This window comes from Pseudomonas sp. MWU12-3103b (assembly GCF_023100615.1).
GTDB lineage: Bacteria > Pseudomonadota > Gammaproteobacteria > Pseudomonadales > Pseudomonadaceae > Aquipseudomonas > Aquipseudomonas putida_A.
Genome location: NZ_JALMEY010000011.1, coordinates 55113 through 112783, shown reverse-complemented (window position 1 = coordinate 112783; position 57671 = coordinate 55113). Strand labels below are relative to the sequence as shown.

Genomic DNA, 57671 nt, shown 5'->3' with positions numbered 1-57671 from the left:
ATGCCGAGGAAGCCGATCTGCAGGTAGTCCAGCGAAGCGAAGCCGATATCGAGGCCGGTGGAACAGATGTTGGTCAAAGCACTTATCCTGTGAAAATCAGGAGGAGGGAGGTGTCTGAATCAATGGCATGGCGAAAAACTGAAACATTTCGTCACAGTCTAGTCGGTTCGGTCAATGAGGGCGGATTGATAGTTGTGGGGTGACTGGGCTGGCGCCTTCGCGAGCAAGCCCGCTCCCACATTGGATTTTTGTCATGTCTGATTTTTGTGTACGACACGGATCCCCTGTGGGAGCGGGCTTGCTCGCGAAGAGGCCGGTTCAGCCACCCTGTCACTCAGCCTGGCGCAAGCGCTTGTAAAGGGTATTGCGACTAACCCCCAACCGCCGTGCCAGATGCGAAATATTCCCCCCGGCTGCTTTCAACTCGCGGTTCAACGCCTCCACATCATTCAGATCCAGCCCCAGCGGCTGCACGCTCTCCACCGGCTCCATCTCCAGATCGACAAAAAAGTCATCCGGCAAATGCTCCGGCCGCACTGGCTGCTCCTCGGCCATTGCCAGTGCCACCTGCATCACGCTACTGACCTGACGTAAATTGCCCGGCCACGGGTGCCGCTCGAACAGCTCCAGCACTTCGCGGCTGAGTCCGGCCCATTGCGTCGGCTCACGATGCTGTTCCCACAGTCGTTTAAACAACGCCTCTTTATCACTGCGCTCTCTGAGCGGCGGCAGTTCCAGTGTCAAACCGCCAATTCGGTAGTACAAGTCCTCACGAAATCGGCCCAATTGCACTTGCTCGCGTAAAGAGCGGTTGGTCGCCGAGATGATCCGCAAGTCCACCGCGAACAACTCGCTGCTGCCCACCGGTTGCACGCAGCGCTCCTGCAACACCCGCAACAACCGCGCCTGAGTCGGCAACGGCATGTCGCCGATTTCGTCGAGGAACAGGGTGCCTTTGTCGGCTTTGCGGATCAGGCCGATGCTGCCTTTCTGGTTGGCGCCGGTGAACGCGCCTTTTTCATAGCCGAACAGTTCTGATTCCACCAGTTCGGCGGGGATCGCCGCGCAGTTGACGGCGATAAATGCCTGTTTGCTTCTCGAGCTGGCCTGATGCAGGGCTTTGACGAAGACTTCCTTGCCGACTCCGGTTTCGCCGTGGATCAGCAGCGGAATGTCTTTCTCCAGCAGGCGTTCGGCCTGACGCACGGCTTTTTCCACCCGGCTGTCACCGAAGTGCAGGGTGCTGAGGCTGATGGCGCCCGCGGGTTTGAGCGACGTTTCGGCGCTTTTCGGTTCAGCAAATACCCGAGGCTGAACCGCTGCCTGTTGCGGTCGCTTCAACAAACACTGAAAACGGTTGCGCCCGGAGGTCTGCAGGGCGAACGGCAAGCCGTCGGGCTGATTCAACAGCTCCAGCAGCGACACGTTGAACAGGCTCTCGACACTGACCCGCGACAGGCGCACGCCGAGCAGATTGTCCGCCCGGCGATTGGCCGACAGCACCTGCCCGCTCTCATCGAAAATCAGCAAACCCGCCCACTGACTGTCGAGGTTGTTCAACCCGGTGTTGAAGGTCAGTTGAAAGTGCTGGCCGTGGAACAGGTTGAGGATCAGCCGGTTCTCCACGGTCTGGCTCATCATCTTGACCATGCCCAGGGTGTGCGAGGGCGGCAGATAGCTGTCGCTGGACACGTCGAGTACGGCGATAACCTTGCGCTCGGCATCGAAAATCGGCGCGGCGGAACCGGTCATGAAACGGTTGGCTTTCAGAAAGTGTTCATCGTGCTCGATGTGTACCGCTTGCTCGCAGGCCAGCGCGGTGCCGATCGCATTGGTGCCACTGCAGCGCTCCATCCAGCTCGCCCCGGCGCTAAACCCTCGGGCCAGGTTCGGCTCGATAAAGCGCTGAGTGCCCCACGAGGTCAGCACCTGACCCTGATGGTCGGCGAGCATGATCAGGCAATTGGAGTTGCTGAGGATGTTCTCGTAGTACGGCAGCACTTCCTGATGGGTGGTTTGCACCAGCGCGTGGTGACGGTCGAGCAACTGCGCGATGCCGGCGGCGGGCAATTGATCGAAGGCCGGGGCGCTCTGGTGGTCAAGGCCGAAGGCGCGGCAACGTTGCCAGGAGGTCTGGACAATCGCGTCGTGGGACAGCGGCGGGGCAGGTGCGGCCATGGTGGTGGGCCTCTGAAGGGCATTTTATTGTTGTTATGGCACTGCTTTCAAAACCAACACAGATCAAAACTGTGGGAGCGGGCTTGCTCGCGAAAGCGGTATATCAGACACATTTACATCGACTGACACACCGCATTCGCGAGCAAGCCCGCTCCCACATTGGAGCTTCGGTGTTCAGGAAATCTGGGCAAAAAGCGTTCATAGAGTGTTGTTCACAATTGTTCATTGTCAATCGCCCAGCTGTTCAAATGTGTTCAGCAATGAACGCCTGATCCCCGCGTTTTCAGCCCTTTTCACGACAAATCAACCACTTGCCATTTCTGGCACGAATGTCGCTCTGCTGCACAGGTCGCTTGACTCCAATAATAAAAAGGCCGAGCCATGTCACTCACCCTGGAGCACGTCAGCCGCACCGTCGAGGGCCAGACCTGGATCGACGATGCCTGCCTGAAATTCGAACCCGGATCTTTCAACGTTCTGCTCGGCCGCACGCTGTCCGGCAAGACCAGCCTGATGCGCCTGATGGCAGGCCTGGACAAGCCCGACAGCGGCCGGATCCTGATGAACGGCGTCGACGTCACCCAGCGCCCGGTGCGCCTGCGCAACGTGTCGATGGTTTATCAGCAGTTCATCAATTACCCGACCATGACCGTGTTCGAGAACATCGCCTCGCCGCTGCGTCAGGCCGGTGTTTCCAAAGAAATAATCCATAGCAAAGTGCTGGAAACCGCGAAGATGCTGCGCATCGAGAAGTTCCTGCAGCGCTATCCGCTGGAGCTGTCCGGCGGTCAGCAGCAGCGCACGGCGATGGCCCGGGCGCTGGTCAAGGACGCCGAGCTGATCCTGTTCGACGAGCCACTGGTCAACCTCGACTACAAGCTGCGCGAAGAACTGCGCCAGGAAATGCGCGAGCTGTTCAAGCTGCGCCACACCATTGCGATCTACGCCACCACCGAACCCAACGAAGCCTTGGCGCTGGGCGGCACCACGACCATTCTTCACGAGGGCCGGGTGATCCAGAGCGGCCCGTCGACCTCGGTATACCACCAGCCGCAAACCGTGTTGGCCGCCGAGCTGTTCTCCGAACCGCCGATCAACCTGATGCCCGGGCGCATTGCCGGCAACGAAGTCAGCTTCGCCAATTTCGTGCACTTTCCGCTGAACGTCGACCTGCGTCCTGTAGGCGAGGGCGAGTTTCGCTTTGGCGTGCGCCCCAGCCATATCTCGCTGGTGCCGAGCAACGATGACGATCTGGAGCTGGCGGTTACCGTCGAAGTGGCGGAGATCAGCGGCTCGGAAACCTTCCTGCACGTGCGCAACGAGCATTTCCTGCTGGTGCTGCACCTGCCGGGGGTTCACGAATACGACGTCGATGCGCCGATCCGCATCTACATCCCGACTCACAAACTGTTCGTGTTCGATGCGCAGGGCCGTCTGGTGCAGGCACCGGGCCAACGTGTCGCGAGGGTTGCCTGATGGCCGAAATCCGTTTGCAGCACCTCGCCCACAGCTACAGCAAAACCCCGAGCGGGCCTGACGATTACGCGATCCGCGAGATGGACCACATTTGGGAGCAGGGCGGCGCGTATGCCTTGCTCGGCCCCTCGGGTTGCGGCAAATCGACCTTGCTCAACATCATTTCCGGCCTGCTCAGCCCCTCGCAAGGGCATGTGCTGTTCGATGGCAAAGCGGTCAACGACCTGACCCCGGAGAAGCGCAACATCGCTCAGGTGTTCCAGTTCCCGGTGGTCTACGACACCATGACCGTGTTCGACAACCTGGCCTTCCCCCTGCGCAATCAGGGCATGGCCGAGGCGAAAGTGCACAGCAAGGTGCAGGAAATTGCCGAAGTCCTCGACCTGCAAAACCTGCTGGGCAAGAAGGCGCGTAACCTCACTGCCGACGAAAAACAGAAAGTCTCCATGGGCCGTGGCCTGGTGCGCGACGATGTCTCGGCGATTCTCTTCGACGAGCCGCTGACGGTGATCGACCCGCATCTGAAATGGAAGCTGCGACGCAAGCTCAAGCAGATCCACGAGCAGTTCAACATCACCATGGTCTACGTCACCCACGATCAGCTCGAAGCTTCGACCTTCGCCGACAAGATCGCGGTGATGTACGGCGGACAGATCGTGCAGTTCGGCACGCCACGGGAATTGTTCGAGCGGCCGACTCACACCTTTGTCGGCTACTTCATCGGCAGCCCGGGGATGAACCTGATCGAGGTGCAGCCGCAGCCGGGCGGGGTCGGTTTCGCTTCGACGCACTTGCCACTGTCCGACGCCTTGCAGCGGCATATCGAACATGGTCAGTGGAAAAATCTGAAGGTCGGCATCCGCCCGGAGTTCATCCATGTCTGGGACGAGCCGTTTGACGAGGCGATGCAGGCGCGGGTGGTTCACGTCGAAGACCTCGGCACCTACAAGATCCTCACCCTCGACCTCGACGGCGCGCCGCTCAAGGTGCGTCTGGCCGAAGACAAACCGGTGCCGCAGGGCACGGCGTATATCAGTTTTCCGGCGCAGTGGCTGATGGTCTATGCCGATGAGTTTCTGCTTGAAGCCGATGAAGAGGTGCAGCCATGAACAAGGTGCAGAACAACAAGGCCTGGTGGCTGGTGTTGCCGGTGTTCCTGCTGGTGGCGTTCAGTGCGGTGATCCCGATGATGACCGTGGTCAACTATTCGGTGCAGGACATTTTCGACCAGTCCAGCCGCTACTTCGTCGGCGCCGACTGGTACAAGCAGGTGCTGCTCGACCCGCGTCTGCATGACTCGCTGCTGCGCCAGTTCATCTACTCGGCCTGCGTGCTGTTGATCGAAATCCCGTTGGGTATCGCCGTCGCCCTGACCATGCCGACCAAGGGCCGCTGGTCGTCAGTGGTGCTGATCATCCTGGCGATTCCGTTGCTGATCCCGTGGAACGTGGTGGGCACCATCTGGCAGATCTTCGGCCGTGCCGACATCGGCCTGCTCGGCTCGAGCCTGAATGCACTGGGCATCAGCTACAACTACGCGGCCAACACCATGGACGCCTGGGTGACGGTGCTGGTGATGGACGTCTGGCACTGGACGTCGCTGGTGGCGCTCCTGTGTTTTTCCGGGCTGCGGGCGATTCCCGACGTGTATTACCAGGCGGCGCGGATCGACCGCGCCTCGGCGTGGGCAGTGTTCAGGCACATCCAATTACCGAAGTTGAAAAGCGTGCTGCTGATCGCGGTGATGCTGCGCTTCATGGACAGTTTCATGATCTACACCGAGCCGTTCGTGCTCACCGGCGGCGGGCCGGGCAATGCCACGACTTTCCTCAGTCAGACCTTGACCCAGATGGCGGTCGGCCAATTCGATCTGGGGCCGGCAGCGGCGTTTTCGCTGGTGTACTTCCTGATCATCCTGCTGGTTTCGTGGCTGTTCTACACCGCCATGACCCATTCCGACGCCAACCGCTGAGGGCCCGGCCATGAGCAAGAGAAAGCTGATTCCGCTGCTGGTGTACATCCTGTTTCTGCTGGTGCCGATCTACTGGTTGCTGAACATGTCGTTCAAGAGCAACACCGAAATTCTCGGCGGCTTGACTCTGTTCCCCCAGGATTTCACCTGGCACAACTACAAGGTGATTTTCACCGACCCGAGCTGGTACACCGGTTATCTCAATTCGCTGTATTACGTCAGCCTGAACACGGTGATCTCGCTGAGTGTGGCGCTGCCGGCGGCGTATGCGTTTTCGCGCTTTCGCTTCCTCGGCGACAAGCACCTGTTCTTCTGGCTGCTGACAAACCGCATGGCGCCGCCGGCGGTGTTTCTGTTGCCGTTCTTTCAGTTGTATTCGTCGATCGGGCTGTTCGACACGCACATCGCCGTGGCCTTGGCGCACTGCCTGTTCAACGTGCCGCTGGCGGTGTGGATTCTTGAAGGTTTCATGTCCGGCGTGCCCAAGGAAATCGACGAAACCGCGTACATCGACGGCTACAGCTTTCCCAAGTTCTTCGTGAAGATTTTCATCCCGCTGATCGGCTCCGGCATCGGCGTCACGGCGTTTTTCTGCTTCATGTTTTCCTGGGTCGAACTGCTGCTGGCGCGCACGCTGACTTCGGTTAATGCCAAGCCGATTGCCGCGGTGATGACCCGCACGGTGTCGGCTTCCGGCATCGACTGGGGCGTGCTGGCGGCGGCGGGGGTGTTGACCATCCTGCCGGGCATGCTGGTGATCTGGTTTGTTCGCAACCACGTGGCCAAGGGCTTTGCCCTCGGTCGGGTCTGAGGAACGCATGATGGAATGGATGAGCTGGACCACCCCCACGGCGGGGTTCTTTATCGCCATCGGCCTGTTGCTGGTGGGCATGACCACCTGGGAATTGCGCTCGCCGAGCATCCTGCGACGCGGTTTTCTGCCGATTGCCACCACCCGTGGCGATCGCTTGTTCATCGGTCTTCTCGGCAGCGCCTACCTGCATCTGCTGGTAATCGGCGTCACCGACTGGAGCATCTGGGTAGCGTCCGCGCTGTCTCTGGTGTGGCTGTTGGTTGTGATGCGCTGGGGCTAGTCGAGTCGCTCGGCAATCGTGCTCCGTAACTCAAACTGGAGGTCTCTATGTTCGACAAAAACAATAAGCTGCGACATAGCATTTCATTGGCAGCCTTGCTGGCACTCAGCGGTTTGAGCGCATCTGCCTGGGCCGATGCCTACGAAGACGCTGCGAAAAAATGGATCGGCAGTGAATTCAAGCCGTCGACCCTGACGGCCGATCAGCAACTCGAAGAATTGAAGTGGTTCATCAAGGCCGCCGAGCCGTTTCGCGGCATGGAAATCAAAGTGGTTTCCGAGACCCTGACCACCCACGAATACGAGTCCAAGGTGCTGGCCAAGGCCTTCACCGAAATCACCGGGATCAAGCTCACCCACGACCTGCTGCAAGAAGGCGACGTGGTGGAAAAAATGCAGACGGTGATGCAGTCGGACAAGAACATCTATGACGGCTGGGTCAACGACTCGGACCTGATCGGTACGCACTTTCGCTACGGCAAGACCGAATCGATCACCGACCTGATGGCCAACGAAGGCAAGAACTTCACCTCGCCGACCCTCGACATCAAGGACTTCATCGGCATCTCGTTCACCACCGCGCCGGATGGCAAGATCTATCAACTGCCCGACCAGCAGTTCGCCAACCTGTACTGGTTCCGCGCCGACTGGTTCGAACGCGCCGATCTGAAAGCCAAGTTCAAGGAAAAGTATGGCTACGAATTGGGCGTGCCGGTGAACTGGTCGGCCTATGAAGACATCGCCAAATTCTTCAGCGAAGACGTCAAGGAAATCGACGGTAAACGCGTCTACGGGCACATGGACTACGGTAAGAAAGACCCGTCGCTGGGCTGGCGCTTCACCGATGCCTGGTTTTCCATGGCCGGTGGCGGCGACAAGGGCCTGCCCAACGGCTTGCCGGTGGACGAGTGGGGGATTCGCGTCGAGGACTGCCATCCGGTTGGTTCCAGTGTGACCCGCGGCGGCGACACCAACGGCCCGGCGGCGGTGTTCGCCACGCAGAAATACGTCGATTGGCTCAAGGCCTACGCGCCACCGGAAGCGGCGGGCATGACCTTCTCCGAGTCCGGCCCGGTGCCGTCGCAAGGCAACATCGCCCAGCAGATCTTCTGGTACACCGCGTTCACCGCCGACATGACCAAACCGGGCCTGCCGGTGGTCAACGCCGACGGCACGCCGAAATGGCGCATGGCGCCGTCGCCGCGCGGGCCGTATTGGGAAGAGGGCATGAAGCTCGGCTATCAGGACGTGGGTTCGTGGACATTCATGAAATCCACGCCTGAGAAACAGAAGCTCGCGGCGTGGCTGTACGCGCAGTTCGTCACTTCGAAAACCGTGTCGCTGAAGAAAACCATCGTCGGTCTGACGCCGATCCGCGAGTCGGACATCAACTCGCAGGCGATGACCGATCTGGCGCCGAAACTCGGTGGCCTGGTCGAGTTCTACCGCAGCCCGGCCCGCGTGCAATGGACCCCGACCGGCACCAACGTGCCGGACTATCCGCGCCTGGCGCAATTGTGGTGGAGCCACATCGCCGAAGCGGCCAGCGGCGAGAAGACTCCGCAGCAAGCGCTGGACGGCCTGGCCAAGGATCAGGACGCGATCATGACCCGCCTCGAACGCTCCAAGGCGCAAGCAGTGTGCGCCCCGAAAATGAACCCGGAACGCGACGCGCAATACTGGTTCGACCAACCGGGCGCACCAAAACCAAAACTGGCCAACGAGAAGCCGAAGGGCGAGACCGTGAGCTACAACGAACTGCTGAAATCGTGGGCGGATGCGCGTAAGTGATGGTTGATGTGTGAAAAGCAAAACGGCACCGTGAGGTGCCGTTTTTTTGTTGCCTGATCTACCGCTTTCGCGAGCAAGCCACGCTCCCACAGGTTTCTGTGTTGCTTACAAATTCAGAGTGCACCCGAAACCACTGTGGGAGCTTGCCTGCAAGCGATTGCTTTCTGACATTCAACATGGATATCGCCTGATCCGACGCTTTCGCGAGCAAGCTCGCTCCCACAGGTTTTGGCGGTGTCCACACATTTTGTGAATGACTACTGTCCCTGTGGGAGCGAGCTTGCTCGCGAAGGCTCAGTATCAGGCAGTGCAGATGTTGCAGGACCCACCGCCATCGCGAGCAGGTGAAGGCCTACAGGTTTGAGTGGTGGTCACAAAACCTGAGTACCCCGCAAATCACTGTGGGAGCTTGCCTGCAAGCGATGTGGCCATGGGTGTCGCCGCGGGAAAACCGAGACGGAATACGGTCATGACACCTGGCAAGCTCTTCACCTCCGCCACCCCCTGATGCAGGCTCATGATCGAGCGCACGATCGCCAGCCCCAGCCCGGTGCTGCCCTGTGAGCGCGAGCGGGCGCTGTCGACGCGGTAGAAACGGTCGAACAGGTGCGGCAGATGTTGCGCCTCGATGCCGGCGCCGGGATTGCTCACCAGCAGTGAAGCCTGCGTCGCGCCTTGCTCGATCAGCAAGGTGATGGTTTTGCCGTTTGGGCAATGACGCAGCGCGTTGGACAGCAGATTGGAAATCGCCCGCTGGATCATCAGCCGATCGCCCAACACCGATGCGCTGCCAACAACATTCAAATGAATCTGCTTGTCCTGCGCCGCCAGCGAAAACATCTCCGCAACCTTCGCCGCTTCCGCCTCCAGTGCCACCGATTCAAACGGCGCCAGTGCCGACGGATGACTGACCTGCGCGAGAAACAGCATGTCCGAGACAATCCGCGCCACGCGTTCCAGCTCCTCGGTACACGACACTAGCACGTCCTGGTATTCCTCACTCGTGCGCTCGCGAGACAGCGTCACCTGGGCCTTGCCCATCAGGTTGTTGATCGGCGTGCGCAGCTCGTGCGCCAGGTCATCTGAGAACTGCGACAACTGCTGCACCCCGGCATCGAGGCGATGCAGCATGAAGTTGATGCCCTGCGCCAGTTCGCTCAACTCCTGCGGCATGTTCACCACCGACAGCCGATGCTCCAGATCCTGCGTCGAGACCCTCGCCGCCACTTTGCGAAACTCGCGCAGCGGCGCCAGTCCACGCTGCACCGCGCCCCACGCCGTCAGGCCGATGAACACCAGCAACAGCGGCAAGGCAATCAGCGTCGAGCGCAGATAGGCGCTGAGCAGCGCCTGATCATGCGCGTTGTCCATCGACAGCAGCACCGGCACGCTGCTGCCATCCTTGAGCCGAATCAGCTTCGACGCGGTAAGGAACTTCGCGCCCTCGTCATCGATGCTGTCGCTATAGGCCAATTGTTCGGTGGTGGTTCGCACTGCGCGCAATTCGGCGCGTGGATCCTTGAGTCCCGAGCCGGATTTGAGCAGCGGCGTACGCAGGTTCGAACGGTCATAAATCGTCAGCGTCAGGTTGTCGTGGCCCATGACCTGATCGAGCAGAATGTGCGGCTTGCCACTGACTTCGTTGGCGTCGATGTACAGCGACAGGCTGTGTTCCACCTGCGCCATCTTCTTTTGCAGGCTGTCGCGGGACAGCGCATTCAGCTCATGAGTCAGGGCGAAATAGGCAAGGATCGCCAGAAACACCACCAACAGCGCGCCGAGAATACTCACCGTCAAACCAAGGCGCATCGACAGGCTGGCCGGCTTCATTCCCGCGCCTCCAGCACGTAGCCGACACCGCGCAGGGTGTGGATCAGCTTGTTGTCGAACGGGTCATCGATCTTCGCCCGCAAGCGCCGGATCGACACTTCGACCACGTTGGTGTCGCAGTCGAAATTCATGTCCCACACCAGCGAAATGATCTGCGTGCGGGTCAGCACCTCGCCGGACTGGCGCATCAGCAAGTGCAGCAGGGCAAATTCCTTGGTGGTCAGGTCGATGCGCTGCTCGCCACGAAACGCCCGATGCCGGCCCGGATCCAGCTCCAGATCGGCGACTTTCAACACCTGTGGGACTGGGATGTTTTCACTGCGGCGCATCAAGGTGCGGACCCGCGCCAGCAGTTCGGGAAACTCGAACGGCTTGACCAGGTAGTCGTCGGCGCCCAGGTCCAGACCGCGAATCTTGTCCGCCAGCCGCCCGCGCGCGGTGAGCATCATCACCCGCGTCGAGTGGGTGCGGCGCAGTTGTTCCAGCACGCCCCAACCGTCCAGTTCCGGCAAGTTCACGTCGAGAATGATCAGGTCATACGCCTGCTGTTGCGCCAGATGCAATCCATCGGCACCGGTGGCGGCGTGGTCAACGATATAACCACTTTCGGTCAAACCCTGATGCAAGTATTCGGCAGCTTTAAGCTCGTCCTCGACGACAAGGATTCGCATGATCTATCACCACTTTTATTTAATGGATATCTAATTAAGGCAACCCCTCACCCTAACCCTCTCCCCGAGGGAGAGGGGACTGAATGCGGGATATTTCAGAACTACGCCAACGTGAAAAAACTTTACTGAATCCATAATCGACTTGATGTAACAGGTCGATAAAAAACGCGAGACACTTCGGTCGGCCCCCTCTCCCCCCGGGAGAGGGCTGGGGTGAGAGGATGTCCGCAACGATAAAGGTTGTAGCGGCTACAGGGTCAACAACCCAATGCTTTAAACCGGGGCTGTGCGACAGTCCGCCGCAGCGCGGACCACGTGAATCTCGTAAGTTTGATTCCGACAAGTACTGTTCAGCAGTTAACTACCGAGTATTTGTTTCTATGTATTGCGGCAAAGCCGATTGCACTTCGCATCCTAGAACAAAACAACTTTGCTGAACCGTTGATAACGGATTTGTAATGTTCCAGTCACCTTGTCGATAAGTTCAAAACCCTAACGTGGCGGCATCGAAAAATCCTGAATTAAAGGAAGCCCTCCATTGCCCGGTTTAATTGAACTGACGGCGCGATCACGCCAGAACAAAACCGCTAGCGGCCTCTTGTTGCTGGCGTGTAGCAGCCTTGCCAGCGCATCGACCCTGACCCTCGATCAGGCGCTGCAAAGTGCCTTCGCCGGCAACCCGGATCTCGCCGCCGCGCAGTGGGAAATCGGCATTGCCGAGGGCGATCGCCAGCAGGCCGGGCTGATCCCCAACCCCGAAGTCTCTTGGGAGGCTGAAGACACCCGGCGCAACTCGCGCACCACCACGGTGATGCTCAGTCAGCCGATTGAACTGGGCGGCAAACGCGGCGCGCGCATCGATGTCGCCAGCCGTGCGCAGGACGCCGCCGGCATCGAACTGGAGCGCAAGCGCAATGCCTTGCGCGCCGATGTGATTCAGGCGTTCAACAGCGCGCAAACTGCGCAACAACGTCTGCAGCTGTCGCGCCAGTCGCTGCAACTGGCCGAGCACGGTTTGCGCGTGGCCCAAGGGCGGATCGAGGCCGGTAAATCGTCGCCGGTCGAAGGCACGCGAGCGCAAGTGCAGCTCTCGGAAGTGCGCCTGGAGGTGAGCCGCGCCGAGCGCGATCAGGCCAACGCCTATCAGCAACTGGCGCAAGTCATGGGCGCGCCGTTGCCGACCTCGACCAACGTGCAAGCCGCTACGCAACACCTCGCCACGCTGCCGCCGCCCGGCCGTTTGCTCGAGCGTCTGAACCAGACCGCCGAGCTGCGTTTGGCGAAACTGCAGATCGATCAGCGCGAAGCCTCGTTGGGCCTGGAAAAGTCGCAGCGCATTCCCGACCTGACCGTGAGCATCGGCAGCCAGTACAGCGAAACCGAGCGTGAGCGAGTCAACGTGGTCGGGCTGTCGATGCCGATTCCGCTGTTCAACCGCAATCAGGGCAACGTGCTCGCCGCCGCACGCCGCAGCGATCAGGCGCGGGATCTGCGCAACGCCACCGAGCTGCGTTTGCGCACCGAAGTCCAGACCAGCCTTGAGCAGTGGCAGACCGCCAACGGCGAAGTCAAAGCCTTCAACCAGACCATCCTGCCCGCCGCACAAAGTGCAGTGGACAGCGCCACCCGTGGTTTCGAAATGGGCAAGTTCGGTTTCCTCGACGTACTCGACGCCCAGCGCACCCTGATTGCCGCGCGCAGCCAATACATCCAGGCCGTCAGCGAGGCGACCGACGCCCGCGTGCGCCTCGAACGGATCTTCGGCGACCTCAGCGTCAGCCCTTGAATTTCATTTTCAGACAACTGCGCGAAGCACGGCGCAGAGGAGTTTCCATGGATAAAAAACTGCTGGTGGTCGCGGTCGCGACCTTGGCGCTGGGCATTGGCATCGGCTCGATGTGGCCGGCCAACTCAAATATCGACGCGCATGCCGATGAGGCCTCCGAACACGCCGATCACGCCGAGGAGGACGCTGCCGCCGAAGGCGAACATGCCGAAGAAGGCCACATCGAATTGAGCGCCGAGCAGATCGCCGCCGCAGGCATTCAACTGGCCGAGGCGCGGGCGCAAAGCATCAGTCTCGGCTTGTCGTTTCCCGGCGAAGTGCGCTTCGACGAGGACCGCACGGCACACGTCGTGCCGCGCGTGCCGGGGGTGGTCGAGTCGGTCGCGGTCAACCTCGGGCAAACCGTGAAGAAGGGCCAGTTGCTGGCGGTGATCGCCAGTCAGCAGATCTCCGATCAGCGCAGCGAACAGGCCGCCGCGCAACGTCGCCTGGCGTTGGCGCGCACCACCTACGAGCGCGAGAAAAAACTGTGGCAGGACAAGATCTCCGCCGAGCAGGATTTCCTCCAAGCGAAGCAGGCGCTGGAAGAGGCGGAAATCGCCATGAACAACGCCCGGCAGAAAATCAGTGTACTCAGCGGCAGCGTGGTCGCCACCGGTGGCAATCGCTACGAACTGCGCGCACCGTTCGACGGCGTGGTGGTGGAAAAACACCTGACACCGGGGGAGGTGGTCGATGAAACCACGGCCGCGTTTACCCTTTCGGACTTGTCCCGGGTGTGGGTCACGTTCGGCGTCTCGCCCAAGGATCTGACCAGGGTGCAGGTGGGTAAACCGGTGACTGTCAGCGCGCCGGAATTGAACGCGCAAGTCACCGGCAGCGTGGCTTACGTCGGCAGTCTGCTCGGCGAACAAACCCGCACCGCGACCGTGCGCGTCACCTTGGAAAACCCGCAGGGCTCGTGGCGCCCCGGGCTGTTCGTCAGCGCACGGGTGGCGACCGACAGCCGCGAAGCGCAAGTCGCCGTACCGGAAACCGCGATCCAGACCGTCGAGGACAAACCCACGGTGTTCGTGCGCACCGCTGACGGTTTCAAGGCGCAGGCCGTCGAGCTGGGCAGCCGCGCAGCCGGCCACGTGGAAGTCACCCAAGGGCTGGAAGCAGGCGTGCAAGTCGCCAGCGCCGGCAGCTTCGTCCTCAAGTCGGAGCTGGGCAAAGCCTCAGCCGAGCACAGTCATTAATTCTGGAAGGTCCCCATGTTCGAACGCCTGATCCAGTTTGCCATCGAGCAGCGCATCATCGTGCTGCTCGCCGTTCTGCTCATGGCCGGCCTCGGCATCGCCAGTTATCAGAAACTGCCGATCGACGCCGTGCCCGACATCACCAACGTCCAGGTGCAGATCAACACCGGCGCCGCCGGGTTCTCACCGCTGGAAACCGAGCAGCGCATCACTTTCCCGATTGAAACCGCGATGGCCGGTTTGCCGGCGCTGGAGCAGACCCGTTCGCTGTCGCGTTCGGGGCTGTCGCAAGTGACGGTGATCTTCAAGGACGGCACCGACCTGTTCTTCGCTCGCCAACTGGTCAACGAGCGTCTGCAGATCGCCAGGGAGCAATTGCCTGAAGGCGCTGAAGCGGTGATGGGGCCGATCTCTACCGGACTCGGCGAGATCTTTTTATGGACGGTGGAAGCCCAGGAGGGCGCGCTGAAGGACGACGGCAGCGCCTACACGCCGACCGATCTGCGAGTGATTCAGGACTGGATCATCAAGCCGCAGTTGCGCAACGTGCCGGGCGTCGCCGAGATCAACACCATCGGTGGGTTTGCCAAGGAATATCAGATCGCGCCGGACCCGAAACGCCTCGCCGCGTACAAGCTCACCCTCACCGATCTGATCACCGCGCTAGATCGCAACAACGCCAACGTCGGCGCCGGGTACATCGAGCGCAGCGGCGAGCAGTTGCTGATCCGCGCGCCGGGGCAAGTGGCGAGCACCGAGGATATCGCCAACATCGTCATGGCCAATGTCGATGGCACGCCGATCCGGGTGAAGAACGTCGCCAGCGTGGAAATCGGCCGTGAATTGCGCAGCGGCGCGGCCACCGAAAACGGTCGCGAAGTGGTGCTGGGTACGGTGTTCATGTTGATCGGCGAGAACAGCCGCACCGTTTCGCAAGCGGTGGCCAGCAAGCTGGAACAGATCAATAAATCCCTGCCGCAAGGCGTGATCGCCGTGCCGGTCTATGACCGCACGCACCTGGTCGACAAAGCCATCGCCACAGTGAAAAAGAACCTGATCGAAGGCGCGATTCTGGTGATCGCGATTCTGTTTCTGTTCCTCGGCAACATCCGCGCCGCGCTGATTACGGCGATGGTGATTCCGCTGTCGATGCTGTTCACCTTCACTGGCATGTTCAGCAACAAAGTCAGCGCCAACCTGATGAGCCTCGGCGCGCTGGACTTCGGGATCATCGTCGACGGTGCGGTGGTGATCGTCGAAAACACCCTGCGTCGTCTGGCGCATGCGCAGCAGCATCACGGCCGTTTGCTGACTCGTGCCGAGCGTTTCAAGGAAGTTTTTGCGGCAGCGAAAGAGGCGCGCCGACCGCTGATTTTCGGCCAGTTGATCATCATGGTGGTGTACCTGCCGATCTTCGCGTTGAGCGGCGTCGAAGGGAAAATGTTCCACCCGATGGCGTTCACCGTGGTCATCGCGCTGCTCGGTGCGATGCTGCTGTCGGTGACCTTCGTGCCGGCAGCGATTGCGCTGTTCGTCACCGGCAAGGTCAAGGAAGAAGAGGGCGTGGTGATGCGCGGTGCACGTCGGGTGTATGCGCCGGCGCTGGCCTGGGTCATGGCCCATCGCACGGTGGCCGTGGGCGCGGCGTTGGGCGTGATCGTGCTCAGCGGCGTGCTCACCAGCCGCATGGGCAGCGAGTTTGTACCGAGCCTCAGTGAGGGGGATTTTGCCCTGCAAGCGCTGCGCGTGCCGGGCACCAGCCTGACGCAATCGGTGGACATGCAGCAGCGGCTGGAGACGCTGATCCTGGCCAAAGTGCCGGAGGTTGAACGGGTGTTCGCCCGCACCGGTACGGCGGAAATTGCCTCCGATCCGATGCCGCCGAACATCTCTGACAGCTACGTGATGCTCAAACCGAAGGATCAATGGCCAGACCCGAACAAGTCCCGCGAAACCCTGATGGCCGAGTTGCAACAAGCCGCCGCGACGTTGCCGGGCAGCAACTATGAACTGTCGCAGCCGATCCAGTTGCGCTTCAACGAACTGATCTCCGGTGTGCGCAGCGATGTCGCGGTGAAGGTGTTCGGCGATGACATGGACGTGCTCAACGCCACGGCAGCGAAGATCGCGGCGGCGATGCAGAAGGTCAATGGCGCCTCTGAAGTGAAAGTCGAGCAGACCACCGGGTTGCCGGTGCTGACCATCAACATCGATCGCGACAAGGCGGCGCGTTACGGGCTCAACGTCGGTGATGTGCAGGACACCATCGCCGTCGCAGTGGGGGGACGGCAGGCTGGCACTTTGTACGAGGGTGATCGGCGCTTCGACATGGTGGTGCGCTTGTCCGATGCCATGCGCAAGGACATCGACGGCTTGTCGGCGTTGCTAATTCCGGTGCCGGCGCTGAGCGGTGCGGCGAATCAGATTGGGTTTATTGCACTGAAGGACGTCGCCAGCCTCGATCTGGTGCTCGGGCCGAACCAGGTCAGCCGCGAAAACGGCAAGCGCCTGGTGATCGTCAGCGCCAACGTGCGCGGGCGCGATATCGGCTCGTTCGTCGGTGAGGCGGGTGTGCTGATCGAGCGCGAGGTGCAGGTGCCGGCCGGTTACTGGACCAGTTGGGGCGGGCAGTTCGAGCAATTGCAATCGGCGGCCAAGCGCTTGCAAATCGTGGTGCCGGTGGCGTTGCTGCTGGTGTTCGGATTGCTGTTCATGATGTTCAACAATCTGAAGGACGGCTTGCTGGTGTTTACCGGGATTCCGTTTGCGTTGACCGGTGGGGTGATGGCGCTGTGGCTGCGGGATATTCCGTTGTCGATTTCGGCGGGTGTCGGGTTTATCGCGTTGTCCGGGGTGGCGGTGCTCAACGGTTTGGTGATGATCGCGTTCATTCGCAATTTGCGCGAGGAAGGGCGCTCACTGACGGAGGCAATCAACGTCGGCGCGCTGACGCGCTTGCGGCCGGTGTTGATGACCGCGCTGGTGGCGTCGCTGGGGTTTATTCCGATGGCGCTGGCGACCGGCACCGGCGCCGAGGTGCAGCGGCCACTGGCAACCGTGGTGATCGGCGGGATTCTGTCCTCGACGATCCTCACGTTGCTGATCTTGCCCGCGCTGTACCAGATCGCCCATCGCCGGGATGAGGACACCGTACCGTCTGAATAGGTGATCTCCTGTGGGAGCGGGCTTGCTCGCGAAGAGGCCGTGTCAGTCGACATCAATATTGGATGACACACCGCTTTCGCGAGCAAGCCCGCTCCCACATGGGTTCCGTGCACTGATCCGGCAGATAACGGATATGTAATTCCCCCGCCACCGTCACGAAAGGTGCGCCTTGTTACCTTGATCCCGTCAGCTACTTAAACGAGGAATCAACCATGAAATTCGCCCGACTGAGTGCCTTCGCAACCGTCCTGATGCTGTCGTCACTGGCCATGGCCGAAGGCGGTGGTGACCGCACCTTCGACCGGATGATGACCGCCAACGACCGCGCCGTGGAGCTGTTCGTGGCCAAGGAAAAAGCCGCTGCCAACCCGGTGGTGGTCAATGAAAAGAACGACCAGAAAACTCAGGATCTTTAACGCTGCCTGAACCTGCGCAAGCCCGTCATCGCGCATCGATGCCGGGCTTTTTTTCGGGCCTGGAAGGGAAGGAAATGGAGATGAAAATGCTTAAGTCGATCGTGTTCGCCAGCGTCATGGCGATGTCCGTGAATGCACTGGCCGAGGGCGGCGGTGATCGCACCTTCGAGCGCGCTTTCAGCGCCAACGCCAAAGCCATGGAACAATACGCGGCTGAACGCGGCAAAGCGGCGCCGGTGGTCAAGGAATACGAATACGGCATGCAGCTCGACGTGGTGAAAATCGTCAGCGTGGTGAAGCCGCAGCCTGCCTGCTCGGTGGTCCCTACCGCTATGACCTACGAAGACTCGCAAGGGCAGCTCAACACCCTCAGATACAGCGTGGCCGGCGTGTGCCGCAACAGTGGTGGCTAACCAACACCTGATCCCCGGAGCTGCATTTAAAAGTTGTGTGGGAAAAGCAGAACCTTCCCACAATGTTTTCAGGTTGCCCTTCGGACGTCAGCTCTCTAGCCTGTGTGTTCAAGGAGGGTTACTTGGTCGGCAAGGGCTCGACGTCGACAGTGGCCGGGAGCGGAGACGCTTCCTGGTTCAACTTGCGTCGGGCAATCTCGGCGCCGCGCAGACGCAGAGGCGTTTCGATAAAGCGGTAGTTGAGTTCGCTCAGCAGCACCAGCAGACCCACCGACGTCAGTAACAGCTCAAGGGTGAAACGCCCATCCAGCGGCACGCCTTGGTTGGCGGCAACACGCGTCCAGATCTCTGTACTCAGGTGGTTGGTGAACACGTGGATCACGTAGAGCCCATACGACCGTGAGCCAAGCCATTGCATGAGACCGCGCATGAACGCCGGGCAGTAGATGTAGCCCTTCTGATAACTCGCCAGCCAGACAATCAATACCGCGACCATCGCGACGATGCCGACAGCAATGGGCATGGCAATCAGCTGGATGGCGACAGAACCCAGCATGTAGAGCAGGAACAGCGTGCAAAGCAGCGGTTTGATCGTCCCCTGACCCAGACCGACCGGTTCTATCTGCCGATAGAGGCGGGTACGGGTGAACAGGCACAGGAGAATTCCCCAGAGCATTGCATCCAGACGGAAGTGCGTGAGGATGCTTGTGGGTTGGCCGTAGGGGTTTCGATCAATACCGAACTGCAACGCAATCAGTGCGAACAGGGCAATGATCCGCCAACGCGGGGCCGTGACAAACAGCAGAAAAAAAGGAAATACGAAGTAAAACTGCTCTTCGAGCGCCAGGCTCCAGTATTGAGGGCTAGGGCCCAACAGCGAGTTGTAATGCATCGCCAGGTTGCCGCTGAAGGTCGCGACGGCGGTGAAACTGCGCAGATTGTCGTACCACGAACCAAAGGCGTTCGACTGGTTGAAAATGATGGAAAACAACAGCGGAATGAGTATCCAGAGCCATGCTGTGGGCAGCAGACGATAGGCGCGGCGCAGCCAGAAACAGGCAGTTGCCAGACCGAACTGATCTTGGGCGCGCTGTTGGTCGAAATGGTCCAGATAGGCCTTGCTGACCACGAAACCGGAAATGCAGAAGAACAGGTCGACACCGGTCCAGGGCATGAAAATCGAGAATATTCTCAGCAGCGTATCGGTATGGAACGGCAGCATCATGGTGACATGGCACAAGAAGGTCATGGCCACAGCAGCCCCTCGCAAGTACTCGATTTCCAGGTTCTTACGGCTACTCATCGGTCCCTCGTTATTCTTGTTGGTCAGCGCAGGCGAAGATGGCAGGTGGCTTGCGGTTCGGTCAAGAAAACGATGAGTTTATTCAGCGCAAAAAAAGGCGCCCCGAAGGACGCCAAAAAATTCACCTCTGACCAAAGGAGCAAGGAGCTTCTAAAGGTGAATGGTATTGCTCGGGGAAACTCAGAGAATCGCCAGCGGGTATTCGACGATCACCCGCACTTCATCCAGATCCGACTCGAACGCCGTGGCGCGGGTAGTGGCTTGGCGCAAGCGCAGTGACAGGTCTTTCATCGAGCCGCTCTGCACCACGTATTTGACTTCGATGTCGCGCTCCCAACGTTTCTGATCGGTCAGCGGATTGCCCTCGGCATCGCGGCGCATGTACACGGCGTTGGCATTGGAATAGTCGGCGTCGGTGCCGCGTGCGTAACGGGTCATGAACGACAGACCGGGTACGCCGTAGGTGCTCATGTCGAGGTCGTAGCGCACCATCCACGAACGTTCCTTCGGCGAGTTGAAGTCGCTGTACTGGATCGAGTTATCGAGGAAGATCGAGTCGGACTGGCGCAGGTAATCGAAGTCGTCGTTGCCGTTGTTGCGCTGGTGGGAGAGGGCGACGGAGTGCGCACCGAGTTTCACGCCGACGCGGCCGCTCCAGATGTTGTTGTCGAATTGGCCGAGCAGTTGCTTGCCTTCGTCGACCGCCTTGTAATAGTTCAGGCCGCCGAACAGCGACAGGTCGTCCGCCAGCGGATAGGTCCAAGCGGTGCCGGCGTAATACTGATTCCAGGCATCCTTGAGGCGGCTGGAGTACAGGCTGAAACTGAGGTTCTTGTTCAGCACGTAGTCGCCGCCGCCATAAGCGATCCACGGCGAATTGACCGGGCCGGCGTAGAACGTGGCGAAATTTTCGCGCATGTCGCTGGACACCGGTTGGCTCATCGCATGCAAACGACCGCCCTGAATCGACAGACCGTCGATGCTGGTGTTGGTCGCCGTCACACCGCGAAAGCTTTCCGGCAGCAGGCGCGAATCACCTGCGGCTACCACCGGGTTGGCCGGGAACACATCACCGACCTTGACCACGGTATCGAAGGCCCGCACTTTGGCAGCGCCACCGACCTTGGTGTACTCATCCCGCGCCTGGCCGTCACGGTTGACCGGCAACACATCGAACGAACTGCGCCCGCCGTTGCGGCCATCACCGGTGTCGAGTTTCAAGCCGAGCATGGCAAATGCATCGACACCGACCCCGACGGTGCCTTGGGTGAAACCGGATTCGAATTTGCTGATCACCGCATGCGCCCAGGCTTCGGAATAACCGTTGCCGGTAGGGCTGGACTGGCCGTTGCGATGATCACGATTGAAGTAGAAGTTGCGGTTGAGCACCGTCAGGCTGCTGCCTTCGACAAAGCCCTCGGGCTGGTCTTCTGCAAACACCATGGACGGCCCGGCGCCGACCACCACTGCTAAAGCGGCCATCGACATTTTTGTATTGTTAACCATCAAACACTCCTTGGGTTCGGCAGAACGGGAACGTGCGTCGGCGTGGTTTTATTGTTCGGCGGGGCAGGGCCCGCCGGCATTGGTCGCCGGGTCACATCGTTGCAAGCTGCGGATAACGCCAAGGTGATGGGGGAATTACAATTTCGTCATGTGGCTGGAATCAAAACCCCGTGTCAGGTCAGGGCTGCGAGTTGTTCGATTGTCTGTGGAAAACGCTCGACCAGACGGATCAGGGTTGTGGCCTGAGCATTGGGCGTAGCTCGTCCTTGCTCCCAGTTCTCGAGCGTTCGCGTATTGGTGCGTAGATACATCGCGAAAACTGACCGGGAAAGATTAAGTTGCTGACGGATGGCTATCACTTCCTCAGCAGTGATCGGCATCAGTTTTGGCAGCTGAACCTTATGGGTACGCAAGGTGATTTTGCCTTGGCGTTCATCGGCCAGTGCTTCCAGTCCATCCATCAGTTCGGAAAAAATGTCACGTTTCATAGTGGCTTCTCGCGTTGAGTTCTCTATCCAGTGTTTTTCTGAAAAGCTTTTTCTGGGCAGGCGTCAAATCGTCCTGCTCGTTTTTGTTGAAGACGGTAAAGAGCCAGAACTGATCGAAGCCTGACCACCAGTAATAAATCACTCGTAATCCGCTGCGCTTGCCTTTCCCTCTTCGTTGGTCGCTGAAGCGAATTTTACGAAGCCCGCCTGTGTCCTCGATGAGATCGCCCGCTTCCGGATTTTTCAGCAACTCCAATTGAAAGCTGCGAAACAGATCGTCATCCAGATAGTCGTCTCGGTGCTTCTGAAACACAGGCAATTCGATAAATAGAGCATCCATGTTCTGTACGCTACCTACGTATAGTGTTGTCTCGATAATCGAATCGGTCAAGGCCTCCAGGCCGTCCTTTTCGTCCCTTTTTGAACGGTAGACGCCGGTCGTAAAAATACCTGTAGGACGAATCGACGAGTGTGGTGAGAACGTTCGATTGAGTAGCGAGGAGGCTTAGCAGTTGACGTGTCGGAACAATCCGCAGCACTATCGCCCCATGACTGTCCAACTTCGAATGACCAAGATGTGCTCCTCCATGACCGCTTCCGGCGGGCCATAAGGTCATACGTGTTTGTCATTTGACGTGTACCCAAAGCCCCGCCAGAAATGGACGGGGCTTTTTCATGCCCCGTCCGCACATGGCTCAAGGAGAGAGAAATGTTCGATATCAGAAGAGCCACCGCGAATGACGCCCAAACCGCATTCGACATACGACGCTTGGCGATCAGGCATCAATGCATCGGTGCCTACACCGAGCAGCAAATGCACGACTGGACCAAGGGCTCGGCTGAAGACGGTTACGACACGCTCATGGAAAAGCATTTCTATCTGGGCTGGGTTGAGGACGAGCCAGTGGCAACCGGAATGCTTGATCTGGAGTACCGTGAAATCGGTGCAATCTTCATTCATCCGGATTTCATGCAGCGCGGACTGGGCAAACAGGTTCTGCACTTTCTTGAAGATCTGGCAAGGGAGCTGGGGCTGGCAGAGGTGTGTCTGGACGCAACGTTGAACGCTGCCGATTTTTACCGGCGCTGCGGTTATGTCGGGGAGGAGAGTGCGATTTACCAATCACCTTCGGGTCTGCAACTGGCGTGCGTGCCGATGGTGAAGAAACTGTGATGCCATTGGGGCGAGGGAGCTTGCTCCCGCTGGACTGCGTAGCGGGCCCCGCTTCTCAGTTGAACAGCGGGGCCGCTTCGCGTCCTGACGGGAGCAAGCTCCCTCGCCACAGGTTATTTGTTGCTACATGGAATCTGTAAAACAAAAACGGCACCCGAAGGTGCCGTTTTCACTTGTAGCCAGCCGAGCAATCAGCCCGCCAGACCCGCCTGCTGAACCAGGGTCAGCAATGGTTGCGGGTACACACCGAGGAAGAACGCGACCAGGGCGATGGCCAGCAGCATCACGCCGCCTGCCTTCTGTTCCCAGTGCAACTGGGCGTCGTGGCGGCGCAGGTTCGGTTCGATCAGGTACAGGGTGACCATCACGCGCAGGTAGTAGAACACGCCGATGGCGCTGCCCAGTACCAGGGAACCGACCAGCCACCATTGGTGCGACTCGACGCCGGTAGCGATGATGTAGAACTTGCCGATGAAGCCAGCGGTCAGCGGGATACCGGCCAGGGACAGCATCATCACGGTCAGTACCGCGGTCAGGTACGGACGGCGCCAGAACAGGCCGCGGTACTCGTACAGCGCGTCGGCGTCACGGCCGTTGTACGGCGAGGACATCAGAGTGATCACGCCGAACGCGCCGAGGCTGGTGATCACATAAGTCACCAGATACACGCCGATGGCTTCCACCGCCAGACCCTTGCTCGCCACCAGGGCAATCAGCAGGTAGCCGAAGTGCGCAATGGACGAGTAACCGAGCAGACGCTTGAGGTTGCTCTGGGTCAGGGCCAGCAGGTTACCGAACAGGATCGAGGCGACGGCGATCACGCTCAGCACGTCGCTCAGCACGCCGCTGCTGGCAGCAGGGGAGATCTGGAACAGACGCACCATCACCGCGAACACGGCAACCTTCGACGCCGTGGCGAGGAACGCGGCGACTGGTGCCGGAGCACCTTCGTACACGTCCGGGGTCCACAGGTGGAACGGTACCAGCGACAGCTTGAACGCCAGACCGATCAGCATCATGCCCAGACCCAACTGCGCCAGCGAGCTCGGCAGGTTGGTGGTCGCCAGGGCCTGACCGATACCGTTGAAGCTCAGGGTGCCGGCGTCAGCGTAGAGCAGGGCCATACCGAACAACAGGAACGCGGAACCGGCCGCCGACAGCACCATGTACTTGATGCCGGCTTCCAGCGAACGCTTGTTGAAGAAGGCGTAAGCCACCAGACCGTAGACCGGCACCGACAGCAGTTCCAGACCGATGAACAAACCGGCCAGGTGCTGCGCGCTGACCAGAACCAGACCACCGGCGGCGGCCATCAGGATCAGCAGGTACAGTTCTTCACGATTGCCCGGGTAACCCGAACCGCCATCGCCGAGGTAGGCGTGGGCGAGGGTGACACAGGCGAGGGTGGCGACCAGGATCAGCGCCATGTACAGGCAGGCGAAGGTGTCGATCTGGAGCAATGGGGTCACGGCCAGAGGCGCGACTTTCAGGGCTGGCAGGATCGACAGCAAGGCCAGGTTCAGACCGGCGACCGAGATCAGGAAGGTCTGCGAGTGGTTGCGGCGCCAGGCGATTGCCAGCATCACCACGATAATGGTGAGGCTGGTGATCAACAGTGGCGCAAGCGCAATAAAGTGTTGAATCGTGAATTCCATAGCGCTCTTACCGGGCCGAAGCGAGTTGAGTGAAGGCGGTGCCGAGCCACTGCTGCACGCCATGCATCGTGGCGGCGGAAGTGTCGAGGAACGGTTGCGGGTAGACGCCGAGGTAAATCAGCAGCACCGCAAGGCCCAGCACCATGATCAGTTCGCGACCGTCCATGCCGTGCAGGATCGAATCCGATTTCGACGGACCGAAGTAGGCACGGTGGATCATGATCAGCGAGTAGACCGAACCGAACACCAGACCGGAGGTGGCAATCGCGGTGATCCATGGCGCACTGGCGAACGTACCGATCAGGATCAGGAACTCGCCGACGAAGTTACCGGTACCCGGCAGACCCAGCGAAGCGGCGGCGAAGAACAGGCTGATCGCCGGCAGGTAAGCGATACGCGACCACAGACCGCCCATCTCACGCATGTCACGGGTGTGCAGACGCTCGTACAGCTGACCGCTGAGGATAAACAGTGCCGCGGCCGACAGACCGTGCGCGAGCATCTGGATCACTGCACCTTGCAGTGCCAGTTGGCTGCCGGAGTAGATGCCGATCAACACGAAGCCCATGTGGGAAACGGACGAGAAGGCGATCAGACGCTTGATGTCGGTTTGCGCGAACGCGAGGAACGCACCGTAGAAGATCCCGATCAGACCGAGGGTCATGGCGATCGGCGCGAACTCGGCCGAAGCATTCGGGAACAGCGGCAGGGCGAAACGCAGCAGACCGTAGGCCGCGGTTTTCAGCAGGATACCGGCGAGGTCGACGGAACCGGCAGTCGGCGCCTGGGCGTGCGCGTCAGGCAACCACGAGTGGAACGGTACGACTGGCAGCTTGACCGCGAAGGCGATGAAGAAGCCGAGCATCAGAATGTACTCGGTGGTCATCGACATCTTGGTCTTCAACAGGTCGGCGTAGTTGAAGGTAATCACGCCAGTGTTGTTGAAGTTGACCAGCACCAGACCGAGGATCGCCACCAGCATGATCAGGCCGGAAGCCTGAGTGAAGATGAAGAACTTGGTCGCCGCGTAGATCCGGGTTTTCTTGCCGTCCGAAGAACTGTGACCCCAGAGCGCGATGAGGAAGTACATCGGCACCAGCATCATTTCCCAGAAGAAGAAGAACATGAACAGGTCGAGGGCGAGGAACACGCCGACCACGCCGCCCAGGATCCACATCAGGTTCAGGTGGAAGAAGCCAACGTGACGTTGAATCTCTTTCCACGAGCAGAGTACCGAGAGGATACCCAGCAGACCGGTCAGCAGGATCATCAACAGCGACAGACCGTCGAGGGCCAGGTGCACGTTGATGCCGAAGCGCTGGATCCAGACGTGCTTGAACTCGAGCGCCCAGGTCGGATCGGCGCCAGGCGCCGGCGCAAATGAATAGTCACCGTGGGCCCACAGCCAGAGGCCGAGGGCGAGTTCCAGGGTCATGGTCAACAGCGCAATCCAGCGGGGGAGGGTAGCGCCGAAGCGCTCACCCATCCAGCACAGCAGGCCGCCGATGAAGGGGATCAGGATTAGCCAAGGCAGAATCATGACGGGCTCGTTTCCTTTCGCAAATTCGCAAGGTTCATATCAGACCGCTACCAGCACGATGGCGCCGATTACCAGCACGGCACCAGCAGCCATCGAGGCGGCATACCAACGCAGTTGACCGGTCTCGGTGCGGCTCAGGGCGGTGTGACCGCCTTTGGCCATACGCGGGATCAGACCGATGGTCTGGTCGAGCGGGTCTCTGCGCAGTACATGGCTGATCGCAAGGTACGGCTTGACGAACAGTTTGTCGTAGATCCAGTCGAAGCCCCAGGCAGCGAACCACCAGGCCGAAAGGAAACGGCCGATGCCGCTGTTGGCGATTGCCGTCACGAAGCGACGCTTGCCGAGGAACAGCAGGGCCGCCAGCAGGATACCGGCCAGGGCGATGGCGCCCGAAGCGATTTCCAGACTGTGCTTGGCTTCGCCACCGGCATGGCCAACGCTCTCAGGCAGTACGCCGTGCAGCGGTGGAACGATCATCGCGCCGACGAACGTCGACAGCACGATCAGTACCGACAGTGGCAGCCAGTGAGAGATACCGTGACCGGCGTGGGCTTCGGTCTTGGCTTCACCGTGGAACGTGATGAAGATCAGGCGGAAGGTGTACAGCGAAGTCATGAACGCGCCGACCAGACCTGCGTAAAGCAGACCGTGGTTGCCGCTGGCGAACGCTTCCCAAAGGATTTCGTCCTTGGAGTAGAAACCGGCGGTGACCAGTGGCAGGGCGGCCAGTGCAGCACCACCGACGATGAAGCTGGCGTAGGCCAGTGGCAGTTTTTTCCACAGACCGCCCATCTTGAAGATGTTCTGCTCGTGGTGGCAGGCAACGATCACCGCACCGGAAGCAAGGAACAGCAGGGCCTTGAAGAAGGCGTGGGTCATCAGGTGGAAAATCGCGCCATCCCAGGCACCAACGCCCAGCGCCAGAAACATGTAGCCGATCTGGCTCATGGTCGAGTAGGCGAGGATACGTTTGATGTCGGTTTGTACCAGTGCGGCGAAACCTGCGAGAACCAGCGTCACACCACCGACGATGCCGACCAGGTGCAGGATTTCCGGCGCCAGGGTGAACAGACCGTGGGTACGGGCGATCAGGTAGACACCGGCGGTCACCATGGTTGCAGCGTGGATCAGTGCCGACACCGGGGTCGGACCGGCCATCGCGTCCGCGAGCCAGGTTTGCAGTGGCAGTTGCGCCGATTTACCGACCGCACCACCCAGCAGCATCAGAGTCGCCAGGGTGATCCAGAAGTCGCCGACCTGGAATTTCTGCGGTGCCAGCACCAGCAGTTCCTGGATGTTCAGCGTGCCCACTTGCTGGAACAGGATGAACAGGCCGATGGCCATGAACACGTCGCCGATCCGGGTCACGATGAAGGCCTTGAGTGCGGCGTTACCGTTGTTGCGGTTGCTGTAGTAGAAACCGATCAACAGGTACGAGCACAGACCCACGCCTTCCCAGCCGAAGTACAGGAATAACAGGTTATCGCCGAGCACCAGGAACAGCATGCTGGCGATAAACAGGTTGGTGTACGAGAAGAAGCGCGAGTAGCCCGCTTCGCCGCGCATGTACCAGGACGCGAACAGGTGGATCAGGAAACCCACGCCCACCACCACGCCGAGCATGGTGATCGACAGGCCATCGATGTAGAGGGCGAAGTCAGGCTTGAAGCCTTCGACCGCCATCCACTTCCACAGCACCAGGGTGTAGTGACCACCTTCGGGCGGCGCGACGTTGAATTGCCAGATGACGTAGGCGGCGACAATCGCCGACAAGCCAATGGAGCCCACGCCGATCAGCGCCGAGAGGTTTTCCGACCAGCGTCCACGGGAGAACGACAGCAGCAGGAAACCGATCAGAGGGAATACAAAAGTCAGAAAGATTAGGTTCATCCGCGCATCTCACTGGCAGCGTCGATATCGAGCGTGTGGAAGCGGCGATACAGTTGCAGCAGGATCGCCAGACCAATACTGGCCTCGGCGGCTGCCAGGCTGATCACCAGGATGAACATGATCTGTCCATCCGGTTGGCCCCAACGGGCGCCTGCAACGATGAAGGCCAGGGCAGAGGCGTTCATCATCACTTCCAGACTCATCAACACGAACAAAATGTTGCGGCGGACCATCAGGCCGACCAGTCCAAGGCAGAACAGGATCCCGGCAACGGCCAATCCATGTTCGAGAGGGATAGCAGGCATGTCTTACTCCTTCGCCTCGTTACGGCCCAAATGGAACGCCGTGACGGCTGCAGCGAGCAGCAGCATCGAGGCGAGTTCGACCACCAGCAGATACGGGCCGAACAGGCTGACGCCCACGGCTTTTGCATCGACGGTGGTGTGGCCGATGGCCTGACCGCTCTGGTGAGCGAACAGCACATACAGCAGTTCGGCCAGCAGCAGGGCGGCGAGAATCACCGGCCCTGCCCAGATGCCGGGCTTGAGCCAGGTGCGTTCCTGCTGAACCGAGGCAGGACCCAGGTTCAGCATCATCACCACGAACACGAACAGCACCATGATGGCGCCGGCGTAGGCGATCACTTCCAGCACGCCGGCGAACGGTGCGCCGAGTGCGAAGAAGGTCATGGCCACGGCGATCAACGAGATGATCAGGTAGAGCAGGGCGTGCACAGGGTTGGTGTTGGTGACCACACGTAGCGTGGACACAACCGCGATACCCGATGCGAAATAGAAAGCGAATTCCATCGTTCTTCCTTAAGGCAGCAAGCTCTTCACGTTGATCGGTTCGGCTTCGTTCTGCGCAGAGCCTTTCGGCTTGCCAGCGATTGCCATACCTGCAACACGATAGAAGTTGTAATCAGGGTTTTTGCCGGGGCCGGAGATCAAAAGATCTTCTTTCTCGTACACCAGGTCCTGACGTTTGAACTCGGCCATCTCGAAATCCGGGGTCAACTGGATTGCGGTGGTCGGACAGGCTTCCTCGCAGAGACCGCAGAAAATGCAGCGCGAGAAGTTGATACGGAAGAAGTCCGGGTACCAGCGACCGTCTTCGGTTTCAGCTTTCTGCAGCGAGATGCAACCTACCGGGCAAGCCACGGCGCACAGGTTGCAGGCTACGCAACGCTCTTCGCCATCGGGGTCACGGGTCAGGACGATGCGACCACGGTAGCGTGGTGGCAGGTAGACCGGCTCTTCCGGGTATTGCAGGGTGTCGCGCTTGCGGAAGCCATGGCCGAAGACCATGACCAGGCTGCGCAACTGGGTACCGGTACCCTTAACGATGTCGCCAATATATTTGAACATGGGTCAAATCCTCACTGAACCGCAACCGCAGGTGTGTTCCACAACACAACCGCAGCGGTTATCAGCAAATTGATCAGGGTCAGTGGCAGGCAGAATTTCCAGCTGAAATCCATCACCTGGTCATAACGCGGACGCGGGATGGAAGCGCGCAGCAGGATGAACAGCATGATGAAGAACGCGGTCTTCAGTGCGAACCAGACGAAGGACAGTTGCGGCAGGATGCCGAACGGACCGTGCCAGCCACCGAAGAACAGGGTGACCAGCAGCGCCGAGATCAGGATGATGCCGATGTATTCACCGACGAAGAACATGCCCCATTTCATACCGGCGTATTCAATGTGGTAACCGTCTGCCAGTTCCTGTTCCGCTTCCGGCTGGTCGAACGGGTGACGGTGAGTCACGGCGACGCCTGCGATGAAGAAGGTACAGAAGCCGAAGAACTGCGGAATGATGAACCACAGGTTCTGCGCCTGGTACTCGACGATGTCGCGCATGTTGAACGAGCCGACCTGCACCACGATGCCCATCAGGGCCAGGCCCATGAACACTTCGTAGGACACGGTCTGCGCCGAGGCACGCAAGCTGCCGAGCAGGGCGAACTTGTTGTTGCTCGACCAGCCGGCGAACAGCACCGCGTAGACCGACAGACCGGCCATGGCGAAGAAGAACAGCAGGCCGATGTTCAGATCCGCGACGCCCCAGGTCGGGGTGATCGGGATGATCGCAAAGGCGATCAGCAAGGCGGACATGGCCACCACCGGTGCCAGGGTGAAAATCACCTTGTCGGCAAACGGCGGAGTCCAGTCTTCCTTGAAGAACATCTTCAGCATGTCGGCGGCGATCTGGAACATGCCGAACGGGCCAACGCGGTTCGGACCGTAACGGTCCTGCCACCAGCCCAGCAGGCGACGTTCGACAAAGCTGAGCAACGCGCCCGCGACCACGACGGCCAGCAGAATCACGATGGCTTTGATGACCGTCAGGATCACATCGATCACTTCAGGGGTGAACCAGGTCATTGCGCTGCCTCCTGCAGACCGTCGACGGACAGGCCGGCGAATGCCGGTGGAATGCCGGCGATGCCCGCAGGCAAGGCCACCAGACCAGCGCCCAGTTCTTCATTGATGCGCAGCGGCAGACGCAGGGTCTGGCCGGCCACATTCAGGCTCAGCAGAGCACCGTCGTTGACGCCCAGGCGATCCGCTTCGGATTTGGCCAGCGCCACGTACGGAGCCGGGATGCGTTCCTGCACCGGAGCGGCTTTCGACGAGTTTTCGTCGCTGCCGAACAGGTGGTAGAACGGCACGGCCTGCCAGGTGCCCGGCGCCGGGTTGAATGCGCGCGGAGCGGCAGCGAACCAGTTCAGCGAATCACCGGTGCTTTCGATCAGGCGGGTGCCCGGGTCGCCTGCACGCAGGTGACCGCCGACTTCGTCCTGGAACTTGTTCCAGGCTTGCGGCGAGTTCCAGCCCGGCGACCAGGCGAACGGCACTTGCTGACGCGGTTCGGCCGAGCCCGAGTAACCTTCCATGGAGAAGGCGAACGCGGTGTCTTTGTCTTGCGGGGTGCGCGGTTCGTGAACGCTGATGTCGGCGCGCATCGCGGTGCGACCGGAATAACGCAGCGGTTCACGTGCCAGTTTCAGACCCTTGATGCGGAACGCGGCAGACGGCGCGGCGTCGACGATACGCGCCAGTTGCTCGGTGCTCGAAGCCACGGCAGCGGTGACGTGGTCGAGTTGCGTCCAGTCGATCGGCTGGTTCAGCAGGGTCGAGCGCAGGGCGTGCAGCCAGCGCCAGCCTTCGTGAACCAGGATGCTCGCGTCCATGTATTGCGGATCGAAAACCTGGAAGAAGCGCTGGGCGCGACCTTCCTGGCTGACCAGCGTACCGTCGCCTTCAGCGAAGCTCGCCGCTGGCAGCACCAGTTGCGCGCGGTCGGTGGTGGCGGTTTTCTGGTGGTCGGCAACGATCACGACTTTCGCAGCGTTCAGCGCGGCATCGACCTTGGCTTTCGAGGTGCGGGTGTACAGATCGTTTTCCAGCACGACGATGGCGTCGGCCTTGCCGTCGATCAAGGCTTGCAGCGCCGCGTCGACCGATTCGCCACCGAGCATGGCCAGGCCAAGGCTGTTGGCTTCCGGCACGATCAGGCTGATCGAACCGTTCTTCTCGCGCAGCTTCAGGGCTTTGGCGATGTTCGCCGCCGCTTCGATCAAGGCTTTGGAACCCAGCGAAGTACCGGCGATGATCAGCGGGCGCTTGGCCGCGAGCAGGGCGTCAGCGATGCGCTGAGCCAGTTCCAGTGCTTCGGCGTCCAGACCTTCAACGGCCGGGGCGCTGGCGTCCAGTGCGTGGGCCACAGCGAAGCCGATGCGCGCCAGATCGTCCGGAGCGGCGTGAACGCACTCTTCCGCGATGTCGTCGAGCTTGGTTTCCGCCAGGCTGGCGATGAACAGCGGGTTCAGTTCGTGCTGACCGATGTTCTTCACCGCGGCATCGAGCCACGGCTGAACGCGCATGGCTTCGGCCATGTCTTCAGCTTTGCCCTTGACCGACTGACGCAGGGACAGCGCCATACGGGCGGCGGTCTGGGTCAGGTCTTCACCGAGGACGAACACGGCGTCGTGGTCTTCGATGTCGCGCATGTTCGGCACGGGCAACGGGCTGTCTTTGAGCACTTGCAGGACCAGACGGATGCGCTCCAGTTCGGAGGCTTCGATACCGGAATAGAAGTGCTCGGCGCCCACCAGTTCACGCAACGCGTAGTTGCTTTCGAGGCTGGCACGCGGCGAACCGATACCGACGATATTGCGCCCGCGCAGCAGATCGGCTGCCTTGTCCAGCGCCTGATCCAGGCCCAGCTTGGTGCCGTCGGCCAGCAGTGGCTGACGTGGACGGTCGGTGCGGTTGACGTAGCCATAACCGAAACGGCCACGGTCGCACAGGAAGTACTGGTTCACCGAACCGTTGAAACGGTTTTCGATGCGACGCAGTTCGCCGTAACGCTCGCCCGGAGAGATGTTGCAACCGCTGGAGCAGCCATGGCAGATGCTCGGCGAGAACTGCATGTCCCATTTACGGTTGTAGCGCTCGGAGTGAGTCTTGTCGGTGAACACACCGGTCGGGCAGACCTCGGTGAGGTTGCCGGAGAACTCGCTTTCGAGGGTGCCGTCTTCAACGCGACCGAAGTACACGTTGTCGTGGGCGCCGAATACACCGAGGTCGGTGCCGCCGGCGTAGTCCTTGTAGAAACGCACGCAGCGGTAGCAGGCGATGCAGCGGTTCATTTCGTGGGAAATGAACGGGCCCAGTTGCTGGTTCTGGTGGGTGCGTTTGGTGAAGCGATAACGGCGCTCGTTGTGGCCGGTCATCACCGTCATGTCTTGCAGGTGGCAGTGACCGCCTTCTTCGCACACAGGGCAGTCGTGCGGGTGGTTGGTCATCAGCCATTCGACAACACTGGCGCGGAACGCCTTGGATTCTTCATCGTCGATGGAGATCCAGGTGTTGTCGGTGGCAGGGGTCATGCAGGACATGACGATGCGACCACGGGTGTCGTTCTCGTCGGTGTACTGCTTGACCGCGCACTGGCGGCAGGCCCCGACGCTACCAAGCGCGGGGTGCCAGCAGAAATAAGGGATGTCGAGGCCCAGCGACAGACATGCCTGTAACAGGTTGTCTGCCCCGTCGACTTCGAGCGCTTTGCCGTCTACGTGGATAGTGGCCATGGTTCAAAGGTCTTCGTTGGCCCGGTGTCAGCGGGCGTGGCTAATGGAATCTTGTTATCCGTCCGAATCCAGTCAGCCCCGAAAGGCGTCATCGGACGAAAGGCGAAGGGCACGGACCCTTCGCCTTTTTAAGCGTTTACGCGCCGATTACGATCGGCCTTGCCAGAGGCGGGACGGCGGCGCTTGCAGGCGCGATACCGGCTTCGAACTCTGGACGGAAGTATTTGATGGCACTGCCCAACGGCTCCACGGCACCCGGTGCGTGAGCACAAAAGGTCTTGCCTGGGCCGAGGAAGCCGACCAGACCCAGCAAGGTCTCGATGTCGCCTGGCTGACCACGGCCTTCTTCGATGGCCATCAAGAGCTTGACGCTCCATGGCAGGCCATCACGGCACGGGGTGCAGAAGCCGCAGGATTCGCGAGCGAAGAACTGCTCCATGTTGCGCAGCAAGGAGACCATGTTGACGCTGTCGTCCACCGCCATCGCCAGGCCGGTACCCATCCGGGTGCCCACTTTGGCGATGCCGCCGGCGTACATCTGTGCGTCGAGGTGTTCCGGCAACAGGAAACCGGTACCGGCGCCACCTGGCTGCCAGGCCTTGAGCTTGTAACCGTCGCGCATGCCGCCGGCGTAGTCTTCGAACAGCTCGCGACCGGTGACGCCGAATGGCAGTTCCCACAGGCCCGGATTCTTGACCTTGCCGGAGAAGCCCATGAGCTTGGTGCCCATGTCTTCGCTGCCTTCGCGGGCCAACGATTTGTACCAGTCCACGCCGTCGGCAATGATCGCCGGCACGTTGCACAGGGTTTCCACGTTGTTCACGCAGGTCGGCTTGCCCCACACGCCGACGGCGGCAGGGAAGGGCGGCTTGGAGCGCGGGTTGGCGCGGCGGCCTTCGAGGGAGTTGATCAGTGCGGTTTCTTCACCGCAGATGTAACGTCCGGCGCCGGTGTGGACGAACAGTTCGAAATCGAAACCGCTGCCCAGAATGTTCTTGCCCAGCAGGCCCGCAGCCTTGGCTTCTTCCACGGCACGGTTCAAGTGCTTGGCGGCGGTGGTGTACTCGCCACGCAGGAAGATGTAGCCACGGTAGGTTTTCAGTGCGCGGGCACTGATCAGCATGCCTTCGATCAGCAGATGGGGCAGTTGCTCCATCAGCATGCGGTCTTTCCAGGTGTTCGGCTCCATCTCGTCCGCGTTGCACAGCAGGTAGCGGATGTTGATGGATTCGTCCTTGGGCATCAGGCCCCACTTCACGCCAGTGGGGAAGCCTGCACCGCCGCGACCTTTGAGGCCGGCGTCTTTCACGGTCTGGACGATGTCGTCCTGAGCCATGTCGGCGAAGGCTTTGCGCGCAGCGGCGTAACCGTTCTTGGCCTGGTATTCGTCGAGCCACACGGCTTCGCCGTCGTCACGCAGACGCCAGGTCAGCGGGTGAGTCTCGGCCGAACGCTTGATGCGGTTGGCAGGACCGAAAGATGTCAGGGTCATACGTAGCCCTCGAGCAGTTTGGCCACGCCGGCAGGCTGCACGTCGCCAAAGGTGTCGTCGTCGATCATCAGCGCCGGTGCCTTGTCGCAGTTGCCGAGGCAGCAGACAGGCAGCAGGGTGAAACGACCGTCGGCGGTGGTCTGACCCAGGCCGATGCCCAGATTGTTCTGGATTTCGCTGACCACCGACTCGTGGCCGCCGATGTAGCAGACCATGCTGTCGCAGACGCGAATGATGTGACGGCCGACCGGCTGACGGAAGATCTGGCTGTAGAACGTCGCCACGCCTTCAACGTCGCTGGCCGGGATGCCGAGGATCTCGCCGATCGCGTACAGGGCGCCATCCGGCACCCAGCCGCGTTCCTTCTGAACGATCTTCAGGGCTTCGATCGACGCCGCGCGCGGGTCTTCGTAGTGATGCAGCTCGTGCTCGATGGCCGAGCGCTCGGTTTCACTCAAGGTGAAACGGTCTGTCTGGATAAGCGTGCTGTTCATGCTTAGCGGTCCACGTCGGCCATAACGAAGTCGATACTACCCAGGTACGCAATCAAGTCCGCGACCATGCTGCCTTTGATCACCGAAGGGATCTGCTGCAGGTGCGGGAAGCTCGGAGTACGGATCCGGGTACGGTAGCTCATGGTGCCGCCGTCGCTCGTCAGGTAATAACTGTTGATGCCCTTGGTCGCTTCGATCATCTGGAAGGATTCGTTGGCCGGCATGACCGGACCCCACGAAACTTGCAGGAAGTGCGTGATCAGGGTTTCGATGTGCTGCAGCGTGCGCTCTTTCGGCGGCGGCGTGGTCAGCGGATGATCCGCCTTGTACGGGCCTTCCGGCATGTTGCGCATGCACTGGTCGATGATCTTGATGCTCTGGCGCATCTCTTCGACGCGGACCATGCAGCGATCGTAGGCATCGCCGTTGGCGGCCAGCGGTACTTCGAATTCGAAGTTCTCGTAGCCGGAGTATGGGCGCGCTTTACGCAGGTCGAAGTCGCAACCGGTCGAACGCAGGCCGGCACCGGTGACGCCCCATTCCAGGGCTTCTTTGGTGTTGTACTGCGCGACGCCGATGGTCCGGCCTTTGAGGATGCTGTTCTGCAGGGCAGCCTTGGTGTACTCGTCGAGGCGCTTTGGCAGCCACTCAACGAAGTCTTTCACCAGTTTGTCCCAGCCGCGCGGCAGGTCGTGGGCGACGCCACCGATGCGGTACCAGGCCGGGTGCAGACGGAAACCGGTGATGGCTTCGATCACCGTGTACGCCTTCTGGCGGTCGGTGAAGGTGAAGAACACCGGAGTCATGGCGCCGACGTCCTGGATGTAGGTCCCCAGGAACAGCAGGTGGCTGGTGATCCGGAAGAACTCGGCCATCATGATGCGGATGACGTCGACCTTCTCCGGGACCTTGATGCCGGCCAGCTTCTCGACCGAGAGCACGTACGGCAGGTTGTTCATCACGCCGCCGAGGTAGTCGATACGGTCGGTGTACGGGATGAAACTGTGCCAGGACTGACGCTCGGCCATCTTCTCGGCACCACGGTGGTGGTAACCGATGTCCGGTACGCAGTCGACGATCTCTTCACCATCGAGTTGCAGAATGATGCGGAACGCACCGTGAGCCGAAGGGTGGTTCGGGCCCAGGTTGAGGAACATGTAGTCCTCGTTGGCCCCGGAACGCTTCATGCCCCAGTCTTCAGGACGGAAGCGCGCGGCTTCTTCCTCAAGCTGCTGCTTGGCGAGGTTGAGGCTGAACGGATCGAATTCGGTGGCGCGCGCCGGGAAGTCCTTGCGCAGCGGGTGACCTTCCCAGGTCGGCGGCATCATGATGCGCGACAGGTGCGGGTGGCCTTTGAAGTCGATGCCGAACATGTCCCAGACTTCACGCTCGTACCAGTTGGCGTTCGGCCAGATGCTGGTGACGGTCGGCAAGCTCAGGTCGCTTTCGGACAAGGCGACTTTGATCATCACGTCACTATTACGCTCAAGCGACATGAGGTGATAGAACACGGTGAAGTCGGCGCCCGATGGCAGCCCTTGACGCTTGGTGCGCAGGCGCTCGTCCACGCCGTGCAGGTCATAGAGCATGACGTACGGCTTGGGCAGGTTGCGCAGGAAGGTCAGGACTTCGACAAGTCTGGCGCGCGCCACCCACAGCACCGGCATGCCGGTGCGGGTCGACTGAGCGGTGAACGCTTCGGCGCCAAAACGGTTGTTCAATTCGACGACCACATCCTGGTCGTCTGCCTTATAAGGCGGGATGTACAGAGCGCTGCCTGTAGTCATGGTTATTTTTTCGCTTTCGGTCAACGTAAAGAATGAAGCCAGCTTCTCGTTTCTTTGAAACAGACTGGATCAGACTTCGTCAGGGCTGCGCAGATTGGTGACTGCGATTCGCTGTTCGCGGCGCTGTTCCTTTTGCGAAGGCATGTCGGCGCGATAAACGCCTTGGTCGCCAACGACCCAGGAAAGCGGACGACGCTCCTGTCCAATCGATTCCTGCAACAGCATCAAGCCTTGAAGGAATGCTTCTGGACGAGGCGGGCAGCCAGGTACGTAGACGTCCACGGGCAGGAACTTGTCCACCCCTTGAACCACGGAGTAGATGTCGTACATGCCACCGGAGTTGGCGCACGAACCCATGGAGATAACCCACTTAGGCTCGAGCATCTGCTCGTAGAGACGCTGAATGATCGGCGCCATCTTGATGAAGCAGGTACCGGCGATAACCATGAAGTCGGCCTGACGCGGTGATGCCCGGATAACTTCGGCGCCAAAGCGCGCGATGTCGTGGGGCGCCGTGAAGGCGGTGGTCATTTCCACGTAGCAGCACGAAAGGCCGAAGTTGTACGGCCACAGGGAGTTTTTACGCCCCCAGTTGACCGCGCCACTCAGCACGTCTTCGAGCTTGCCCATGAAAATGTTTTTGTGAACTTGATCCTCTAACGGATCGGAAACGGTTTCCCGTTCGCCGATCGGATACTGCTCGTTAGGAGCATCGGGGTCGATTCTGGTGAGATTGTATTGCATTGCCAAAGCCTCATTGTTTCAGCTTCGCCTGCCGCTTGCGACGAGCTTCCGGAGCCCAGTCAAGGGCGCCCACTCGGAACAGGTAGACAAGACCTGCCAACAGAATTGCTATGAAAACGAGAGCTTCGACGAATCCGGTCCAGCCGCTTTCGCGGACGGACACAGACCATGCAAAGAGAAAGAGGGCTTCGATATCGAAGATCACGAACAGCATCGCGACCAGATAGAATTTGGCTGAGAGCCGCAAGCGGGCGCCACCTGTAGGTAGCATGCCGGACTCGAACGGTTCGTTTTTGCTGCGGCCCCAGGCTTTTGACCCGAGGAGGCTGGAGACGCCAAGCATGAAGGCACACAGGCCGACGACACCCAGAAGGAAAATGGCAAAGCCCCAGTTGTGGGCCATGAGTCCTGTCGCTTCGGGCATGCTGGTAATCCTTAACAGAGAGCAAAGGTCTCTGAGCTTGATAAAGAAATAGGCAGTGACGATATGTCGCAGCAATCAATCGCGCTGATTTTATGGCTAAACACCCGGCAAGTAAAATTCCTATAGCGAAATTATTTATTGGAATAAGGACATAGCGTACCTCCAATGCCCTGCAGCCCATGCGTTGCGGGCATTAGCCGGGTTTATGCAAATAATGTTTTGTAGAGAATGTAACGAACATAGTTGCGGCTAAATGATAATTGATATCGTTTGGAGTGGTTTTGTAACTGTTTAGCGGCGCAGTAAACAGAAAGTTGTCTTATATGCCTGTTACTGCAAGTAGCGGTGGCGCCCGTTTTAGCTGATTTTTCTGACCTGAGTACTGGTCTGGATCAATGTTTTGTCGCGCGGCGGGCGTCAAACCTGTGGGAGCGGGCTTGCTCGCGAATGCGGTGGGTCAGTCGCGCATGTGCAAGCTGACACTTCGCATTCGCGAGCAAGCCCGCTCCCACAGGGGGGGGGTGTTTGGGGAATCGGCGCGCAAAAAAAACGCCCCGAACCAGTCGGGGCGTCAGTTTTGCGGCTTTGCGGTTAGCTTTCTATACGATCCGCAAAGGCCGTTTGCTCAGCGAAGCCGAATCAGTGGAACTGTTCTTCTTCGGTCGAACCGGTCAGCGCGGTCACCGAGGACGAGCCACCCTGAATCACGGTGGTCATGTCGTCGAAGTAGCCGGTGCCCACTTCCTGCTGGTGAGCCACGAAGGTGTAACCCTTGGCGGCGTCAGCGAATTCCTGCTCCTGCAGCTTCACGTAGGCAGTCATGTCGTTGCGGGCGTAGTCGTGCGCCAGGTTGAACATGCTGTGCCACATGTTGTGAATGCCGGCCAGGGTGATGAACTGGTGCTTGTAGCCCATGGCGGACAGTTCGCGCTGGAATTTGGCGATGGTCGCGTCGTCCAGGTTTTTCTTCCAGTTGAAGGAAGGCGAGCAGTTGTACGACAGCAGTTGGTCCGGGTATTCCTTCTTGATCGCTTCAGCGAAGCGACGGGCTTCTTCCAGATCCGGTTTGGCGGTTTCGCACCAGATCAGGTCGGCGTACGGTGCGTAGGCCAGGCCACGGGCAATCGCCTGATCCAGACCGGCACGTACCTTGTAGAAGCCTTCCTGAGTACGCTCGCCTGTCACGAACGGCTGGTCGTACGGATCGCAGTCCGAAGTCAGCAGGTCAGCCGCGTTGGCGTCGGTACGCGCCAGGATGATGGTCGGCGTGCCGGCAACGTCAGCCGCCAGACGAGCAGCGGTCAGCTTCTGTACGGCTTCCTGAGTTGGAACCAGTACCTTGCCGCCCATGTGGCCGCATTTTTTCACGGAAGCCAGTTGGTCTTCGAAGTGAACGCCGGCGGCGCCTGCTTCGATCATGCTCTTCATCAGCTCGTAGGCGTTCAGTACGCCGCCGAAACCGGCTTCAGCGTCAGCCACGATTGGCGCGAAGTAGTCGATGTAGCCTTCGTCGCCCGGGTTCTTGCCGGCCTTCCACTGGATCTGGTCAGCACGACGGAACGAGTTGTTGATGCGCTTGACCACGGTTGGCACCGAGTCCACCGGGTACAGCGACTGGTCCGGGTACATCGATTCTGCGGAGTTGTTGTCCGCAGCCACCTGCCAGCCCGACAGGTAGATCGCCTGGATACCGGCCTTGACCTGCTGAACAGCCTGGCCACCGGTCAGGGCGCCCATGCAGTTGACGAAATCTTTCTCTGGGCGGAAGGACGGCTTGGCACCCTGGGTCACCAGGTTCCACAGCTTCTCGGCGCCCATTTTCGCAAAGGTGTGCTCAGGTTGAACCGAGCCACGCAGACGGACGACGTCAGCAGCGGAATAAGTGCGAGTCACGCCTTTCCAGCGCGGGTTTTCAGCCCAGTCTTTTTCAAGGGCTGCAATTTGCTGTTCGCGTGTCAGTGCCATGGAGATAAACCTCGTCGCGTCTTTATGAAAAGTTGTTCTGCGGTGGAAAATTCCTGCGCTCGCTGACCAGAAGCTTAGGTGGTCAAGTCGGATTCGGCGGGGGAGGCGACGGGATGAACGATGGGCTCGAGGGGAAGTGAGCAGGTAGTGGCGGACTGCGGGCGCATTCGGGCGTCGTGGGCCTTTATACGGTCTACAGCGTGAAGCCGGGTTACCTAATTACGCTTCCGTCCCTCGGGACAACTTCGTTCCAGTCGGCAACCTCGTCAAACACACCTTGTGGGCGGTACAGACACGAAGCGGTTCGCGGGGTAGGTGCGAACATCGCTTCGAAGGCCCTTGCCAGGGCCTCTGATTAGCGGGAGCGAGGCCATCATGCCTTCGCTTTTTTAACCCGTCAAACGTTTTGTAGTGCTTTTTTTCAAGCACTACATCTTTCGTCTAATACGACTAATCAGTCAGTTTTCGGTGCTTTAGTCCAGGGCGTCGACTTTGACCCGTAAAGTCATGTCATCTCGGCCTTGAGTCGAGTAGCTGCGGGTCAGGCCCTGTTTGTCGGCCTGAGTCTGGCGATTTACGCCGGCGAGGGTGATCCATTCGCCCAGGCGTCCGCTGACCGTTGTGTCGGTACTTTGCACGTTCACTACATCGGGACGTTCCTGGCTCATGCGGTCACGGTTGGTACTGATTGCCAGGTGAACGATGTCGCCGGTGACGCTGGCGGTGACGTAGAAGCCTTGAGTGACGTTGCGGTATTGGGTCTGGCTACTGTAATCGCCGTAGGAGTTGGTCTGGCTGCTGGTGATCGGCACACTTTGGCCGACCTGAATCAGCGCCGGCGCGCCCTCGCTGGCCTGAATCTGCTGGATGCCGCCGTCACGGCTGGCGGTGCTGTAGTTGATGATCCGGGTCTGTTGGTCGCCAGTGTTCTGCTGGTTGTTTTCATTGGTATCAACCGTGATCAACAGGCGTTTGGGCGCAGTATCGAGCTGGGTAATCAGCGCTTTGAGTTCCTGAATCTTGTCCGGCTCGGCCTTGATGATCAGTTGGTTGCCATAGGCGCTGACCTGACCGTCCTTGCCGATAAAGTCTTGCGCCATCGGCAACATGTCGGCGCTGGTGCGGTACTTGAGAGGCACGATTTCTGTGGCTGCCATCACCGAAAAACTGCAACCGAGCAGCAGGGTGGTGAGCAGGGTGCGTAGGGACATGTCCGTTATCTCCGCTTTCGAAAGGCTTGATATTGCCAGTTTGTCGGCCCGGGGTGGGGCAAGTTGAATCGTAGACAGCAAAACGCCCCGGCATCCGAAAATGGCAGGGCGTTTTGAGAGGGTGCTCAAGAGCCTTTGTAGTGAGGGGATTTATCCCCGATGGGGCGCGGAGCGGCCCCAAAAAACCTTGGGCCTGCTTCGCAGTCCATCGGGGATAAATCCCCTCACCACAGGATCTCCAAAGATCACAAGATTTCTGCCGCTCAGGCCGAATGGCGAACCATATCGACATGCGGAATCCCGGCTTCGAGGAATTCCTCGCTGACCAGGCTGAAGCCCAGGCGCTCATAGAACGCCGTGGCCTGTACCTGGGCGCTGAGCATCTGCTGCTGCAGGCCGCGGGCTTCGGCTTCGGCGATGACCGCTTGCATCAGCGCGTCGCCCACCTTCATCCCGCGCCAGTCCTTCAGTACCGACACCCGGCCAATGTGCCCGTCGGGCAACAGGCGGGCGGTACCGATCGGAAAGTCGCCTTCGAACGCCAGAAAATGCACGGCGGTCGCGTCATCGGCGTCCCATTCAAGCTCGGGTGGCACCGATTGTTCGGCGATGAACACCGTTTCACGAATGCGCCGGATCTCGGCGTTGTCCTTTTGCCAGTCTGCGACACGTACGCGAATCTTATTCATCGGCAAATCCCAGGCTGCCTTGTTTGACCAGTTCGCACAGCAGGCCGCGACCGTCTTCGTCGTTCAGCCACTCGCCGAGGTTGTCGACGTGCAGCGCATCGGCGGCGCAGATCATCTTCAGCAGCTCGCGCAGCTTGCCCGGCAGGTAACGGCTCTGGCCACTGGCGAACAGCAGCAGGTCGTCATCGACTTCCGACCAGGCCAGACGCGCGCTCGGGTTGCGGATCAGCACGGCGCCGTCCTGCAGGGCGTTGAGGAAGTCATCTTCTTCAACGTCTTCCGGGCCGACCACCAGTTCCGGGTAGCGCGGCTCGGTCATGTACTGGCCGAACCAGGTCAGCAGCAGGCGCTCGTCGCTCATGTGCTCGGCGAGCAGGCTTTTCAGGCGGCCGAGTGCGTCGTGCTGGATCTGATGCGGATCATCGCTGACCGGCTTCGCATCGGCGTCGGTGTAGCGTTCTTCGTCAGTCAGGAACTGGCTGAGGAAGTCGGTGAAGTGGGTCAGTACTTCTGAGGCGCTCGGGGCGCGGAAGCCAACCGAGTAGGTCATGCAGTTGTCGACGGCGACACCGCAGTGGGCCAGGCGCGGTGGCAGGTAAAGCATGTCGCCCGGTTCCAGCACCCATTCTTCGGTCTCGTGGAATTCGGCGAGGATGCGCAGATCCGCGTGTTGCAGCAGCGGGCTCTCGGAGTCGCACATCTGGCCGATCTTCCAGTTGCGCTGGCCGTGGCCCTGCAGCAGGAATACGTCGTAATTGTCGAAGTGCGGACCGACGCTGCCACCTGGGGCGGCGAAGCTGATCATCACGTCATCGACGCGCCAGCTCGGCAGGAAGCGGAAGTTTTCCAGCAGTTCGCTGACTTCCGGGACGAATTGGTCAACGGCCTGAACGAGCAGGGTCCACTCTTTTTCCGGCAGCTTGCTGAATTCGTCTTCGGCGAACGGGCCGCGACGCAGCTCCCACGGGCGCTCGCCGTGCTCGATCACCAGGCGCGACTCGACCTCTTCTTCCAGGGCCAGGCCGGCCAGCTCGTCGGCGTCGATCGGGCTTTCGAAGTCAGGGATGGCCTGACGGATCAGCAGCGGCTTTTTCTGCCAGTAATCGCGCATGAATTCGCGCGCCGTGAGACCGCCCAGAAGTTGAAGAGGAGTATCAGGATTCATGTGTAACCTATTGAAAAAAAGCATTTTTCAGACGGGAATAAAAACGCCCGGCGCGGCCGGGCGTCTCAAACGGGTCAAGCGGTGAATCAGATGCGTTTGGCTTGCGCCACAGCGTTGCCGATGTAGTTGGCCGGGGTCAGCTGTTTCAGCTCGGCTTTCGCTTCGGCTGGCATGTCCAGGCCGTCGATGAAAGTCTGCAGCGCTTCAGGGCTGATGCCCTTGCCGCGGGTCAGTTCTTTGAGCTTTTCGTACGGGTTTTCGATGTTGTAGCGGCGCATCACGGTCTGGATCGGCTCGGCCAATACTTCCCAGCAAGCGTCCAGATCGGCAGCGATCTTGTCGGCGTTCAGCTCAAGCTTGCTGATGCCTTTGAGGCTGGCTTCGTAGGCGATCACGCTGTGAGCGAAGCCCACACCGAGGTTGCGCAGTACGGTGGAGTCGGTCAGGTCGCGCTGCCAGCGGGAAATTGGCAGTTTGCTCGCCAGGTGCTGGAACAGTGCGTTGGCGATGCCCAGGTTGCCTTCGGAGTTTTCGAAGTCGATCGGGTTGACCTTGTGCGGCATGGTCGACGAACCGATTTCGCCAGCGATGGTGCGCTGTTTGAAATAACCCAGGGAAATGTAGCCCCAGATGTCACGGTCGAAGTCGATCAGGATGGTGTTGAAGCGCGCGATCGCGTCGAACAGCTCGGCGATGTAGTCATGCGGTTCGATCTGCGTGGTGTACGGGTTGAAGCCCAGGCCCAGTTCGTCTTCGATGAAGGCGCGGGCGTTGGCTTCCCAGTCGATCTGCGGGTAGGCCGACAGGTGCGCGTTGTAGTTGCCTACGGCGCCGTTGATCTTGCCCAGCAGCGGCACGGCAGCGACTTGAGCGATCTGACGCTCGAGACGGTAAACCACGTTCGCCAGCTCTTTACCCAGAGTAGTCGGGGAGGCCGGTTGGCCGTGGGTGCGCGACAGCATCGGCACGTCGGCGAAACGGATCGCCAGTTCGCGGATGGCGTTGGCAGTCTGGCGCATCAGCGGCAGCATCACGTCGTCACGGCCTTCGCGCAGCATCAGGGCGTGGGACAGGTTGTTGATGTCTTCACTGGTGCAGGCAAAGTGGATGAACTCGCTGACCTTGGCCAGCTCCGGTAGCTTGGCCGCCTGCTCCTTGAGCAGGTATTCGATCGCCTTGACGTCGTGGTTGGTGGTGCGCTCGATCTCTTTGACGCGCTCGGCGTGCTCCAGCGAGAAGTTTTCAGCCAGTTCATTGAGAACGGCGTTGGCCTCGGCGGAGAAGGCTGGCACTTCCGGGATACCGGCGTGGGCGGCCAGGCGCTGGAGCCAGCGCACTTCAACCAGGACGCGGGCACGGATCAGGCCGTACTCGCTGAAAATCGGGCGCAGGGCCTGGGTTTTGCCGGCGTAGCGGCCGTCAACAGGGGAAACCGCAGTGAGCGAAGAGAGCTGCATGGGGTGTTCTCGGACAGTCGGGCAACGAAATGGGGCGCGTATCATACATGAAAAAATCCGCCGGTCCGTTGCCAACTGACCGGCGTATTACGCGCTACAGACTACAAAACTTTTATTGCGCGACGATTTACTCGCTGCGCATCAACGGATACAGCTCTTTGAGCAGCTTGCGCCGGCTGATCACCAACTGCCAGCGGTGGCCGCCGAGCTGTCGCCACAGGCGTGCCGAACGGATGCCGGCCAGCAGCAGGGCGCGGATCTTCGAGGCGTTGCTCGGTTGCTGCAGGTTGCGCATGTCGCCATGCACCTGAATCCGCTGGCGCAGGGTGCTCAGGGTGTCCTGATACAGCGCACCGCAGGCGGCGATCACGTTTTCGTGAGCCGGGCCGAAGTGTTCGACCTGCGACTGGATCTGCGGCAGGCGTTTGCCAATGGTGTCGAGCATGTCGTCACGTTTGGCCAATTGGCGTTCCAGGCCGAGCATCGACAGGGCATAGCGCAGCGGTTCGCGTTGCAGGGTGCTCGGGTCGCGCTCGAGGGCGCCGATCAATGCCCGATAACCCTCGCGCAGATTGAGGTCGTCGCCGCCGTACACGTCCAGTGTGTCCTTCGGGTCGCGTACCAGCAGGCTGCCGAGCATGCAGCTCAGGCCGGCCTCGCTGGTCTGGCCGGTCTTGGCTATGCGGTCGACCAGCACGGCGGCGAGAAACACCCCGCCCAGCGCCGTCAGTTGCTCCTGAGTCGGGCTCATGCCTGGCCGCTCCACGGCTCGGCAACTTCGATCACGCCGCCACCGAGGCAGATCTCACCGTCGTAGAACACCACGGACTGGCCCGGGGTCACCGCGCGTTGCGGTTCGTCGAACACCGCGCGGTAGCCGCTGGCGGTTTTTTCCAGGGTGCAAGCCTGATCGCTCTGGCGATAACGCACTTTGGCGGTCAGGCGCAGCGGCTGGCTCAGGTCGATCGGATTGACCCAGTAGATTTCCGAAGCGAGCAGGGCGCTGGAGAACAGCCACGGATGGTTGTTGCCCTGGCCGACGATCAGCTCGTTGCTGTCCAGATCCTTGCGCAGCACGTACCACGGCTCGTCGCCGGCATCTTTCAGGCCGCCAATGCCCAGGCCCTGACGCTGACCGATGGTGTGGTACATCAAGCCGTGGTGACGGCCGATGACTTCGCCTTCGGTGGTCTTGATCTCGCCCGGTTGCGCCGGCAGGTATTGCTTGAGGAAATCGCTGAAACGTCGCTCGCCGATGAAGCAGATCCCGGTGGAATCCTTCTTCTTGGCGGTCGCCAGCTCGTATTTCTCGGCAATGGCGCGCACTTCGGGCTTTTCCAGTTCACCGACCGGGAACAGGGTCTTGGCGATCTGTTCGCCGCCGACAGCGTGCAGGAAGTAGCTCTGGTCCTTGTTCGGATCGAGGCCCTTGAGCAGTTCGGTACGACCATCGATGTCGCGACGGCGCACGTAGTGGCCGGTGGCGATCAGGTCGGCGCCAAGCATCATGGCGTAGTCGAGGAACGCCTTGAACTTGATCTCGCGGTTGCACAGGATGTCCGGGTTCGGCGTGCGACCGGCCTTGTATTCGGCCAGGAAGTGCTCGAACACGTTGTCCCAGTACTCGGCGGCGAAGTTGGCGGTGTGCAGCTTGATGCCGATCTTGTCGCACACGGCCTGGGCATCCGCCAGGTCGTCCATGGCGGTGCAGTATTCCGTTCCGTCGTCTTCTTCCCAGTTCTTCATGAACAGGCCTTCCACCTCGTAACCCTGCTCGATCAGCAGGAGAGCGGAAACGGAAGAGTCCACGCCGCCGGACATGCCGACAATGACGCGCTTCTTGGATGTGTCAGAAGGGGCTGGATCACGCATAGGGATTCAATGAGTGTCTTGAAAAAGGACGCGATTCTAGCAGGCTCACGGCCTCAAGGCTAAAGAGAAGGGCGGATCAGTTCGAGACTGAAGTGATGACCGGCCAGATAGTCGTCGATGCAGCGGATGATCAGCTCGCTGCGCCAGTTGTCGCGCTGAGCGATTAATTCGCTACGGGTCAACCACTTGGCGCCGACGATGCCGTCGTCGAGTTGATAGTCCGGGTGATGTTTCACCGCTTTGGCGCTGAAGCACACGCGTTGATACGTCACGCCGTTGCTCGGCGCGGTATACAGATAAATGCCGATCACGCCGGTGGGTTCGACGTCCCAGCCGGTTTCCTCAAGGGTTTCGCGGATGGCGGCGTCGATCAGGGTCTCGTTCGGGTCCAGGTGGCCGGCGGGCTGGTTGAGCACATTACGCCCGGCTTTGTGCTCTTCGACCATCAGGAAGCGGCCGTTGTCTTCGACGATGGTGGCGACGGTGATGTGGGGGAGCCATTCCATAAATCTTCCTCAATCTATTGGTTAAACCCCAATCCCCTGTGGGAGCGAGCTTGCTCGCGAAAGCGGTGGGTCAGTCAATGACGATGTTGAATGATAAACCGCATTCGCGAGCAAGCCCGCTCCCACAGGGGGTTCGTGTTGTATTTGGAAACAGAAACCCCGGCACTGGGCCGGGGCTTCTTTGCAGCATTACAAGCTTAAACCAGCGCAGCAATCGCCGCGTTGAAGGTTGCGCTTGGGCGCATGGCCTTGCTGATCAGTTCGGCGTCGGCGTGGTAGTAACCACCGATGTCCACTGGCTTGCCCTGCACGGCGTTGAGCTCGGCAACGATGGTCGCCTCGTTCTCGGTCAGGGTTTTGGCCAGGGTAGCGAACTGCGCTTGCAGTGCAGCGTCTTCGGTCTGGGCGGCCAGGGCCTGAGCCCAGTACAGCGCCAGGTAGAAGTGGCTGCCGCGGTTGTCGATGTTGCCGACCTTGCGCGATGGCGACTTGTTGTTGTCGAGGAACTGGCCGGTGGCCTGATCCAGGGTTTTCGACAGAACCAGCGCTTTCGGGTTGTTGTAGTTCACACCCAAATGCTCAAGGGAGGCTGCCAGAGCCAGGAATTCGCCCAGCGAATCCCAGCGCAGGAAGTTCTCTTCAACCAGTTGCTGCACGTGCTTCGGCGCCGAACCGCCGGCGCCGGTTTCGAACAGGCCACCGCCGTTCATCAGCGGCACGATCGACAGCATCTTGGCGCTGGTGCCCAGTTCCATGATCGGGAACAGGTCGGTCAGGTAGTCGCGCAGTACGTTGCCGGTCACCGAGATGGTGTCCTTGCCTTCGCGGGTGCGCTGCAGGGTGTACTTCATGGCATCGACCGGCGCCATGATCTGGATGTCCAGACCGCTGGTGTCGTGATCCTTCAGGTAAGCCTGAACCTTCTCGATCACTACACCGTCGTGGGCGCGCATCGGGTCCAGCCAGAAGATCGCCGGGGTGCTGCTGGCGCGAGCACGGTTGACGGCCAGTTTGACCCAGTCCTGGATCGGCGCGTCTTTGGTCTGGCACATGCGGAAGATGTCGCCGGCTTCGACAGCCTGTTCCATCAGCAGGTTGCCCTTGCTGTCGGTAACGCGAACCACGCCGTCAGCCTTGATCTGGAAGGTCTTGTCGTGCGAACCGTACTCTTCGGCTTTCTTCGCCATCAGGCCAACGTTTGGCACGCTGCCCATGGTGGTCGGATCGAACGCGCCATTGGCTTTGCAATCTTCGATCACAGCCTGGTAGATGGTTGCGTAGCAACGATCCGGGATCACAGCCTTGGTGTCGTGCAGCTGACCGTCGGTGCCCCACATCTTGCCGGAGTCGCGGATCATTGCTGGCATCGAGGCGTCGACGATGACGTCGCTTGGCACGTGCAGGTTGGTAATGCCCTTGTCGGAGTTGACCATCGCCAGCGATGGGCGAGCAGCGTAGACCGCCGCGATGTCAGCTTCGATCTGTGCTTGCTGCTCGGCCGGCAGGGCCTTGATGCGCGCGTACAGGTCGCCGATACCGTTGTTCAGGTTGAAGCCGATCTGGGCCAGCACATCAGCGTGCTTGGTCAGGGCGTCTTTATAGAACTCGGCAACGATCTGGCCGAACATGATCGGGTCGGAGACCTTCATCATGGTCGCTTTCAGGTGCACCGAGAGCAGCACGCCTTGCGCCTTGGCGCTTTCGATTTCAGCGGCGATGAACGCGCGCAGAGCGTTTTTGCTCATCACGGCGCAGTCGAGGATCTCGCCAGCCTGAACGCTGGTTTTTTCTTTCAGGACGGTCGCGGTGCCGTCTTTGGCGATTAGCTCGATTTTCACAGCGTCAGCGGCGTCGATCAGGGCAGCTTTTTCGCTGCCGTAGAAATCGCCGGTGCTCATGTGAGCGACGTGGGATTTGGAGTCTTTGGCCCAGGCGCCCATTTTGTGCGGGTGCTTGCGCGCGTAGTTCTTGACCGACAGCGGAGCGCGGCGGTCGGAGTTGCCTTCACGCAGAACCGGGTTTACGGCGCTGCCCTTGACCTTGTCGTAACGCGCCTTGGCTTCTTTTTCGGCGTCGTTGGTCACGGTTTCCGGGTAGTCCGGCAGGTTGTAACCCTGGGCTTGCAGCTCTTTGATCGCCGCTTGCAGCTGAGGCACCGAAGCACTGATGTTCGGCAGCTTGATGATGTTGGCTTCAGGCGTAACGGCCAGGTCGCCCAGTTCGGCGAGGTGGTCGGCTACGGCTTTGTCGCCCAGTTGCTCGGGGAAGCTGGCCAGGATGCGTGCTGCAAGAGAGATATCGCGGGTTTCCACGGCGATATCGGCCGAGGCGGTGTAAGCCTCGATGATCGGCAGCAGGGAATAGGTGGCGAGGGCTGGAGCTTCGTCGGTGAAGGTATAGATGATCTTCGAGCGGGTGGGCATATTCGGATTAACTCTCTCTTCTTTGCTAAAGCGTGCGCAGAAACTCGAGGGGCGCCGGGTAAGCGCGTTCGTTCAAAGTCATCCATGAACCGAATGTCGAGATTCTTCGCGGTGATGTTGGGTGCATCAGTAGAGCGTCAAGCAGTCGGACTGCGGTAACAACCCGACCAATCAGGCGGAAAGTCTCGTGCTAGAGAGGCCAGCCGTCGTGACCCTTTGGTCAGCGGGCGGCATTATACATAGGTAGCTGGCAATCTGCCGATGGTTCATATGCAACGATTCTCGTCCATTGGTCTAAAGGTCGCAGGGGCGGGTGGGGCGTAGAGTCGCTGCGAATGCTTGAGTTTGGCGCTTTTCCCTTTGCTTTCAGGCTTGTACGAAACCAGATGTGGCCGCGCCGTGAACAGAGGGTTTGCGTGTTGATTTAACTGGGTTACGCTCGAACCAAGCCAGATGTTCAATCCAAACAATGGAGTTCAGCATGGGTTACAAGAAGATTCAGGTTCCAGCCGTCGGCGACAAAATCACCGTCAATGCAGACCATTCTCTCAATGTTCCTGATAACCCGATCATCCCCTTCATTGAAGGTGACGGCATTGGCGTCGACGTCAGCCCGGTGATGATCAAAGTGGTTGATGCTGCCGTGGCCAAGGCCTATGGGGGCAAGCGCAAGATTTCCTGGATGGAGGTTTATGCTGGCGAAAAAGCGACTCAAGTCTATGACCAAGACACCTGGCTGCCCCAGGAAACCCTGGACGCCGTCAAGGATTACGTGGTCTCCATCAAGGGCCCGCTGACCACCCCGGTCGGTGGTGGCATCCGCTCCCTCAACGTAGCCCTGCGCCAGCAACTCGACCTTTATGTCTGCCTGCGTCCCGTGGTGTGGTTCGAAGGTGTGCCAAGCCCGGTGAAAAAGCCTGGCGACGTCGACATGGTGATTTTTCGCGAGAACTCCGAAGACATTTATGCCGGTATCGAATGGAAGGCCGGCTCCCCTGAGGCCACCAAGGTCATCAAGTTTCTGAAAGAAGAAATGGGCGTCACCAAGATCCGTTTCGACCAGGATTGCGGTATCGGCATCAAGCCTGTTTCCAAGGAAGGCACCAAACGTCTGGTGCGCAAGGCCCTGCAATACGTGGTGGACAACGACCGCAAGTCGCTGACCATCGTGCACAAGGGCAACATCATGAAATTCACCGAAGGTGCCTTCAAGGACTGGGGCTACGAGGTGGCGAAGGAAGAATTCGGCGCCGAGCTGCTCGATGGCGGCCCATGGATGAAATTCAAGAACCCGAAAACCGGCCGTGAAGTCATCGTCAAGGACGCCATCGCCGACGCCATGCTTCAGCAAATCCTGCTGCGTCCAGCCGAGTACGACGTGATCGCCACGTTGAACCTCAACGGTGACTACCTCTCCGACGCCCTGGCGGCGGAAGTGGGCGGTATCGGTATCGCGCCGGGCGCCAACCTGTCCGACACCGTGGCCATGTTCGAGGCGACCCACGGTACCGCGCCGAAGTACGCCGGCAAGGACCAGGTCAACCCGGGCTCGGTGATTCTGTCGGCCGAGATGATGTTGCGTCATCTGGGCTGGACCGAAGCGGCGGATCTCATCATCAAGGGCACCAACGGCGCCATCAAGGCCAAGACCGTGACCTATGACTTCGAACGTCTGATGGAAGGCGCCACGCTGGTGTCTTCTTCGGGCTTCGGTGAGGCGATCATCAAGCACATGTAAATCGTGCAGGCACAAAAAAACCGCCTTCGGGCGGTTTTTTCATGACCGGGTGACGGTTGAGTCAGCCTGATACCGTTTCTGTATGAGGGGCATGCATAGCCGTTTCGCCTGCCACGGTTGCCGCTTTGATCTTTACCGCGTGCAGGCCTTTGGGCCCCTGGACGATGTCGAAACTGACGATCTGCCCGGCCTTGAGAGTTTTATACCCGTCCATCTCAATGGCCGAATAATGCGCAAAGAAATCGACCTCTTTGCCGTCCTCGTCACGTCCTTCCCGGGCATCGGTGTTGATGAAGCCGAATCCCTTGGCATTGTTGAACCACTTGACCTTGCCGACAGCCATGCTCAAATCCCTCTGCAACAGACTCCATCGCTGGAGTATCATCCAGGACATCCGCAATCTAATCCGTTAAAAGGATTGACTCCGCGGATCTTTTTTACCCACTGTGGGCTCTATTGGTTGTAACACCGTTTTCCCGATAGTCAAGGTGACCGGGCAGTCGGAGTTGAAAAGGTGTACAGCCGCCCCCACCACTGTATTTGCACAACTGACGAACCTTTCTTTCCATGCATGCAATCAGCCAGATTCGACTAACATTCAATCAGGATCGCCCGCTTCTCCAAAAGGATCATCCACAGGAGCACGACGACGATTCGGCAGGCGTTGCTGTTCAGGAAGCAAAGCCTGCGTTACAGGCGCCGCCGATGTACAAGGTGGTTTTGTTCAACGATGACTACACACCGATGGATTTCGTCGTCGAAGTGCTCGAGGTGTTTTTTAACCTGAATCGCGAGCTGGCGACCAAGGTCATGCTGGCCGTTCACACAGAAGGACGGGCAGTATGTGGAGTGTTTACCCGCGACATCGCCGAGACAAAGGCCATGCAGGTCAACCAGTACGCCAGGGAAAGCCAGCATCCGCTACTCTGTGAAATCGAGAAGGACGGTTAATCGCCGACCACTTGGGTATGAGGTGAAGCTATGTTAAACCGCGAGCTCGAAGTCACCCTCAATCTTGCCTTCAAGGAGGCTCGTTCGAAGCGTCATGAATTCATGACCGTCGAACACCTGCTGCTGGCCCTATTGGACAATGAGGCTGCCGCCACCGTATTGCGTGCCTGCGGCGCAAACCTCGACAAACTCAAGCACGACCTGCAGGAGTTCATCGACTCCACCACGCCATTGATCCCCGTCCACGACGAAGATCGCGAAACCCAGCCAACCCTGGGCTTCCAGCGTGTACTGCAACGTGCTGTCTTCCATGTGCAGAGCTCGGGCAAACGCGAAGTAACCGGCGCCAACGTGCTGGTTGCAATCTTCAGTGAGCAAGAGAGTCAGGCCGTATTCCTGCTGAAACAGCAGAGCGTTGCGCGCATTGATGTCGTCAATTACATCGCCCACGGCATTTCCAAAGTGCCAGGGCACGGCGATCACTCTGAAGGTGAACAAGATATGCAGGACGACGAGGGCGGTGAGTCTTCTTCTTCAGGCAATCCGCTGGATGCTTATGCCAGCAACCTCAACGAACTCGCGCGCCAGGGTCGGATCGACCCGCTGGTCGGCCGCGAGATGGAAGTCGAGCGTGTCGCGCAGATTCTCGCGCGTCGGCGCAAGAACAATCCGTTGCTGGTCGGCGAGGCTGGCGTGGGTAAAACCGCGATTGCCGAAGGCCTGGCCAAGCGCATTGTCGACAACCAGGTGCCGGATCTGCTGGCCAACAGCGTCGTCTATTCGCTCGACCTCGGTGCACTGCTCGCAGGCACCAAGTATCGCGGTGATTTCGAGAAGCGCTTCAAGGCGCTGCTCAATGAACTGAAAAAACGTCCGCAGGCGATCCTGTTCATCGACGAGATCCACACCATCATCGGTGCGGGCGCTGCGTCCGGTGGCGTAATGGATGCCTCGAATCTGCTCAAGCCGCTGCTGTCGTCTGGCGACATTCGCTGCATCGGCTCGACCACGTTCCAGGAATTCCGTGGCATCTTCGAGAAGGATCGTGCGCTGGCACGACGCTTCCAGAAGGTCGATGTTGTCGAGCCGTCGGTGGAAGACACCATCGGTATCCTGCGCGGCCTGAAAGGGCGTTTCGAGCAGCACCACAACATCGAATACAGCGATGAGTCGTTGCGCGCCGCTGCTGAACTGGCATCGCGCTACATCAATGATCGGCATATGCCGGACAAGGCCATCGACGTGATCGATGAGGCGGGTGCCTATCAGCGCCTGCAGCCGGTCGAGATGCGCGTCAAGCGCATCGAAGTGCCGCAGGTTGAAGACATTGTGGCGAAAATCGCGCGGATTCCGCCGAAACACGTCACCAGCTCCGACAAGGAACTGCTGCGTAACCTGGAGCGCGACCTGAAGCTGACGGTGTTTGGTCAGGATGCGGCGATCGATTCGCTGTCAACCGCGATCAAGCTGTCCCGCGCCGGCCTTAAGTCGCCTGACAAGCCAGTCGGCTCGTTCCTGTTCGCAGGTCCTACCGGTGTCGGTAAAACCGAGGCCGCGCGGCAACTGGCCAAGGCGTTGGGTATCGAACTGGTGCGCTTCGACATGTCCGAGTACATGGAGCGCCACACCGTATCGCGTCTGATCGGTGCGCCTCCGGGTTATGTCGGTTTTGATCAGGGCGGTCTGTTGACCGAAGCGATCACCAAGCAGCCGCACTGCGTATTGCTGCTCGATGAAATCGAGAAGGCGCATCCGGAAGTCTTCAACCTGCTGTTGCAGGTGATGGACCACGGCACGCTCACTGACAACAACGGGCGCAAGGCGGATTTCCGCAACGTGATCGTGATCATGACCACCAACGCCGGCGCCGAAACCGCGGCGCGAGCTTCGATCGGCTTCACTCATCAGGACCACTCGTCTGATGCGATGGAAGTGATCAAGAAGAGCTTCACGCCGGAGTTTCGTAACCGTCTGGACACCATTATCCAGTTTGGTCGCCTCAGTCATGAGGTCATCAAAAGCGTGGTGGACAAGTTCCTTACCGAACTGCAGGCGCAGCTGGAAGACAAGCGTGTGTTGCTGGAGGTTACCGATGCGGCGCGCAGTTGGCTGGCGGCCGGTGGTTATGACTCGGCGATGGGCGCACGTCCGATGGCGCGTCTGATCCAGGACAAGATCAAGCGTCCGCTGGCGGAGGAGATTCTGTTTGGCGAGCTGGCCGAGCATGGCGGTGTGGTGCACATCGACATCAAGGATGGTGAGTTGACGTTTGACTTCGAGACTACGGCGGAGATGGCCTGACTGCTTGGTTGTTGGTTTAGAGGGCGCCTTCGGGCGCCTTTTTGTTGGCTGATGTTTTTGGGTGTATATCCGTTGCTGCGGTTATGGCTGCTTGGGGTTCCGCCCTTACGGCGGGTCACTTTTGGCAAACGCCCCAAAAGTAACCAAAAGGTCTGTGCCCTGACGTTCGGCCCTCGCCTAGGCTCGGGTTCCTTCGCTCCGGGATTCATCCGGGGGGCAGCGCCTACGGTTTGCTTCGCTGCACCTCCTCTCGCTGTGTTTGGCTGCGCCAAACGGTCGCTGCGCTCCCACCCCCGGATAAATCCCTCCACTCAGCCTGCCGACGGGCCCTCAGATCAAAAGCGGTACTCGAGCTAACGCTCATTGTGTTGAGTGGGCGGCTTCGCCGCATGGGGCTGTACGCAATCTAAACTGTGGGAGCGGGCTTGCTCGCGAAGGCGGCCTGACAGCCGACCCATTTACAACTGAACACACCCATTCCAACTGTGGGAGCTGGCCTGCCAGCGATGGCGGCCGACCAGTCTGCCAATCTCCAACTGCCTACCCCAATCCACTGTGGGAGCGGGCTTGCTCGCGAAGGCGGCCTGTCAGCCGACCAAACTCCAAATGAAAACACCCAATCCCATGTAGGAACTGCCGAAGGCTGTGATCTTTTGATCTGCTTTGGCTTTGGCTTTGGCTTTTGATGTGGCTTTTGATGTGGCTTTTGATCTTCAGCCCCTTCGGCAGGCCGAGCGAAGGTGTCCATCAGGGGGGTGGGCGCGCAGCGCCATGCGGCGAAGCCGCATCCATCGAGAGGAGGTGCAGCGAAGCAAGCCGGAGGCGATGCCCCCTGATGGACACCGTAGCGAGGGAACACTGAGCCTCAGCGAAGTGCCGTACGCCGGGGGAAGCCTTTTTGGTTACTTTTTCGGCGTTTGGAAAAAGTGACCCGCCGTAAGGGCGGAACCGTAATCAGCAACCCCCGCAGCAACGGATATGCTCACAAACCCAAACCCAAACCCAAATCGCAGACAAACAAAAACGCCCGGCAAAGCCGGGCGTCTTGTATTGACTTGATTAGCGAGCGCGGTAAGTGATGCGCCCTTTGCTCAAGTCATAGGGCGTCAGCTCGACGCGCACTTTGTCACCGGTAAGAATACGAATGTAGTTCTTGCGCATCTTGCCGGAGATATGCGCGGTTACGACGTGCCCATTTTCCAACTCCACACGAAACATGGTGTTGGGCAGGGTGTCGACGACAGTGCCTTCCATTTCGAAGCTGTCTTCTTTCGACATGCAGTAAAGCCCTCGGTGTCCAATGAATGGCCCGGTGCAACTGCGCCAGGCAAAAGCGGCGTGCATTGTGCCCGAAAAAGGGGGTTTAAGCCAAGGGGTTTACGGCTTGCGATCAGTTAAGAATCACCCAGCGCTGATTAATCAGCAATTCAATGGGGCGATACTGGGTCTTGTAGTTCATCTTTTTGCAGTTCTTGATCCAGTAACCGAGATACACCGCCTCTAGCCCCAGGCGCTGGCTTTCGGTGATTTGCCACAGGATTGCGAAACGCCCCAGGCTGCGGCGTTCCTCGTCAGGCTCGTAGAAGGTATAGACCGCTGACAAGCCATTGGGCAGCAGATCGGTCACCGCGACGGCGAGTAACCGTCCGTCGAGACGAAATTCATAAAAGCGCGAGAAGGGCAGATCGCGCACCAGAAAGGTCGAGAACTGGTCACGACTTGGCGGGTACATGTCGCCGTCGGCATGGCGCTGCTCGATGTAGCGCTGGTACAGATCGAAATATTCTTCGCTGAAGTGCGGTTTTACCGGGCGTACCTGCAGATCGGCATTGCGTTTGAAAATGCGTTTCTGCTGGCGGTTGGGCAGGAACTGCGCCACCGGGATGCGTGCAGGCACGCACGCATTGCAATTCTGGCAATGGGGCCGATACAAATGATCGCCGCTGCGACGAAAACCCATTTCCGACAGGTCTGCGTAGACGTGCACATCCATGGGCTGACTCGGATCGAGAAACAGCGTCGTCGCCTGCTCCTCGGGCAGATAACTGCAGGAATGAGGCTGAGTGGCATAGAACTTCAAGCGCGCCAACTCGGTCATGATCAACCCTCGGGATAAGCTGGTGAATTAAGTGTAAGCCACGCGCGCAAAAGTCGCTCAGCAAACCCAGGTGGCACGACTCGGTTGATCCAGGTGGCGAGCCAGATAGTCGGCAAATTCCTGGCGGGGGATCGCGCGGGCGCCGAGGCTGTGCAGATGATCGGTCGGCATCTGGCAGTCAATCAGAACGAATCCAGCGTCTTTCAAATGCTGCACCAGCGTGGCAAAGCCGAATTTGGAGGCGTTGTCGGCGCGGCTGAACATCGATTCGCCGAAAAACAGCTGACCCATCGCCAGGCCATACAGGCCGCCGACCAGTTGGCCCTGATCCCAGACCTCGACCGAGTGGGCGAAGCCGCGGCGGTGCAGTTCGAGGTAGGCGTCCTGCATGGCTTCGGTGATCCAGGTGCCGTCGGCGTAATCCCTGGGGGCGGCGCAGGCACGAATCACGGCGTCGAAATTCTGATCGAAGGTCACCTGGTAGCGTTGCTTGCGCAGCAATTTGCCGAGGCTGCGCGAGACATGCAGTTCGTCGGGAAACAGCACGGTGCGTGGGTCCGGCGACCACCAGAGGATCGGCTGGCCTTCGGAGAACCACGGAAAACAGCCGTGCCGGTAAGCCTGCACCAGCCGATCGGCGGACAGATCGCCACCGGCAGCCAGCAATCCATTGGGATCGCGCATGGCCTTTTCCAGGGGCGGGAAGGTCAGGGAATTGCGTTGTAACCAAGTCAGCATGGCGTCCAGGCTTGCAGAAGGGGAGGGCGGTGTGGGCGCGAGGCCCGCGATAAAGTGTGCCGTTAAATGACAGGAATGTCGTCCAGATACTTCTCCGCGTCCAGTGCCGCCATGCAGCCGGCGCCGGCCGAGGTCACGGCCTGGCGGTAGACGTGGTCGGCCACATCGCCGGCAGCGAAGACGCCGGGGATCTCCGTGGAGGTGGCGTCGCCGTCGCTGCCGCCCTTGACCAGCAGGTAGCCGTCGCGCATTGGCAACTGACCCTGGAACAGGTCGGTGTTGGGTTTGTGGCCGATAGCGATGAACACGCCAGCCAGTGGCAGTTCGCGGGTCTGCCCGGTATGGCTGTCACGCAGGCGCGCACCGGTCACGCCGCTGGCATCGCCCAGCACTTCGTCCAGATTCTGGTTCCAATGCAGGCGAACGTTGCCGTTGGCGGCTTTTTCGAACAGTTTGTCCTGAAGGATTTTCTCCGAGCGCAATTTGTCGCGGCGATGGATCAAATGCACCTCTTTGGCGATGTTCGACAGGTACAGCGCCTCCTCGACAGCGGTATTGCCGCCGCCCACCACGGCGACCACCTGATTGCGATAGAAGAAGCCGTCACAGGTCGCGCACGCCGAAACCCCTTTGCCGGCGAACGCTTCTTCCGAAGGTAGACCCAGATACTGCGCCGAGGCGCCGGTGGCGATGATCAACGCGTCGCAGGTGTAAGTGCCGCTGTCGCCAATGAGTTCGAACGGGCGCTGCTGCAACTTGGCGGTGTGGATGTGGTCGTAAACGATCTCTGTGGCAAAGCGCTCGGCGTGTTTTTGCATGCGCTCCATCAGCGCCGGACCGGTCAGGCCTTCGACGTCGCCAGGCCAGTTGTCGACTTCGACGGTGGTGGTGAGCTGACCACCGGCCTGCAGCCCGGTAATCACCACCG

At 59.9% G+C, this 57671-nt stretch carries 50 protein-coding genes and 1 pseudogene (2 of these 51 cut by a window edge); 16 read left to right on the top strand and 35 right to left on the bottom strand.

Going from position 1 to position 57671, the window contains the following annotated elements; translation table 11 throughout:
* Both uppP and M0808_RS17850 read right to left on the bottom strand, forming a co-directional pair.
* A protein-coding gene (gene uppP / locus M0808_RS17855; RefSeq protein WP_134785993.1) for an undecaprenyl-diphosphatase UppP crosses the window boundary here: on the bottom strand, positions 1 to 77 show its 5' portion. It extends 796 nt beyond the left edge of the window; the window shows 77 of its 873 coding nt (coding positions 1–77); it begins with the start codon at positions 75 to 77; its stop codon lies off the left edge, out of view.
* Between the two features lie 253 nt (positions 78 to 330).
* Positions 331 to 2178 carry a sigma-54-dependent Fis family transcriptional regulator gene (locus M0808_RS17850; RefSeq protein ID WP_135295430.1) on the bottom strand — a complete coding sequence of 616 codons (1848 nt, stop codon included), beginning with the start codon at positions 2176 to 2178 and terminating at the stop codon, positions 331 to 333.
* A gap of 381 nt (positions 2179 to 2559) precedes the next feature.
* On the opposite strand from M0808_RS17850, the gene M0808_RS17845 reads away from it, so the two are divergent.
* The 6 genes from M0808_RS17845 to M0808_RS17820 are packed head-to-tail and all read left to right on the top strand — an operon-like array spanning position 2560 to position 8510.
* Positions 2560 to 3654, top strand: a complete 1095-nt coding sequence (locus M0808_RS17845; protein WP_095138884.1) for an ABC transporter ATP-binding protein — start codon at positions 2560 to 2562, stop codon at positions 3652 to 3654.
* A complete protein-coding gene (locus M0808_RS17840) occupies positions 3654 to 4763 on the top strand; it encodes an ABC transporter ATP-binding protein (RefSeq protein WP_247842033.1) in 1110 nt (369 codons plus the stop codon). The genes M0808_RS17845 and M0808_RS17840 overlap by 1 nt, the downstream gene beginning before the upstream one ends.
* The gene (locus M0808_RS17835; RefSeq protein ID WP_007961995.1) at positions 4760 to 5626 is read left to right on the top strand and encodes a sugar ABC transporter permease; all 867 of its coding nucleotides are present in this window, start codon (positions 4760 to 4762) and stop codon (positions 5624 to 5626) included. The genes M0808_RS17840 and M0808_RS17835 overlap by 4 nt, the downstream gene beginning before the upstream one ends.
* Positions 5627 to 5636: 10 nt before the next feature.
* Positions 5637 to 6437, top strand: coding sequence for a carbohydrate ABC transporter permease (locus tag M0808_RS17830; protein WP_247842032.1), 801 nt, complete (start codon positions 5637 to 5639; stop codon positions 6435 to 6437).
* A 10-nt stretch (positions 6438 to 6447) separates the two neighbouring features.
* Positions 6448 to 6720, top strand: a complete 273-nt coding sequence (locus M0808_RS17825; RefSeq protein WP_027614647.1) for a DUF2160 domain-containing protein — start codon at positions 6448 to 6450, stop codon at positions 6718 to 6720.
* 47 nt (positions 6721 to 6767) lie between these two features.
* Positions 6768 to 8510, top strand: coding sequence for an ABC transporter substrate-binding protein (locus M0808_RS17820; RefSeq protein ID WP_247842031.1), 1743 nt, complete (start codon positions 6768 to 6770; stop codon positions 8508 to 8510).
* Between the two features lie 396 nt (positions 8511 to 8906).
* Here the strand turns inward: M0808_RS17820 and M0808_RS17815 are convergent, their stop codons facing one another.
* Positions 8907 to 10340, bottom strand: coding sequence for a heavy metal sensor histidine kinase (locus tag M0808_RS17815; RefSeq protein WP_247842030.1), 1434 nt, complete (start codon positions 10338 to 10340; stop codon positions 8907 to 8909).
* Entirely contained in the window at positions 10337 to 11011 is a 675-nt protein-coding gene (locus tag M0808_RS17810) for a heavy metal response regulator transcription factor (protein ID WP_003223767.1), read from the bottom strand. Before M0808_RS17810 ends, M0808_RS17815 begins: the two co-directional genes overlap by 4 nt.
* Before the next feature lie 538 nt (positions 11012 to 11549).
* Between M0808_RS17810 and M0808_RS17805 the strand changes: the two genes are divergently transcribed.
* The 5 genes from M0808_RS17805 (at position 11550) to M0808_RS17785 (ending at position 18032) form a co-directional block, all read left to right on the top strand.
* Entirely contained in the window at positions 11550 to 12797 is a 1248-nt protein-coding gene (locus tag M0808_RS17805) for a TolC family protein (RefSeq protein ID WP_247842029.1), read from the top strand.
* Positions 12798 to 12844: 47 nt separating this feature from the next.
* A complete protein-coding gene (locus M0808_RS17800) occupies positions 12845 to 14038 on the top strand; it encodes an efflux RND transporter periplasmic adaptor subunit (protein WP_247842028.1) in 1194 nt (397 codons plus the stop codon).
* Positions 14039 to 14053: 15 nt separating this feature from the next.
* A complete protein-coding gene (locus tag M0808_RS17795; RefSeq protein WP_247842027.1) occupies positions 14054 to 17203 on the top strand; it encodes a CusA/CzcA family heavy metal efflux RND transporter in 3150 nt (1049 codons plus the stop codon).
* 212 nt (positions 17204 to 17415) lie between these two features.
* On the top strand, positions 17416 to 17619 hold the full coding sequence (locus tag M0808_RS17790; RefSeq protein WP_247842026.1) for a co-regulatory protein PtrA N-terminal domain-containing protein: 204 nt from the start codon (positions 17416 to 17418) through the stop codon (positions 17617 to 17619).
* Positions 17620 to 17699: 80 nt separating this feature from the next.
* The gene (locus M0808_RS17785) at positions 17700 to 18032 is read left to right on the top strand and encodes a DUF2790 domain-containing protein (RefSeq protein WP_003223776.1); all 333 of its coding nucleotides are present in this window, start codon (positions 17700 to 17702) and stop codon (positions 18030 to 18032) included.
* 118 nt (positions 18033 to 18150) lie between these two features.
* Here the strand turns inward: M0808_RS17785 and M0808_RS17780 are convergent, their stop codons facing one another.
* The 4 genes from M0808_RS17780 to M0808_RS17765 all read right to left on the bottom strand — a co-directional run bounded on the left by M0808_RS17780 (position 18151) and on the right by M0808_RS17765 (position 21669).
* A complete protein-coding gene (locus M0808_RS17780) occupies positions 18151 to 19335 on the bottom strand; it encodes an acyltransferase (RefSeq protein WP_247842025.1) in 1185 nt (394 codons plus the stop codon).
* 180 nt (positions 19336 to 19515) lie between these two features.
* On the bottom strand, positions 19516 to 20841 hold the full coding sequence (locus M0808_RS17775) for an OprD family porin (protein ID WP_247842024.1): 1326 nt from the start codon (positions 20839 to 20841) through the stop codon (positions 19516 to 19518).
* 173 nt (positions 20842 to 21014) lie between these two features.
* Positions 21015 to 21329, bottom strand: a complete 315-nt coding sequence (locus tag M0808_RS17770) for a transcriptional regulator (RefSeq protein ID WP_027614657.1) — start codon at positions 21327 to 21329, stop codon at positions 21015 to 21017.
* Positions 21319 to 21669 carry a toxin gene (locus M0808_RS17765; protein WP_027614658.1) on the bottom strand — a complete coding sequence of 117 codons (351 nt, stop codon included), beginning with the start codon at positions 21667 to 21669 and terminating at the stop codon, positions 21319 to 21321. Before M0808_RS17765 ends, M0808_RS17770 begins: the two co-directional genes overlap by 11 nt.
* A 369-nt stretch (positions 21670 to 22038) precedes the next feature.
* Here M0808_RS17765 and M0808_RS17760 point away from each other — a divergent pair, with 369 nt between their 5' ends.
* Positions 22039 to 22503: a GNAT family N-acetyltransferase gene (locus M0808_RS17760; RefSeq protein WP_210557665.1), complete on the top strand. Its 465-nt coding sequence runs from the start codon at positions 22039 to 22041 to the stop codon at positions 22501 to 22503.
* A gap of 191 nt (positions 22504 to 22694) precedes the next feature.
* Here M0808_RS17760 and nuoN read toward each other — a convergent pair whose 3' ends face one another.
* From nuoN to M0808_RS17655, 21 genes are all read right to left on the bottom strand, one after another.
* A complete protein-coding gene (nuoN, locus tag M0808_RS17755; RefSeq protein ID WP_007964865.1) occupies positions 22695 to 24158 on the bottom strand; it encodes an NADH-quinone oxidoreductase subunit NuoN in 1464 nt (487 codons plus the stop codon).
* A 7-nt stretch (positions 24159 to 24165) separates the two neighbouring features.
* Positions 24166 to 25698 carry an NADH-quinone oxidoreductase subunit M gene (gene nuoM, locus M0808_RS17750; protein WP_003223785.1) on the bottom strand — a complete coding sequence of 511 codons (1533 nt, stop codon included), beginning with the start codon at positions 25696 to 25698 and terminating at the stop codon, positions 24166 to 24168.
* Positions 25699 to 25737: 39 nt separating this feature from the next.
* Complete coding sequence (nuoL, locus tag M0808_RS17745) at positions 25738 to 27591, bottom strand: NADH-quinone oxidoreductase subunit L (protein WP_007964862.1); 1854 nt, start codon at positions 27589 to 27591, stop codon at positions 25738 to 25740.
* Complete coding sequence (nuoK, locus tag M0808_RS17740) at positions 27588 to 27896, bottom strand: NADH-quinone oxidoreductase subunit NuoK (protein ID WP_003223790.1); 309 nt, start codon at positions 27894 to 27896, stop codon at positions 27588 to 27590. Before nuoK ends, nuoL begins: the two co-directional genes overlap by 4 nt.
* A 3-nt stretch (positions 27897 to 27899) precedes the next feature.
* Complete coding sequence (gene nuoJ, locus M0808_RS17735; RefSeq protein ID WP_003223793.1) at positions 27900 to 28400, bottom strand: NADH-quinone oxidoreductase subunit J; 501 nt, start codon at positions 28398 to 28400, stop codon at positions 27900 to 27902.
* Between the two features lie 9 nt (positions 28401 to 28409).
* Entirely contained in the window at positions 28410 to 28958 is a 549-nt protein-coding gene (nuoI, locus tag M0808_RS17730; protein WP_003223795.1) for an NADH-quinone oxidoreductase subunit NuoI, read from the bottom strand.
* Positions 28959 to 28969: 11 nt separating this feature from the next.
* Positions 28970 to 29977 (bottom strand): NADH-quinone oxidoreductase subunit NuoH, encoded by a 1008-nt coding sequence (gene nuoH / locus M0808_RS17725; protein ID WP_007964859.1) that lies wholly within the window; start codon positions 29975 to 29977, stop codon positions 28970 to 28972.
* Positions 29974 to 32688, bottom strand: coding sequence for an NADH-quinone oxidoreductase subunit NuoG (gene nuoG / locus M0808_RS17720; protein ID WP_247842023.1), 2715 nt, complete (start codon positions 32686 to 32688; stop codon positions 29974 to 29976). Before nuoG ends, nuoH begins: the two co-directional genes overlap by 4 nt.
* A 136-nt stretch (positions 32689 to 32824) precedes the next feature.
* Positions 32825 to 34180, bottom strand: a complete 1356-nt coding sequence (gene nuoF, locus M0808_RS17715; RefSeq protein ID WP_041073222.1) for an NADH-quinone oxidoreductase subunit NuoF — start codon at positions 34178 to 34180, stop codon at positions 32825 to 32827.
* Entirely contained in the window at positions 34177 to 34674 is a 498-nt protein-coding gene (gene nuoE, locus M0808_RS17710; RefSeq protein ID WP_003223804.1) for an NADH-quinone oxidoreductase subunit NuoE, read from the bottom strand. Before nuoE ends, nuoF begins: the two co-directional genes overlap by 4 nt.
* 2 nt (positions 34675 to 34676) lie before the next feature.
* A complete protein-coding gene (nuoC, locus tag M0808_RS17705; RefSeq protein ID WP_003223807.1) occupies positions 34677 to 36461 on the bottom strand; it encodes an NADH-quinone oxidoreductase subunit C/D in 1785 nt (594 codons plus the stop codon).
* 69 nt (positions 36462 to 36530) lie between these two features.
* Positions 36531 to 37205, bottom strand: a complete 675-nt coding sequence (locus tag M0808_RS17700) for an NADH-quinone oxidoreductase subunit B (RefSeq protein WP_003223809.1) — start codon at positions 37203 to 37205, stop codon at positions 36531 to 36533.
* A 10-nt stretch (positions 37206 to 37215) separates the two neighbouring features.
* Positions 37216 to 37629, bottom strand: a complete 414-nt coding sequence (locus tag M0808_RS17695) for an NADH-quinone oxidoreductase subunit A (RefSeq protein WP_003223812.1) — start codon at positions 37627 to 37629, stop codon at positions 37216 to 37218.
* 639 nt (positions 37630 to 38268) lie between these two features.
* The gene (aceA, locus tag M0808_RS17690; RefSeq protein ID WP_003223815.1) at positions 38269 to 39594 is read right to left on the bottom strand and encodes an isocitrate lyase; all 1326 of its coding nucleotides are present in this window, start codon (positions 39592 to 39594) and stop codon (positions 38269 to 38271) included.
* 473 nt (positions 39595 to 40067) lie between these two features.
* A complete protein-coding gene (locus M0808_RS17685) occupies positions 40068 to 40805 on the bottom strand; it encodes a secretin N-terminal domain-containing protein (RefSeq protein ID WP_247842022.1) in 738 nt (245 codons plus the stop codon).
* A 263-nt stretch (positions 40806 to 41068) separates the two neighbouring features.
* A complete protein-coding gene (locus M0808_RS17680; protein ID WP_003223818.1) occupies positions 41069 to 41494 on the bottom strand; it encodes a GNAT family N-acetyltransferase in 426 nt (141 codons plus the stop codon).
* On the bottom strand, positions 41487 to 42659 hold the full coding sequence (locus tag M0808_RS17675) for a cupin domain-containing protein (RefSeq protein ID WP_003223820.1): 1173 nt from the start codon (positions 42657 to 42659) through the stop codon (positions 41487 to 41489). The genes M0808_RS17680 and M0808_RS17675 overlap by 8 nt, the downstream gene beginning before the upstream one ends.
* Before the next feature lie 86 nt (positions 42660 to 42745).
* A complete protein-coding gene (purB, locus tag M0808_RS17670) occupies positions 42746 to 44116 on the bottom strand; it encodes an adenylosuccinate lyase (protein ID WP_027614666.1) in 1371 nt (456 codons plus the stop codon).
* A gap of 127 nt (positions 44117 to 44243) precedes the next feature.
* Entirely contained in the window at positions 44244 to 44867 is a 624-nt protein-coding gene (hflD, locus tag M0808_RS17665) for a high frequency lysogenization protein HflD (protein WP_003223824.1), read from the bottom strand.
* Positions 44864 to 45988, bottom strand: coding sequence for a tRNA 2-thiouridine(34) synthase MnmA (gene mnmA, locus M0808_RS17660; RefSeq protein WP_007920201.1), 1125 nt, complete (start codon positions 45986 to 45988; stop codon positions 44864 to 44866). The genes hflD and mnmA overlap by 4 nt, the downstream gene beginning before the upstream one ends.
* 59 nt (positions 45989 to 46047) lie before the next feature.
* On the bottom strand, positions 46048 to 46494 hold the full coding sequence (locus M0808_RS17655; RefSeq protein ID WP_007964846.1) for an NUDIX hydrolase: 447 nt from the start codon (positions 46492 to 46494) through the stop codon (positions 46048 to 46050).
* Between the two features lie 2 nt (positions 46495 to 46496).
* Between M0808_RS17655 and M0808_RS17650 the strand changes: the two are divergent.
* Positions 46497 to 46622, top strand: a pseudogene (locus M0808_RS17650) (metal ABC transporter ATP-binding protein); the annotation flags it as partial.
* Positions 46623 to 46691: 69 nt separating this feature from the next.
* Here the strand turns inward: M0808_RS17650 and M0808_RS17645 are convergent.
* Entirely contained in the window at positions 46692 to 48917 is a 2226-nt protein-coding gene (locus M0808_RS17645) for an NADP-dependent isocitrate dehydrogenase (RefSeq protein WP_247842021.1), read from the bottom strand.
* A gap of 481 nt (positions 48918 to 49398) precedes the next feature.
* Here M0808_RS17645 and icd point away from each other — a divergent pair, with 481 nt between their 5' ends.
* Positions 49399 to 50655, top strand: coding sequence for an NADP-dependent isocitrate dehydrogenase (icd, locus tag M0808_RS17640; RefSeq protein ID WP_003223831.1), 1257 nt, complete (start codon positions 49399 to 49401; stop codon positions 50653 to 50655).
* Positions 50656 to 50716: 61 nt separating this feature from the next.
* Here icd and M0808_RS17635 read toward each other — a convergent pair whose 3' ends face one another.
* Positions 50717 to 50998, bottom strand: a complete 282-nt coding sequence (locus M0808_RS17635; RefSeq protein WP_123588532.1) for a cold shock domain-containing protein — start codon at positions 50996 to 50998, stop codon at positions 50717 to 50719.
* A 224-nt stretch (positions 50999 to 51222) separates the two neighbouring features.
* Between M0808_RS17635 and clpS the strand changes: the two genes are divergently transcribed.
* Positions 51223 to 51606, top strand: a complete 384-nt coding sequence (clpS, locus tag M0808_RS17630; RefSeq protein ID WP_098968154.1) for an ATP-dependent Clp protease adapter ClpS — start codon at positions 51223 to 51225, stop codon at positions 51604 to 51606.
* Between the two features lie 30 nt (positions 51607 to 51636).
* Positions 51637 to 53907 (top strand): ATP-dependent Clp protease ATP-binding subunit ClpA, encoded by a 2271-nt coding sequence (gene clpA, locus M0808_RS17625; protein WP_097088113.1) that lies wholly within the window; start codon positions 51637 to 51639, stop codon positions 53905 to 53907.
* Positions 53908 to 54966: 1059 nt separating this feature from the next.
* Here clpA and infA read toward each other — a convergent pair.
* From infA to trxB, 4 genes are all read right to left on the bottom strand, one after another.
* Positions 54967 to 55185 (bottom strand): translation initiation factor IF-1, encoded by a 219-nt coding sequence (gene infA, locus M0808_RS17620; protein ID WP_002553999.1) that lies wholly within the window; start codon positions 55183 to 55185, stop codon positions 54967 to 54969.
* Positions 55186 to 55297: 112 nt separating this feature from the next.
* Positions 55298 to 56005: an arginyltransferase gene (locus tag M0808_RS17615; RefSeq protein ID WP_027614671.1), complete on the bottom strand. Its 708-nt coding sequence runs from the start codon at positions 56003 to 56005 to the stop codon at positions 55298 to 55300.
* Between the two features lie 57 nt (positions 56006 to 56062).
* A complete protein-coding gene (gene aat / locus M0808_RS17610) occupies positions 56063 to 56743 on the bottom strand; it encodes a leucyl/phenylalanyl-tRNA--protein transferase (protein WP_247842020.1) in 681 nt (226 codons plus the stop codon).
* Positions 56744 to 56805: 62 nt separating this feature from the next.
* Positions 56806 to 57671 carry the 3' portion of a thioredoxin-disulfide reductase gene (gene trxB, locus M0808_RS17605; protein ID WP_139054576.1) on the bottom strand. 94 nt of this gene lie beyond the right edge of the window, so 866 of the gene's 960 nt are visible here — the last part of the coding sequence; its start codon lies beyond the right edge, outside the window — the gene reads right to left on this strand; the stop codon is at positions 56806 to 56808.

Coding starts and splice junctions, on each gene's coding strand:
- mnmA (WP_007920201.1), bottom strand. CDS start 45,988: ATGCGTGATCCAGCCCCTTCTGACACATCCAAGAAGCGCGTCATTGTC.
- nuoH (WP_007964859.1), bottom strand. CDS start 29,977: ATGACCTGGTTCACCCCTGAAGTGATCGATGTGATCCTGACGGTCATC.
- M0808_RS17830 (WP_247842032.1), top strand. CDS start 5,637: ATGAGCAAGAGAAAGCTGATTCCGCTGCTGGTGTACATCCTGTTTCTG.
- M0808_RS17825 (WP_027614647.1), top strand. CDS start 6,448: ATGGAATGGATGAGCTGGACCACCCCCACGGCGGGGTTCTTTATCGCC.
- nuoK (WP_003223790.1), bottom strand. CDS start 27,896: ATGCCTGCTATCCCTCTCGAACATGGATTGGCCGTTGCCGGGATCCTG.
- M0808_RS17795 (WP_247842027.1), top strand. CDS start 14,054: ATGTTCGAACGCCTGATCCAGTTTGCCATCGAGCAGCGCATCATCGTG.
- nuoE (WP_003223804.1), bottom strand. CDS start 34,674: ATGAACAGCACGCTTATCCAGACAGACCGTTTCACCTTGAGTGAAACC.
- M0808_RS17835 (WP_007961995.1), top strand. CDS start 4,760: ATGAACAAGGTGCAGAACAACAAGGCCTGGTGGCTGGTGTTGCCGGTG.
- M0808_RS17680 (WP_003223818.1), bottom strand. CDS start 41,494: ATGAATAAGATTCGCGTACGTGTCGCAGACTGGCAAAAGGACAACGCC.
- aat (WP_247842020.1), bottom strand. CDS start 56,743: ATGCTGACTTGGTTACAACGCAATTCCCTGACCTTCCCGCCCCTGGAA.
- M0808_RS17675 (WP_003223820.1), bottom strand. CDS start 42,659: ATGAATCCTGATACTCCTCTTCAACTTCTGGGCGGTCTCACGGCGCGC.
- M0808_RS17815 (WP_247842030.1), bottom strand. CDS start 10,340: ATGAAGCCGGCCAGCCTGTCGATGCGCCTTGGTTTGACGGTGAGTATT.
- nuoM (WP_003223785.1), bottom strand. CDS start 25,698: ATGATTCTGCCTTGGCTAATCCTGATCCCCTTCATCGGCGGCCTGCTG.
- M0808_RS17820 (WP_247842031.1), top strand. CDS start 6,768: ATGTTCGACAAAAACAATAAGCTGCGACATAGCATTTCATTGGCAGCC.
- M0808_RS17635 (WP_123588532.1), bottom strand. CDS start 50,998: ATGGCTGTCGGCAAGGTCAAGTGGTTCAACAATGCCAAGGGATTCGGC.
- nuoL (WP_007964862.1), bottom strand. CDS start 27,591: ATGAACCTAATCTTTCTGACTTTTGTATTCCCTCTGATCGGTTTCCTG.
- M0808_RS17845 (WP_095138884.1), top strand. CDS start 2,560: ATGTCACTCACCCTGGAGCACGTCAGCCGCACCGTCGAGGGCCAGACC.
- nuoG (WP_247842023.1), bottom strand. CDS start 32,688: ATGGCCACTATCCACGTAGACGGCAAAGCGCTCGAAGTCGACGGGGCA.
- M0808_RS17695 (WP_003223812.1), bottom strand. CDS start 37,629: ATGCCCGAAGCGACAGGACTCATGGCCCACAACTGGGGCTTTGCCATT.
- M0808_RS17615 (WP_027614671.1), bottom strand. CDS start 56,005: ATGACCGAGTTGGCGCGCTTGAAGTTCTATGCCACTCAGCCTCATTCC.
- purB (WP_027614666.1), bottom strand. CDS start 44,116: ATGCAGCTCTCTTCGCTCACTGCGGTTTCCCCTGTTGACGGCCGCTAC.
- M0808_RS17770 (WP_027614657.1), bottom strand. CDS start 21,329: ATGAAACGTGACATTTTTTCCGAACTGATGGATGGACTGGAAGCACTG.
- M0808_RS17760 (WP_210557665.1), top strand. CDS start 22,039: ATGTTCGATATCAGAAGAGCCACCGCGAATGACGCCCAAACCGCATTC.
- M0808_RS17655 (WP_007964846.1), bottom strand. CDS start 46,494: ATGGAATGGCTCCCCCACATCACCGTCGCCACCATCGTCGAAGACAAC.
- M0808_RS17790 (WP_247842026.1), top strand. CDS start 17,416: ATGAAATTCGCCCGACTGAGTGCCTTCGCAACCGTCCTGATGCTGTCG.
- M0808_RS17800 (WP_247842028.1), top strand. CDS start 12,845: ATGGATAAAAAACTGCTGGTGGTCGCGGTCGCGACCTTGGCGCTGGGC.
- M0808_RS17775 (WP_247842024.1), bottom strand. CDS start 20,841: ATGGTTAACAATACAAAAATGTCGATGGCCGCTTTAGCAGTGGTGGTC.
- nuoF (WP_041073222.1), bottom strand. CDS start 34,180: ATGACCCTGACATCTTTCGGTCCTGCCAACCGCATCAAGCGTTCGGCC.
- clpA (WP_097088113.1), top strand. CDS start 51,637: ATGTTAAACCGCGAGCTCGAAGTCACCCTCAATCTTGCCTTCAAGGAG.
- clpS (WP_098968154.1), top strand. CDS start 51,223: ATGCATGCAATCAGCCAGATTCGACTAACATTCAATCAGGATCGCCCG.
- icd (WP_003223831.1), top strand. CDS start 49,399: ATGGGTTACAAGAAGATTCAGGTTCCAGCCGTCGGCGACAAAATCACC.
- hflD (WP_003223824.1), bottom strand. CDS start 44,867: ATGAGCCCGACTCAGGAGCAACTGACGGCGCTGGGCGGGGTGTTTCTC.
- nuoN (WP_007964865.1), bottom strand. CDS start 24,158: ATGGAATTCACGATTCAACACTTTATTGCGCTTGCGCCACTGTTGATC.
- M0808_RS17785 (WP_003223776.1), top strand. CDS start 17,700: ATGAAAATGCTTAAGTCGATCGTGTTCGCCAGCGTCATGGCGATGTCC.
- M0808_RS17850 (WP_135295430.1), bottom strand. CDS start 2,178: ATGGCCGCACCTGCCCCGCCGCTGTCCCACGACGCGATTGTCCAGACC.
- nuoC (WP_003223807.1), bottom strand. CDS start 36,461: ATGACTACAGGCAGCGCTCTGTACATCCCGCCTTATAAGGCAGACGAC.
- nuoI (WP_003223795.1), bottom strand. CDS start 28,958: ATGTTCAAATATATTGGCGACATCGTTAAGGGTACCGGTACCCAGTTG.
- M0808_RS17780 (WP_247842025.1), bottom strand. CDS start 19,335: ATGAGTAGCCGTAAGAACCTGGAAATCGAGTACTTGCGAGGGGCTGCT.
- M0808_RS17810 (WP_003223767.1), bottom strand. CDS start 11,011: ATGCGAATCCTTGTCGTCGAGGACGAGCTTAAAGCTGCCGAATACTTG.
- infA (WP_002553999.1), bottom strand. CDS start 55,185: ATGTCGAAAGAAGACAGCTTCGAAATGGAAGGCACTGTCGTCGACACC.
- M0808_RS17685 (WP_247842022.1), bottom strand. CDS start 40,805: ATGTCCCTACGCACCCTGCTCACCACCCTGCTGCTCGGTTGCAGTTTT.
- M0808_RS17840 (WP_247842033.1), top strand. CDS start 3,654: ATGGCCGAAATCCGTTTGCAGCACCTCGCCCACAGCTACAGCAAAACC.
- aceA (WP_003223815.1), bottom strand. CDS start 39,594: ATGGCACTGACACGCGAACAGCAAATTGCAGCCCTTGAAAAAGACTGG.
- nuoJ (WP_003223793.1), bottom strand. CDS start 28,400: ATGGAATTCGCTTTCTATTTCGCATCGGGTATCGCGGTTGTGTCCACG.
- M0808_RS17700 (WP_003223809.1), bottom strand. CDS start 37,205: ATGCAATACAATCTCACCAGAATCGACCCCGATGCTCCTAACGAGCAG.
- M0808_RS17765 (WP_027614658.1), bottom strand. CDS start 21,669: ATGGATGCTCTATTTATCGAATTGCCTGTGTTTCAGAAGCACCGAGAC.
- M0808_RS17645 (WP_247842021.1), bottom strand. CDS start 48,917: ATGCCCACCCGCTCGAAGATCATCTATACCTTCACCGACGAAGCTCCA.